Origin of the sequence: Superficieibacter electus (assembly GCF_002915575.1) — a bacterium.
GTDB lineage: Bacteria > Pseudomonadota > Gammaproteobacteria > Enterobacterales > Enterobacteriaceae > Superficieibacter > Superficieibacter electus.
This window is the reverse complement of the sequence record NZ_PQGD01000016.1, coordinates 1-57,671: the sequence shown is the minus strand read 5'-3', so window position 1 is coordinate 57,671 and position 57,671 is coordinate 1. Positions and strand designations below refer to the sequence as shown.

The window sequence follows — 57,671 nt, the reverse complement described above, 5'->3', positions numbered from 1 at the left end:
CGCACTGGCTGCGATGGGGCCTGCTTTCCAGCAGGTTTACAGTTTACTGCCGACATTGTTGCATTATCACCATCCGCTGATGCCGGGTTACCTCGACGGTAACGTTCCCCAGGGCATCTGCTTCTACACGCCTGATGAAACCCAACGCCACTACCTTGATGAACTCGAGCTTTACCGCGGTATGCCGCCGCAGGAAACGCCAAAAGGCGAACTGCCAATTACCGGCATTTACTCCATGGGCAGCACGTCTTCGGTCGGGCAAAGTTGCTCCTCGGATCTCGACATTTGGGTATGTCATCAGGCCTGGCTTGATAACGACGAGCGCCAACTGTTACAGCGTAAATGTAGCCTGCTTGAATCCTGGGCCGCTTCTTTAGGCATCGAGGTCAGTTTCTTCCTGATCGACGAAAACCGTTTCCGTCATAACGAGAGCGGCAGCCTGGGCGGCGAAGATTGCGGCTCCACGCAGCACATCCTGTTACTGGACGAATTTTACCGTACCGCCGTGCGCCTCGCGGGCAAGCGTATTCTGTGGAATATGGTGCCGGGCGATGAAGAAGAGCATTACGACGATTATGTCATGACGCTTTACGCGCAGGGGGTACTAACGCCGAATGAGTGGCTTGATCTGGGCGGCCTCAGCTCGCTTTCCGCTGAAGAGTACTTCGGTGCCAGCTTGTGGCAGCTTTATAAAAGCATCGATTCCCCCTATAAAGCGGTGCTGAAAACCCTGCTGCTGGAAGCGTATTCGTGGGAGTATCCTAATACCCGCCTGCTGGCAAAAGGCATTAAACAGCGTCTGCACGACGGTGAGATTGTCTCTTTTGGGCTCGATCCCTACTGCATGATGCTGGAACGTGTTACCCAGTATCTGACCGCGATTGACGACACCACGCGCCTTGATCTTGTGCGTCGATGTTTTTACTTAAAAGTCTGTGAAAAACTTAGCCGCGAACGCGCCTGCGTTGGCTGGCGTCGTGAAGTCATCAGTCATTTAGTCAACGAGTGGGGATGGGACGAAGAGCGTCTCGCCATGCTGGATAACCGGGCCAACTGGAAAATCGATCAGGTGCGTGAAGCGCATAACGAACTGCTCGACGCCATGATGCAAAGCTACCGTAACCTTATCCGCTTTGCGCGCCGTAACAACCTCAGCGTTTCCGCCAGCCCGCAGGATATCGGCGTGCTGACGCGTAAGCTTTATGCCGCGTTTGAAGCGTTGCCGGGAAAAGTCACGCTGGTTAACCCGCAAATCTCGCCGGATCTTTCCGAGCCGAATCTGACCTTCATCCATGTACCGCCAGGCCGCGCCAACCGCACCGGCTGGTACCTGTATAACCGTGCGCCGAACATGGAATCGATCGTCAGCCATCAGCCACTGGAATATAACCGTTATCTTAATAAGCTGGTGGCGTGGGCCTGGTTTAACGGCCTGCTGACCTCACGTACCCGCCTGTTTATTAAGGGCAACGGTATTGTTGACCTGGCGAAGTTACAGGAGATGGTAGCGGACGTTTCCCATCATTTCCCGTTGCGTCTGCCTGCGCCGACGCCGAAAGCACTCTACAGCCCGTGTGAAATTCGCCACCTGGCGATTATCGTCAACCTTGAATATGACCCGACGGCAGCATTCCGCAATCAGGTGGTGCATTTTGACTTCCGCAAGCTGGATGTCTTCAGCTTTGGCGAACAGCAAAATTGCCTGGTTGGCAGCGTGGACCTGTTGTATCGAAACTCGTGGAATGAAGTGCGTACGCTGCACTTCAATGGCGAGCAGGCGATGATTGAAGCGCTGAAAACGATTCTTGGTAAAATGCATCAGGACGCCGCGCCGCCGGACAGCGTTGACGTCTTCTGCTACAGCCAGCATCTGCGCGGCCTGATCCGCACCCGCGTGCAGCAACTGGTCTCTGAGTGCATTGAACTGCGTCTCTCCAGCACCCGCCAGGAGACCGGACGCTTCAAGGCGCTGCGCGTGGCTGGCCAGACGTGGGGACTGTTCTTTGAACGCCTGAACGTCTCGGTACAGAAACTGGAAAACGCCATTGAATTTTACGGCGCGATTTCCCATAACAAGCTGCACGGTTTGTCAGTGCAGGTTGAGACCAATCAGGTCGAGCTTCCGGCCGTTGTCGATGGCTTTGCCAGCGAAGGGATCATTCAGTTTTTCTTCGAAGGCACCAGCGACGACAATGGCTTTAATATTTATATTCTCGACGAGAGTAACCGCGCTGAGGTGTACCACCACTGCGAAGGTAGTAAAGAAGAGCTGGTACGCGACGTCAGCAGATTCTACTCGTCATCGCACGATCGCTTCACCTATGGCTCCAGTTTTATCAACTTCAACCTGCCGCAGTTTTATCAGATTGTTAAAATCGACGGTCGCGTGCAGGTGATCCCGTTCCGTAACCAGCCGATGACCATCCCGCCAGCCAACCAGGATAACAACACGCCGCTATTGCAGCAGTATTTCTCCTGATATTTCGCCGGATGGCGATGCTGGCGTGCCGGGTGGAGCGAAGCGCAACCCGGCGGTCGGTTATTGCGTATTGAGGGTCGGGTTTCGGCTGACGCCTCACCCGACCTGCGCTTATTTAGCCCTTAACGGAAGTTAACGGCTTCACCCGCCTGCTGCGTTGCCGCCTGCTCCAGCAAATCCCAGAACGTTTCGCCGCTGCGGTCACACACCCACTCGTCGCCTTTCAGGTCAAAATGGTAGCCGCCCTGTTTGGTCGCCAGCCACACCTGGTGCAGCGGTTCCTGCCGGTTAATAATGATTTTGCTGCCGTTTTCAAAGCTGATAGTCAGCACGCCGCCGTTAATTTCACAATCAATATCACTGTCGCCGTCCCAGTCGTCCAGACGTTCTTCGATGGTTTGCCATAGCGCGTCGGCAAGGCGATGAAATTCACTGTCGTTCATGTTGACGTCTCACTGATAAATAGTGACCAGAGTATACAGGAAAACCGCTAAGGTTAACGGCGCACGTTTACGCCGTAATTTACATCAGCCAGCCATAAATGCCATAAACCGCCCAGCCCAGCGCCGCACCAGCGGGAAGGTCAAGCAGATAGTGTTGTTTGGTAAATGTACAGGAGCAGGCAATCAGTAGCGGGAACAGAAATACCCAGGGACCCAGAGTACCAAGCGCCAGCAGCGCGGTAAGCGTGGCGACGGAGACATGCATACTTGGAAAGCAGTTTGACGAGTCATCGAACTTTTGGACAAATAGCAGGAATTTTTCGGACCAGCTCTTACCGGTATTAATGGTGCGCCAGTGTTTAGGCGTGGAAACCGGAAACAAGCTGAAAAATGCCATTTGTAGCACCAGCAGAATGATGTAGGTGAAAATGATAATGATAAAATGGTGCTCGTCGGTAACGATCCAGTTAATGTAGAGGATCGCCGGGTAGTAAAGAAAACTGTAAACCCATGACCACCCCGGCCAGAATGGAATTTTTTCATCAAGCGAGGAGTTAAATTCACGCGCCTCTCTCAACATGTGCCGCTGGGTAAAAAAGTAGAACTGATAAACACCAACAATAATAATGCCACTAAGTATTAAGTGAATAATATAATCAAGAGGTCTCATTGGTTATTCCTTTAACGCACGGGGATCGCTATCGGGATACCCTATCCCGCTTTCAGACTACCAGGTAGTCCATCTGTTTAAAATATCATGCTCATATCCGCCGCTACAATAACATGAGAAGACACTTGCCAGAATCCGATATAGTTTTCCGGATTCGATGGTTATCTTTAATGGCCGTTAAGAAAGGAAAATACGCTGCCACTTATTCTTTTAGTAATAGAGGCGATCCTGATACTGCGCGATTGTGTGGCTAATCACATTAAATTTTTCCGGATCGACGCCGGGCAGCGTTTCTACCCGGCAATCGTTGCCGCGTGACGTAGCGGCACGGGTACGCCACGTGACCTTGCCCAGTTGCATATCAAAATCAGTAGAGCATATCTTCCCGTGCCATTTCGTTTTAACCACGGTAATCCGTTGCTTTTCGGATTTTATAAAGATCCCCGCTAAAGACTTGCTTTTGCCTCTTCTCCTGCGATGATAGACAACAGAAAGCATGAACTTACAGGCAAACCTCCAATGAAAAACGTTTTCCGTTCGCTGGCTGTTTTACTCACGCTCTTCAGCCTGACGGGCTGCGGTCTGAAAGGGCCACTTTATTTCCCGCCGGCTGATGATAAAGCACCTCCGCCGACGAAAAAGGTCGAGCCACAAACGCAAAGTTCCACGCCAGATCGTAACGATCGCGCAACGGGTGACGGTCCTTCTCAGGTTGACTACTGACCGTTTTGTTCTGTAACCGCGCACATGGAGCAGATAATGCAGTTCTCAAAAATGCACGGCCTGGGTAATGATTTTATGGTCGTTGACGCGGTGACGCAGAATCTCTTTTTTTCACCAGAGCTTATCCGCCGTCTGGCGGACAGGCATCTGGGCGTTGGCTTCGATCAGTTATTGGTGGTAGAACCGCCTTACGATCCCGAACTCGATTTTCACTACCGTATTTTTAATGCCGACGGCAGTGAAGTGGCGCAGTGCGGCAATGGCGCTCGCTGTTTTGCCCGCTTTGTGCGGCTGAAAGGGCTGACCAACAAGCGCGATATTCGCGTCAGTACAGCGAATGGCCGAATGGTGCTGACCGTGACGGAAGATGAGCTGGTACGGGTCAACATGGGTGAGCCGAATTTTGAGCCGTCGCAGGTGCCGTTTCGCGCCAACAAAGCGGAAAAGACCTATATTATGCGCGCTTCAGAGCAAACCATACTGTGCGGCGTGGTCTCAATGGGAAATCCCCATTGTGTGATTCAGGTCGATGATGTGGCCAGCGCAGCGGTGGAAACATTGGGGCCAATCATGGAAAATCATGAACGGTTCCCGGAGCGGGCAAACGTCGGCTTTATGCAGGTAGTCAGCCGGGAGCATATTCGCCTGCGCGTCTATGAGCGCGGTGCAGGCGAAACGCAAGCCTGCGGCAGCGGTGCCTGTGGCGCGGTTGCCGTCGGGATCTTACAGGGGTTACTGGCAGAAGAGGTTCGCGTTGAACTGCCCGGCGGACGTCTTGATATCGCCTGGAAAGGTTCGGGTCATCCGCTGTTTATGACCGGCCCGGCAACACATGTTTACGACGGATTTATCCATTTATGAAACAGATTGGGGAAGAGCAACTGGATACGCCAGCGGTGCTGGATGACAGCCTCGTCGCGGACTATCTGCTGCAACATCCTGAATTTTTCATTCGCAATGCCCGACTGGTAGAGCAGATGCAGGTGCCGCACCCGGTGCGCGGTGCCGTCTCGCTGGTCGAGTGGCATATGGTGCGCGCGCGTAATTATATCAATCAGATGGAAGATGATATGACGCTACTGATGGAGCAGGCCAGTGCCAATGAGAGCTTGTTTCATCGTTTGCTGAATTTACAAAATCGTCTGGCGGCAGCGGACAGCCTGGAAGAGATGTTAAATCGTCTCCACCGCTGGGCGCGCGAACTGGGTCTTGCGGGTGCGACCCTCCGTCTGTTCCCCGATCGCTGGCGCATCGGTGCGCCGTCGCGATTTACCCACCTGGCGCTCAGCCGTCAGGCGTTTGAGCCGCTGCGCATTCAGCGTCTGGGTCAGGAAAATCACTACCTTGGTTCACTCAACGGGCCGGAACTGTTGGTCGTGCTACCTGAAGCAAAAGCCGTAGGATCGGTGGCGTTATCGCTGCTGGGCCGCGAGGGCGATCTCGGGGTGATGATTTTTAGCAGCCGCGATCCGCATCATTATGAAAAAGGGCAGGGTACGCAGTTGCTTCAGGAAATCGCTCAGATGCTGCCCGGTCTGCTGGAACGCTGGATCGAGCGCGTATGAGCGACTCTCCGCTGTTTGATGCGGTCTCGCGTTTCCTGCGCTATCTCAGCGTCGAGCGCCAGCTTAGCCCGGTAACGCTGCTTAATTATCAGCGCCAGCTTGATGCGCTTATCGCGCTTGCTGAAGACGCCGGACTCAAAACGTGGGCGCAATGTGACGCCGCAATGGTGCGTAACCTGGCGGTGCGCAGCCGACGTAAGGGCCTCGGTCCCACCAGTCTGGCTTTACGCCTTTCCGCACTGCGCAGCTTCTTCGACTGGCAGATTAGCCAGGGCGAGCTGAAGGCCAATCCGGCAAAAGGCATCACAACGCCGAAAGTGCCGCGCCACCTGCCGAAAAATATTGATGTCGATGATGTGAACCGCCTGCTGGATATCGATTTAAACGATCCGCTGGCGGTACGTGACCGGGCGATGCTGGAAGTGATGTACGGCGCAGGGCTACGTCTCTCCGAGCTGGTGGGACTGGATCTTAAGCATCTGGATCTCGACACCGGCGAAGTGTGGGTTACGGGTAAAGGCAGCAAAGAGCGCCGTCTGCCCATCGGGCGCAATGCCACGGTCTGGATTGAGCACTGGCTCGATCTGCGCGGATTGTTCGGCAGTGATGAAGACGCGCTGTTTTTATCGAAGCTCGGCAAGCGTATCTCAGCGCGTAACGTGCAAAAGCGGTTTGCCGAGTGGGGCATCAAGCAGGGCCTTAACAGTCACGTGCATCCCCACAAGCTGCGCCACTCCTTTGCCACCCATATGCTGGAGTCAAGCGGCGATCTGCGCGGCGTTCAGGAGCTGCTGGGCCACGCCAATCTGTCGACCACCCAAATCTATACCCATCTTGATTTTCAACACCTTGCCTCAGTCTACGACGCGGCGCATCCGCGCGCCAAACGGGGGAAATAATGCGCTTTTACCGACCACTCGGCGCTATCTCAGCGTTGACATTTGATCTCGATGACACGCTTTACGATAACCGCCCGGTGATCCTGCGTACCGAGCAGGAGACGCTGAAATTTTTACGCAACTACCATCCGTCGCTGGTGGCGCTGGAAAACAGTGATTTTCAGCGTCTGCGCCAGGCGCTACGTAAGGCGGAGCCGGAAATTTATCATGATGTCACTGAATGGCGGCGTCGCGCCGTTGAGCAGGCGATGCTGGACGCCGGGCTGAGCCCGGACGAAGCGGCGGCAGGGGCGGCCGCGGCAATGGTTAACTTCGCGACCTGGCGCAGTCGTATTGACATCCCGCAGGAAACACATGACACGCTGGCGGCGCTGGCCAAAAAATGGCCGCTGGTGGCGATCACCAACGGTAACGCCCAGCCGGAACTCTTCGGTCTCAACGACTACTTTAAATTTGTGCTGCGCGCAGGCCCCGATGGCCGCTCCAAGCCTTACCACGACATGTATCACCTGGCGGCGGAGCGGCTGGCGCTTCCCCTTAGTGAAATTCTGCACGTCGGAGATGACTTGACCACTGATGTTGCGGGGGCCATCCGGTGCGGCATGCAGGCCTGCTGGATCAAACCGGAAAACGCTGACCTGATGCAGGCCACCGACAGCCGCCTGTTACCGCATATCGAAATTTCCCGGTTGGCATCCCTCTCGACGCTGATATAATCACCAGCAGTATTGTATAAATCACCAGGGTTTCTCTGGTCGACCACGCGAAACGCCCCGACGCGTTTCGTGGTTTTTTGTTTTTAACGCGGCGGTGCCAATGGACGTTTCTTACCTGCTCGATAGCCTTAATGACAAACAGCGCGAGGCCGTGGCCGCGACGCGCAGCAATATGCTGGTGCTGGCGGGCGCAGGCAGCGGTAAGACGCGGGTGCTGGTACACCGCATTGCATGGCTGCTGAGCGTAGAAAACTGTTCGCCTTATTCCGTTATGGCGGTGACCTTCACCAACAAAGCGGCGGCCGAGATGCGCCATCGTATTGGCCAACTGATGGGCACCAGCCAGGGCGGAATGTGGGTCGGCACCTTTCACGGTCTGGCGCATCGCCTGCTGCGCGCACACCATCTGGACGCCGGGCTGCCGCAGGATTTCCAGATCCTCGACAGTGAAGATCAGCTACGCCTGCTCAAACGTCTTATCAAAGCGATGAACCTCGACGAGAAGCAATGGCCGCCGCGTCAGGCCATGTGGTACATCAACGGTCAGAAAGATGAGGGGCTGCGGCCGCATCATATCCAGAGTTATGGCAACCCGGTGGAGCAGACCTGGCAGAAAGTGTACCAGGCTTATCAGGAAGCCTGCGATCGTGCCGGGCTGGTGGATTTTGCCGAGTTGCTGCTGCGCGCGCACGAGCTGTGGCTCAACAAACCGCATATTCTTCAGCACTACCGCGAACGGTTTACTAATATCCTGGTGGACGAATTCCAGGATACCAACAACATCCAGTACGCGTGGGTCCGTCTGCTGGCAGGCGATACCGGCAAAGTGATGATCGTCGGCGACGACGACCAGTCGATTTACGGCTGGCGTGGCGCGCAGGTAGAAAATATCCAGCGCTTTCTTAACGATTTCCCCGGCGCGCAAACCATCCGTCTGGAGCAAAACTACCGTTCCACCAGCAATATCCTCAGCGCAGCTAACGCCCTGATCGAAAATAATAATGGTCGGCTGGGCAAGAAGCTGTGGACCGACGGCAGCGAGGGCGAGCCGATTTCACTCTACTGTGCGTTTAACGAGCTGGATGAAGCGCGCTTTGTGGTCAACCGTATCAAAACCTGGCAGGAAAACGGCGGCGCGCTGGAGCATTGCGCCATCCTTTACCGTAGCAACGCCCAGTCGCGTGTGCTGGAAGAAGCATTATTGCAGGTCGGCATGCCGTACCGGATTTACGGCGGTATGCGCTTCTTCGAGCGTCAGGAAATCAAAGATGCGCTCTCTTACCTGCGTTTGATCGCTAATCGTAACGACGACGCGGCGTTTGAGCGCGTGGTCAACACGCCAACCCGTGGGATTGGCGACCGCACGCTCGACGTGATCCGTCAGGCGTCGCGCGATCGTCAGCTCACGTTATGGCAGGCCTGCCGTGAACTGCTGCAGGAAAAGGCGCTGGCAGGACGCGCCGCCAGTGCGTTGCAGCGCTTCCTGGAACTGATCGATGCGCTGGCGCAGGAAACCGCCGACATGCCGCTCCACGTCCAGACCGACCGGGTGATTAAAGACTCCGGCCTGCGGATGATGTACGAGCAGGAGAAAGGCGAAAAAGGCCAGACGCGTATCGAGAACTTAGAGGAACTGGTGACGGCGACGCGCCAGTTCAGCTATAACGACGAAGATGAAGACCTGATGCCGCTTCAGGCGTTCCTGTCCCACGCCGCGCTGGAAGCCGGTGAAGGCCAGGCCGATACCTGGCAGGATGCGGTACAGCTTATGACATTGCACTCCGCTAAAGGGCTGGAGTTCCCGCAGGTGTTTATTGTTGGCGTGGAAGAAGGCATGTTCCCCAGCCAGATGTCGCTCGACGAGGGCGGACGGCTGGAAGAGGAGCGTCGCCTGGCCTATGTCGGCGTTACCCGTGCCATGCAAAAGCTAACCATGACCTACGCCGAAACCCGCCGCCTGTATGGCAAAGAGGTTTACCACCGTCCATCACGCTTCATCGGCGAGCTGCCGGAAGCGTGTGTGGAAGAGGTACGTCTGCGCGCGACCGTAAGCCGCCCGGTCAGCCATCAGCGAATGGGCGCGCCCATTTCCGAAAATGATACCGGCTACAAACTGGGGCAGCGCGTGCGTCACGCGAAGTTTGGCGAAGGCACGATTGTGAATCTCGAAGGTAGCGGCGAGCACAGCCGACTGCAGGTCGCGTTCCAGGGGCAGGGCATTAAATGGCTTGTTGCGGCGTATGCGAAACTGGAGACAGTGTAACCTTAAGAAAAATATCATTATTTTGCAATATTCTGCTAGCCTTAATGACGGAGGGGCAATTATTGCTCAATGGCGTTCCGTTGCGTGTTGACGGCAAATTTCTGCTGGCGTAACATGCGCGCACGATTACGCTAAGAGGACATTCGCCTTGGACACACCCAGTAGATACTGGCTCACTATCCTGTCATCCAGGATCAACTCCTAAGGCTATCCCTTTTTGCTGATAGCCTTAGCGGTTGTCAGCGACTTCTCTTTTTCCCGTCGCGCTGAGTCAGGCTGTTTAATGGTCTGAAACCCCATGTTTCTGTGTGCCCACCGAACTGTCCGATAATTTTTGCATTGGGAGTCCCGGTCATGCTGAGCGCATTTCAACTGGAAAACAATCGTCTGATTCGTCTTGAAGCTGATGAAATCAATCACCTTGCCAGCTCGGTATGGGTGGATTTAGTCGAGCCGGACGATGAAGAACGACACCGTGTGCAAACGGACTTGGGCCAGAATCTGGCAACCCGCCCCGAACTGGAAGACATCGAGGCATCGGCACGTTTTTTTGAAGACGAAGACGGCCTGCATATTCACTCCTTTTTCTTCTTTGAAGATGCAGAAGATCACGCTGGTAACTCCACCGTCGCATTCACTATTCGTGAAGGTCGCCTGTTTACCCTGCGCGAGCGCGAGCTGCCCGCGTTTCGCCTGTATCGCATGCGCGCCCGCAGTCAGGAGATGGTGGACGGTAATGCTTACGAGCTGCTGCTCGATCTGTTTGAAACCAAAATTGAACAGCTGGCGGACGAAATCGAAAACATCTACAGCGATCTGGAAAAACTCAGCCGGGTGATCATGGAAGGCCATCAGGGCGACGAGTATGACGAGGCGCTTTCCACGCTGGCGGAGCTGGAAGATATCGGCTGGAAGGTTCGCCTGTGTCTGATGGATACCCAGCGCGCGCTGAACTTCCTGGTGCGTAAAGCGCGTTTGCCGGGCGGTCAACTGGAACAGGCGCGGGAGATCCTGCGCGATATCGAATCCCTGCTGCCGCACAATGAATCTCTGTTCCAGAAGGTGAACTTCCTGATGCAGGCGGCGATGGGCTTTATCAACATCGAACAGAACCGCATCATCAAAATCTTCTCGGTGGTCTCGGTCGTATTCCTGCCGCCGACGCTGGTGGCCTCCAGCTACGGAATGAACTTTGAGTTTATGCCCGAGCTGAAATGGAGCTTTGGCTACCCGGGCGCAATTATCTTTATGATCCTCGCAGGGCTGGCACCGTATCTGTACTTTAAGCGGAAGAACTGGTTGTAGGCAGGAAAGGTGGTTCAACGAATGTTGAACCACCGAGATGTTACAGACCCCAGGTATTAATACCTTTGACCTCTTTTTCGTAAAACCATTTATTCGTGTTAAGTGCTACATAGGCGGCGACGGCCAGACCCAGTACGTTAATGCCGATTATCGCGCCGATAATGAGTGAGACAATACCCAGCAATAATACGATAATCGCTTTCTTCCATAGCCCCAGGACAAACAGATAAATCCAGGAGAAGAAAAAGGCAATAAAATTCATCTGGATAGTTATTCTCTGCCTTGCTTTCAGGCTTTTAAAAGCTTCTTTATATTCAGGGCTTAATTTCCAAAAACCAGGAAAACCATGTTGATCGTAAAAAGAAAAACGATATTTCCATTTCTCAGAAAGCGAACCATCCTGCATATAATCCTTGTTCATGTAAACTCCATAAATTATTTGGTAGGTGAATCTTTAGGTACCAATAGTAACAGGCTAAACGTTGTAAAATACCATATTAGAAAAAGCGAAATACCGAAACCATCACAATTAAACTCTTCAAAGAACATCAGTATGAAGGAGATGAGATAGATCCCGATAGAGCCACAAACAAAAGATTTTATGTATGGACACCCGCTATCCCTGAGTCGGCGACAATTCAGTATGATAACGATAAAGTGTAAAAGAAGGCACTCAATCAATAGCGAAAATATGCTCTCTGCTGCTATTAAAAAAACAGCCAGAATACCAAAAACAATATTAATTGTTATGAAAATGATGAAATAATGTAATCTTGAAGTCTTTCCTGATAATAGAGACATGATTGATACTAAATTGATAACCCCTTTTTATACGTATGTTCAGCATGATGATATGCCCTCTCTCTTGCAAGGGAGGGCATATTTTTTAGGAATATATTTATTACATTATTTTGGACGTTTTCGCTGCGTATACAGCGCATCCATCACAAACACCGCCAGTGCCACCCAAATAAACGCGAACGTCACCATTTTATCCGTTCCCGGATGCTCATCATAAAACACCACTGCCAGCAGGAACATCAGCGTTGGGCCAATGTACTGGAAAAAGCCCAGCGTCGAGAGCCGCAGGCGGGTCGCCGCGCCGGTAAAGCATAACAGCGGAATGGTGGTAACAACCCCGGCGGCAATTAGCAGCAGATTCAGCGACCACGGGTTTTGTCCCATATGGCTGGTGGCGCTGTCGGCAATACCAAACAGCCAGATTGCGGCTACCGGTAATAGCCACAGCGTTTCAACCAGCATGCCGGTCTGCGCGTCTACAGCAATTTTTTTACGTACCAGGCCGTAAAAGGCAAAGCTGAACGCCAGACCGAGGGCGATAATGGGCAGTGAGCCAAAGGTCCAGAGCTGTACCAGCACGCCGCATGTCGCGAGGATCACCGCCAGCCACTGCATCCGGCGAAAGCGCTCGCCGAGGAAAATCATACCCAGCACGATATTCACCAGCGGGTTAATAAAGTAACCGAGGCTCGCCTCAAGCATATGGTGATTATTTACCGCCCAGATGAACAGCAGCCAGTTGCCGCCGATCAGCACCGCGGAGAGCGCCAGCAGAAAGATTTTTTTCGGCGTCGCCAGTAGTTTTTTAACCTGCGTCCACTGACGGCTAATGCTAATCAACGCCAGCATAAAGAAGAAAGACCAGATCACGCGGTGGGTCAGGATTTCATTGGCCGGAACGTAATAAATCAGCTTGAAATAGGCGGGAGCAATACCCCAGATAAAATAGGCAGCCAGGGCGAGCAACACTCCCTGCCGCGTTTGTTTAGCATCCATCAGAAAAACTCGTTACAAAAAAGTGATTCCAGTCTACCCGAATTTGCCGCCTCAACCCACCATATAAGTGGCGGTTGCGCTGGCGATGTAAACCTGTTCCTCGTTATGTAACTCCACTCGTGCCACTGCGACTTTATTGCCGGCGCGCAACAAACTGCTGGTCGCGGTAAAGCGGTTGCCGCGCCCCGGACGCAGATAATCGACGCGTAAATCAATGGTTCCCATTCTTGAGAGACGCTGACGCAGCTCTTCTTCACTGATGGTGTCATGGCGGGTCAGCGTACTCCCTACGCATACCAGTCCGGCGGCAACATCCAGTGCGGAGGCAATCACACCACCATGGAGGATGCTTTGCGCCCAGTTACCGACCATCATCGGCTGGTTGTTGAAACTCAGCTGTGCAAAGTCTTTTTCATAGCGGTCCAGCTCCAGGCCAAGCGCGCGGTTGAAAGGCATGTGGTAGACAAAAATTTCGCCGACCATGCGGAGCGTCTCTTCGGCGGTAAGGGTGGCTGACATAAGCGTTTCATCTTCCTGATTGTTAATTATATGTTGATTTTATGCTTATGATTTGTTGAATGCCAGATCCTAATCAGCTTTGTTAGGCATCAAAATGAGAAATATGTAGAATGGATGTTAGCCATTTATATACAAACATAATAATTTTTTTCAGGAGCACTCAATTGAAGCGTAAGTCTTTGGCCAGGTTGTCCGTGTTAGCGGCACTATTGCCCTTTTATGTCTGCGCGCAGGAGGCCACGGTTAAAGAGGTTCACGATGCGCCTGCGGTACGTGGCAGTATCATTGCTAACCTGTTACAGGAGCATGATAACCCCTTCACGTTATATCCGTATGATTCCAACTATGTGCTGTATACGTGGACCAGCGATCTCAATAAAGAGGCGATCAACACCTATAACTGGGCGGATAACGCGCGTAAGGACGAGGTGAAATTCCAGCTCAGCCTGGCGTTTCCGTTCTGGCGCGGCATTCTGGGGCCCAACTCGGTGCTGGGCGCGTCCTATACGCAGAAGTCCTGGTGGCAATTGTCAAACAGCGGCGAATCGTCACCGTTTCGTGAGACGAACTATGAGCCTCAACTGTTTCTCGGTTTTGCAACCGACTACCGGCTGGGGGACTGGTCGCTGCGCGACATTGAGGTGGGTTACAACCACGACTCTAACGGCCGCTCCGATCCAACATCGCGGAGCTGGAACCGCGCTTATGCGCGTTTGATGGCGCAAAACGGCAACTGGCTGGTTGAGGTGAAGCCGTGGTACGTGCTGGGCAGCACAGATGACAACCCGGATATCACCAAATATATGGGTTATTACCAGCTCAAGCTGGGATACCAGCTGGGTGATGCAGTGTTGAGCGCTAAAGGGCAATATAACTGGAATACCGGCTATGGTGGCGCGGAACTGGGCGTCAGCTATCCAGTGTCGAAGCACGTGCGTTTGTACACTCAGGTTTATAGTGGTTACGGTGAGTCGCTTATTGATTACAACTTTAATCAAACCCGCGTTGGTGTGGGCGTCATGCTGAACGATGTGTTCTGATTAAATAACGCCATTCAGTTTCATCTGAATGGCGTTATTGCTTTCGGTAGTTGCAAAAGCAATATTCCGGCGTCATTCTGTATTCTCTTATCCGTTAAAAATACCCCCGCGCTATGCAGCGGTGGAATGCCTTATGGGGAAAAGAGTGGAATGCGTAAAAGTAAAATAATTATTGCATTTGTGATCTCATTAATCATTTTGTGTTTTATATCTGTTGCAGTTTATTTGTTGGTTATCCGGGAACCCGGTGCGCCTGAAAATAAAGCGCGTGAAATTGCTATCCTGCGGGCCGCCGGGCTGGTCGGGGAGGCGGAGCGCAGCGAGCGGGATATCAGCGCACTTTACCATGAGCGTATCATTCCACGTCAGCTTGATTTGAAACGCGGGCAATTGCTGCCCGCGGTGGCAGGGCAGTCGCCAGCCTTTTGTAACGCACCTGCCGACGGCGAGCGGACCTGCGAGCGAGTGGAAATCTATCTGGTAAAAGGAAAAAGCGGCGATATTCAGCAGGTTATCCTGCCTGTGAATGGCAAAGGCGCAAAGTCGATGATGTACGCTTTTGTCGCGCTGGACACCGACGGTACGACGGTAAAAGGCATCAATTACTATCAACAAAACGAGACGCCGCTGCTGGGCGCGCGAGTGGCCGATCCTGAATGGCGCAGCCAGTGGCCGGGAAAAAGACTGCTAGATGAGCAGGGACAACCTGCTCTGAAAGTGGTACAGGACAATACCGGTCCGCATGATGATCATACGGTGGATGGAATTTCTGGCGCGACGATGACCTCTTCTGGCGTGGAAAAAAGTATTAATTACTGGATGGGCGAGCGCGGATTTGGTCCTTTTCTGCAACGTCTGCGGGCAGACAAAGACATTTTAACGCCCTAAGTTGTTAATATTACATAGCAAGCATAAAGCCGACGTTAACGTTAACGTCGGCTTTATTTTTTATCACCGCACCTTCCCTGACGGTAATTGTCCTGCCTCTTTCCATTTTAATTGCCGAGGATAATCTTATCTTCTGGTTATTAAATCGTAATCATTAGAAATAATTTGCATAACTTGTAATGGTGATGCTTTTTTATGATCCAGGTCATATACAAATAATCAATAACAGATAATGATAATCGTTATCATTTGTATCCCTATGGTATACGTCGTGCTCACTTTTCCATCCCGTTTTTTTGCCGCGCTGTTCGGCATGTTGTTATGCGCTGCCGCATTGGCCGCGACAAACTATGCGCCCTACATTAACGATATTGAACAGCGGCTGGACAAAACCGCCGAACTTTATCAGCAGCAGAAAAGTCATGAGGCGCGGCGCGAAGTACAATCGGCGTATTTCGAAGTCTTTGAAAACCTTGAAGGCCCGATTCGCATTAATTTCTCTGCCCGCAAAAGCTACGAGATGGAGAGCACATTCGGTGAGATCCGCCGGATGATCGGCGAAGGAAAACCGATCGCAGAGGTGCAGGCCAGAATCGACGAGCTGAAAAAAGCGCTGCGCGAGGTAGAGCCGGTGCTGGACGGCGGTCACCGACTGGTGGCTGAAGAGCAGCATAACGCGCTGAACCGGGAAGATATTGCGGTTTACTGGCAAAACAGTTTCCGCACCATCGACGATCTGCTGGCGCAGGCGGTCAACGACTATCAGGCGGGCAACTTCAGCGCTGCCAGCCAGCATGTGCAGCAAGCGCACTATCAGGGCTTTAAAAACTCGGAAATGGAAATGTCGGTGCGCCAGAATCGCTCGGCAAAAGATGCCGCCTCCATCAACCAGCAGTTTACGGCGCTCATCGCGCTGACCGCGCAGCCTGACCATTTGAACGATGTTTCTTATCAGGTGACGACGCTGCTACAGGATATCGAAGACACGCTGCCAGGTCTGCCGACCACCCGCGAGGAACAGACGGTAAACGCCCCGCAGGAACAACGCGATGCGCCAGCGGATAGCAACGCTACCCGTGTCGACTGGGCCAGCGTGGCGAGTGGGATCAACCAAAGCATCGCCAGCGCCATTGCCCACTATCAGAACGGCAGCGCGGCGGACGCTATTCTGGACGTGCAGGATACCTATTTCGATCGTTTTGAAGCCAGCGGCATGGAGAACAAAATCGGCTCGCGCGATGCCGCATTTAAGACCAGGCTGGAGGGCTATTTCACCCGCATGGTTGGCCTGATGAAAGCGGGTCAGCCGGTGGAAAAAATCCACGCGGAAGCGGCGGCGCTGCAACAGGATCTGACGAAAGCGGTCACCTTGCTGGGTGAAGGGGAAGAGACGCAGTGGAGCCTGCTGCTGTACAGCCTGATGATTATCGTGCGTGAAGGGCTGGAGGCGCTGCTCATTGTCGCCGCCATCGTGGCTTATATGGTGAAAAATAATCACAAGGACAAACTGCCGCTGATCCGTCAGTCCGTCTTTGTGGCGCTGGTTGCCAGCGTCGTTACCGCTATTATCTTCCAGCTACTTTTTACTAATTCAGGTGCCAGTCGCGAATTGCTGGAGGGCTTTACCATGCTCATTGCCGTGGTGATGCTGTTCTTCATGAGCTACTGGCTGCTCTCCAAAGTCGAGGCCCGCCACTGGAAAGCCTGGCTGGAAGGCAAGCTCTCCCATTCGTTATCCCGGGGTTCACTGGTTGGTTTATGGCTGACCTGCTTCCTGGCGGTCTACCGCGAGGGGGCTGAAACGGTACTGTTCTATTACGCCCTGATCGGCGACGCGCAAAACCTCTCCGGCCATATGGCGATTGGTGCTGGCTTTGTTATTGGCTGCGTCGTCCTGCTGATTGCCTGGCTCATCATGCGTTATTCGGTGGTGCGTCTGCCGCTAAAACCCTTCTTTATGTTTACCGGCAGTTTGATGTACCTGATGGCGTTCGTCTTCGCCGGGAAAGGGGTGCTGGAACTGGTGGAAGGCAAATTGTTCCAGCCGACTCTGATCCCTGGCGTGCCGGAAATCAGCTGGCTGGGAATTTATCCCTGGCTGGAAACGCTATTGCCGCAGGCGCTTCTGTTGATTGCTGCGCTGGTCGCTCTCTGGGTCATGCGGCGGCGCAGCCACGTTCCAGGGGAACCGCTTAAAAATAACCCTTAACCCGTTTAAGACAAGAGGATATGTCAAATGACCATCAAGAAAACTCTGGTTGCCAGCGCCGTGATCGCCGGCATTTTTACCGCTCCTGCCGCGCTGGCGTTTAAAGAATATCCGGCGGGCGAGCCGGTGACGATGAATGAAATGGAACTGGCCGCCGTCTATTTGCAGCCGATTGATATGGAGCCGCGCGGCATGGGCCTGCCTGCGGCGAAATCAGACATCCATCTGGAAGCTGATATTCATGCCGTTGAAGGCAATAAAAACGGTTTCGGTGCCGGTGAGTGGGTTCCGTTCCTGACCATTAACTACACCCTGGTGAATAACGATACCGGTGAAAAACAGGAAGGCACCTTTATGCCAATGGTTGCCAGCGACGGCCCGCACTACGGCGCTAACATCAAAATGATGGGCGTGGGTAACTACAAAGTGACCTATCACATCGATCCGCCGTCAAAAGCGGGTATGCATCGCCATACCGACAGCGAAACCGGCGTGGGTCGCTGGTGGAAACCGTTTGATGTCAGCTATGAATTTAAATATGTCGGCCTGAATTAAGCCGGGACGACGGGATAACTGCCTAGTTGTCCCGTCGCACGTTTCTGCCACTCTCTATTGCCGTACAGAACGGATGTTATGAGCTATTTTTTTGTTACCACGCTACAGGTCTTTTTTTGCATTTCGCTACTGTCCGGCGTGCTCTGGAGCCGTGATGATGCGCCGACGCTGCGCCCGCTGTTGTGGACGCTGCTCATCGCTCTGGTCGCCGGACTTTGTGTGGGCCTCTACCTTCACGGCTCACGGCAGATTGAACTCCTGCTGGTGTGCGCGGAAATCCTGCTTTCTTTCCTTTTTCTGCTGAGCTTTTGGTGGGCTTCCACCCGCCTGCGCTACCTGTGGCAGGGCATCCTTGTCTTTGCCGCCGCCCGCCACTGGGCGCTGGAACCTAACCTTGGCGGCCTCACCAGTACCCATGTCCTGAATACCGATCTGCTGTTGAACCTGAGCGCGCTGGTGATGGCGTTTGGCATCCTCAGCCTGGCGGCGGTGATGTGCGGTATGTTGATTCGGCGGATGCGCTGGCTGTACTGGCCGCTGGCGACAGTGATTGTGGTCATGTTATGGCTGCCGTTGAGCGGTAATCTGCTGCTATTAATGATGAAGCTGCAAATTGTGCCCCTGGCGAAACCGCTGTTGAGCTTCGTCGCGCGGGTGACCAATCACGCGGCGCTCTATAACTGGGCGGGAGCCGCAGTGCTGCTGGCGCTGTGCCTGTGCTGGCTTCCTTCTCTGGCGCGCTACTTCCGCGAGACGGCGCAGACGCAGGAGGCCGTGGCGCATCGTCTGGCATTGGCCCGGCGACGTAATGCGCTGCGTTTGCTGTTCGTCACCCTTGGCTGCGCGGCGGTGGTGATAGCCGGTCAGCTATGGTGGACGTTAGTGGCTTCCCAACCACCACGGCTGTCCGAGGCACAACCGGTCACTCTGGCAAACGACGGGCACATCCATCTGCCGGTTGAGCAACTGCGTGATGGCAAGCTGCACCGTTTCGTCTGGATCGCGGACGACGGTAAGGCGGTACGCTTTTTTGTGATTAACCGCTATCCCGACAAACTGCGTTTCGGCGTGGTCTTTGACGCCTGCCTGCTGTGCGGCGATCAAGGTTATGTGATGGAAGGTAATCAGGTGATTTGTGTCGCCTGTGGCGTGCATATTTTTATTCCGTCAATTGGCAAGCCCGGCGGTTGTAACCCGGTGCCGATTGAAAACTGGCGTAATGATGACAAAGAGCTGACCATTCCCGGCGCGTCGCTGGCGGCCGGCGTGAACTACTTCTCAACGGTACTGACCATTAACGTTACCGATCCGGTGGACGGTTCAACTCTCACCAATACGGCCGCTGAATTTAAATATAGCTACGGCGGTAAAACCTGGTTCTTTGCCTCAGAGGCGAACTACAACCGCTTCCGTAACGCGCCTGAACAGTTTGTTCCTGCGGGAATAAGGGAGGAATAGTCATGCTATGGCGAATGCTACGCCAGTCATGGGGCCGCAATGTGCGCCGCAAGGGGCTGGCGATCCTGACCGTGTTTCTGGCGTCCAGCCTGATATCTGCGCTGCTGGCGGTCTCAATTGATATCGGCGATAAAATGTCGCGCGAGCTGAAATCCTACGGCGCAAACATTCTGATTGAGCCAGCCGGACAGGCGGCGTTGCCTGATCTGTTCAGCGAAAAATCCGGCCCGCTTTCCGGGCAGGATTTTCTTGATGAAGCGGAACTACCCAATATCAAAGACATTTTCTGGCGTAATAACATCGTTGGCTTTGCGCCCGCGCTGAGCGGCGACGTGACGGTTAATCAGCAGGATGTGCGGATTATGGGCACCTTTTTCAGCCAGCCGGTGAATATTCCGGATGAAGAGGGATACCAAACCGGGCAGCGCACGGTCAGCCCGTTCTGGCAGGTCGCCGGGAAGTGGCCGCAGGAGCCGGCGGGTGATGTAGCGCAAACTCTGGTCGGACACGCGCTGGCAAAACGATACGGCTGGAAGGCCGGCGATTCGCTGACGCTGCAGGCAGGCAACCGTACGCAGCAGGTGCTCGTCAGCGGAATTTTATCCAGCGGCGGTGAAGAAGATAACCAACTGGTGATGCCGTTACATGTCGTTCAGACCCTGCTGGGCCTGCCCGGCAAGGTACAGACGATCCGCGTGTCGGCCCTGACGGTGCCGGAAAACGAGCTGTCACGCCGGGCGCGGGAAAACCTTGAAGCACTGAACGCCGAAGAGTATGACCTCTGGTACTGCACGGCCTACGTTTCCTCTATCGCTCATCAACTGGAAGAGGCGATCTCCGGGGCGGAAGTGCGTCCGGTCTGGCAGGTCGCTGCCTCAGAAGGGATTGTCATAGACAAAATCCAGCTACTGATGGCGGTGGTGACGCTGGCTGCGCTGGCCGCCGCCGCCATGGGTATTGCCTCACTGATGACCAGCACCATCATGGAGCGCGCACGGGAAATTGGCCTGATGAAGGCGCTCGGCGCGCGACAGTGGCAAATCCTGCTGCTGTTTTATATGGAAGCCGCCTCAAGCGGGCTGGCTGGCGGTGCGCTGGGATGTATTGCCGGATGGGGGCTGGCAAAAGCGATGGGGCTGATGCTGTTTGCTGCCCCGCTCAATTTTGCATGGATCGTCGTGCCTTGCGTACTGGTGATTGCAGTATTGATCGCGCTGCTGGGCACCTGGTTCCCGGCGCGCCGCATAGCCCGGCTTTATCCGGTAGAGGTGCTGTATGGCCGCTAAATATGACATGCTGTTTTTACTGGTCTGGCGGGCCCTGCGTCTGCGGCTCCAGCGGGTCAGCGTGGTCTTTGCCGCGCTGATGGTCGGGGCCACTATCGTGACGGCCCTTTCCGCCGTCTGGTTTGATATCAATACCAAGATGAGCGAAGAGCTGCGCACCTTCGGGGCCAATTTTTATATCGGTCCAGGCCACGGCTCCGGTATGCCGCAGGAAGCGCTACAAACTATTCTGGATCAGGCTCCTGACGGTCTGGTTTATGGTTCCAGCCCGTGGCTGTACGGCATGGCGCGTACTGAACTGGAGAAGGTGGTGATGGTCGGCGTGTGGTTTGAGTCGCTGCAAAAACTGGTGCCCTACTGGCAGGTGACCGGCGACTGGATCAACGTCAGCTTTGACGATCGCAATGCGATGGTGGGCGTGAAGCTGGCGGAACGTCTGAATGTTAAACCCGGCGATGTGATTACTCTGGTCGATCATAACGCGCGTAAAAAGCTGGTCGTGAAAGGGATCGTTGAGTCGGGCGATGCCACCGACAATATGCTTATTGTCAGCCTGGATGTGGCTCAGGCGTGGCTACGCCAGCCGGGTAACATCAGCCACGGGCTGCTGAGCGTGAGCAATGATGTCGGACAGGTGGAACGGTATGCTCAGCGTTTACAACAGCAATTCCCCGATCTGGAAGTCCGCCCGGTGCGTAAAGTCTCCGCGTCAGAAGGGCAGGTGCTGGACAAAATCAAAGGGCTGATGGGGCTGGTTTCACTGGTCATTCTCGCGCTCTCATCGCTGTGTGTGAACACCACCCTGATGGCGATTGTCAGTGAGCGTTCGCGCGAGTTTGCGCTGCAAAAAGCCCTGGGATCGCGTAACGCCGATATCATCCGCCAGATGCTGCTGGAAACCGGCATTATCGCTCTGGCGGCTGTAGCCGCGGGATGGGTGCTGGGCTACCTGCTGGCGCAATTGCTCGGGCTGACGGTCTTTAACGCCACTATCTCGTTGCGCCTGCCGGTGCTGCCGATCACCCTGATTCTGTCTTTACTGGTCGCGGCGCTCGCGGCCATTGTTCCGGTGCGGCGCGCGGTAAGCGTCGAACCGGCGAAAGTGCTTAAAGGAGAGTGACGCCATGACCGTCATGCATATGCCTCAGGTAGCGATTGAAACGCGCCATTTGTATAAGCGGTTCGGCGATGTGGTCGCGCTGGATGATATCAATTTACGCATCGCGCGCGGTGAGTTTGTGGCGATTATGGGGGCGTCAGGTTCCGGTAAAACCACGCTAATGAATATTCTGACCTGCCTTGATACCGCCAGTGAAGGGCAGGTGATCCTGGACGGGACGGATGCCGCGGCGCTGGATGAAGAAGGGCGTCGGCGTTTTCGCGCACAAAAAATCGGCCTGGTCTTCCAGCAGTTTCATCTTATTCCGTTTCTGACGGCGCTGGAAAATATCATGCTGGCGCAGCATTACCATAGTGTCGTGGACGCCGCCGCCGCGCGGGCTGTACTGGCACAGGTAGGACTTGAGCACCGGATGACCCACCTGCCGAGCCAGCTTTCCGGCGGCGAACAGCAGCGGGTGTGTATTGCCAGAGCGCTGGTCAACGAACCCCCGGTGATTTTTGCCGACGAACCGACCGGCAACCTGGATGAAGAGAACGAGCAGCGGGTGCTGGATTTACTGAAAGATTTACACCGCCAGGGGCGCACCATTGTGATGGTCACGCATAACCCGGCACTGGGTCAGTTTGCCGATCGCATTCTGCGGCTGCAACACGGTAAGTATCTGGGCGAGGAGAAAAATCACCATGCGCTGGCTTAAGATTTTCCTGCTGATGGTGCTGGTCAGCGTGAGCGGCTGTAAAGAGGAGAAACTGGCACTGGGCGAAGCCGCTCCCGCGCTGGCTGCTTTCGATCTGCAAGGCAATGAGGCCAGTCTTCAGCGCTGGCAGGGTAAAGGCATCTATCTGAACTTCTGGTCCTCCGGCTGCGGGGGCTGCCTGGCTGAAATGGACACGCTCCAGGCGTTAAGCCAGCAGTGGAAAGATGAGGTTGTGGTTGTCGCCGTTAATACCGACCCGGATTCAGTCAGCGTGGCATCACTGCTGGCTAAGCACCATATCAGCTATCCGGTGCTGCGCGATCAGCTAAAAATTACCCAGGAGCGCTATCAGGTTATCGGTACGCCAACCTCCATTCTGATCGACAATCGTGGGCAGGTTGTGGATGTTCATCAGGGCGTGCGCGCGCCTTCAGCATTACAGGATGCTTTTGTTCGTCTGGCGAAACATTGATTTTACAGATGATTTTGCATAAAACTGGAAGCAGGCTCGAATGATTTCATGTCAGGCATTGCAGTTTCCTTCTCAGGCGCTGAAAATAGCGCCTGTTTTTATTTTGGGCGGTTGGAGTCGATGTGGCGCAGGCGGAAGTATTGAATCAGGAGTCGCTGGCTAAACAGGTCTTGCGGGAAACCTTTGGTTATCAGCAGTTTCGCCCCGGCCAGGAAGAAATCATTGCCACGGCGCTGGCGGGACGCGATTGCCTGGTTGTTATGCCGACCGGCGGTGGTAAATCGCTGTGTTATCAAATTCCTGCGCTTCTGCTCGACGGCCTGACCGTGGTAGTTTCGCCGCTGATCTCGCTGATGAAGGATCAGGTTGATCAGCTCCTGGCGAACGGCGTGGCGGCGGCCTGCCTGAACTCCACACAGACGCGCGAGCAGCAGCAGCAGGTCATGGCGGGCTGTCGTAACGGCGAGATCCGCCTGCTCTATATTGCCCCCGAGCGGCTGATGCTGGATAACTTCCTCGACCATCTCGCGCACTGGAACCCGGTGCTGCTGGCGGTAGACGAAGCGCACTGTATCTCCCAGTGGGGCCACGATTTCCGTCCGGAATATGCCCTGCTTGGGCACCTGCGCCAGCGTTTTCCGGCGCTGCCGTTTATGGCACTGACCGCCACGGCGGACGATACCACCCGTCTGGATATCGTCAGGCTGCTGGGACTCAACGATCCTCTTATCCAGATCAGCAGCTTTGACCGGCCTAATATTCGCTACATGCTGATGGAGAAGTTTAAGCCGCTCGATCAGTTGCTGCGCTATGTGCAGGAGCAGCGCGGTAAATGCGGCATTATTTACTGTAACAGCCGGGCAAAAGTGGAAGACACCGCCGCACGTCTGCAAAGCCGGGGGTTCAGCGCCGCCGCCTATCATGCGGGGCTGGAAAATACCGTGCGCGCCGGGGTGCAGGAGAAATTCCAGCGCGACGATCTGCAAATTGTGGTGGCGACAGTGGCGTTCGGGATGGGAATTAACAAGCCTAACGTGCGTTTTGTGGTGCACTTCGATATTCCGCGTAATATTGAATCCTACTATCAGGAAACGGGGCGTGCCGGGCGTGACGGGCTGCCTGCGGAAGCGATGTTGTTTTACGATCCGGCGGATATGGCCTGGCTGCGGCGCTGTCTGGAAGAGAAGCCTGCCGGACCGCTTCAGGATATTGAACGCCACAAGCTCAACGCCATGGGCGCGTTTGCCGAGGCGCAAACCTGCCGTCGGCTGGTGCTGCTTAACTATTTCGGCGAAGGCCGCCAGGCTTCCTGCGGCAACTGCGATATTTGTCTTGATCCGCCCAAACAGTACGACGGCTCCAATGACGCACAAATCGCACTTTCAACGATTGGCCGCGTGAACCAGCGTTTTGGCATGGGCTACGTGGTGGAAGTTATTCGTGGCGCGAACAACCAGCGCATCCGCGAGTTTGCTCACGATAAACTGAAAGTGTATGGCATGGGGCGGGACAAAAGCCACGAGCACTGGGTGAGCGTCATTCGTCAATTGATCCATCTTGGCATGGTGACACAAAATATCGCCCAGCACTCCGCGTTACAGCTTACCGACGCCGCGCGCCCGATCCTGCGCGGCGAACCGTTGATGCTTGCCGTGCCGCGCGTGGTGGTGGTGAAGCCCCGCGTGATGCAGAAAGCAGCGACAGGAAATTACGACCGCAAATTGTTCGCCAAACTGCGCAAGCTGCGTAAAGCGATTGCTGACGAAGGCAATATTCCGCCGTATGTGGTGTTTAACGATGCGACGCTTATCGAAATGGCCGAGCAGATGCCCGTTTCAGCCAGTGAGATGCTGAGCGTTAACGGGGTGGGCGTACGTAAACTGGAACGTTTTGGTAAAGAATTTATGGCGCTCATCCGCTCGCATGTGGATGGCGATGATGATGAGTAGTCAGCCGCGCCAAAAAGTGCCAGGATGATGACTCACTGAACTATTTTCCCGCGAGTAAACCATGTTAATGCTCTTTCTCACCGTGGCTTTTGTGCACCTCATCGCCCTGATGAGTCCCGGCCCGGACTTTTTCTTTGTTTCGCAGACCGCCGTCAGCCGCTCGCGTAAAGAAGCCATGATGGGCGTGCTGGGGATTACCTGTGGCGTCATGGTCTGGGCAGGTGTTGCGCTGCTGGGGCTGCATTTGATCCTCGAAAAAATGGCCTGGCTACATAATATTATTATGGTCGGCGGTGGGCTGTATCTGTGCTGGATGGGCTACCAGATGCTGCGTGGCGCGCTGAAAAAAGATACGAACGATGCGCATGCGCCGAAAGTCGAGCTGGCGGCTGGTGGTCGTAGTTTCCTGAAAGGACTCATGACTAACCTTGCCAATCCAAAAGCCATTATTTACTTTGGCTCTGTTTTTTCACTGTTTGTTAGTGATAGCGTAGGAACGCCGGAGCGTTGGGGTATTTTTGTGTTAATTGCCGTTGAAACTCTGGCATGGTTTACGGTGGTAGCCAGTTTATTTGCGTTACCGGCGATGCGTCGCGGCTATCAGCGTCTGGCGAAGTGGATAGATGGTTTTGCAGGCGTGCTGTTTGCAGGCTTCGGCATTCACCTGATTATTTCACGCTAAAGACCGGCCCACCCGCTGTGCATCGGGTGGGTCATTTTTACTGTTCGAGCTGTTGTAACTCGTCCTTTGACAGGCCGGTGATTTCCATAATTGCCTGACTATCGAAACCACGCTGCAACAGCTTTTGCGCGATTTCCAGCAAGGCGGCCAGTTTACCTCTTTGAAGCAACTCCTCTGCCATCGTCATTAGCGTCTCTCCATGCTTTGGCACCCGCTGTGCCAGTTCATATAGTAATGGCTCAATACTCTGCGCGTCTCCTGCGCGTATCATATAGTTTACCAGCCCCACTATTTGTTGTCTGCTCATCAGCTCCATCATTAACAGGTCTGCAAGCTGGTCCAGTAGTCGGGCCATATCACGTCGGCGAATGTGCTTTTGTACCAGCGTCAATGCCGCCATGCTGCGATGATGCATGATTTGTTCATCAGGTATCACCGTGATATCGACCAGCGGAAACGCGTTGCCGTACAGATGGCGGGCGCGGTCCGGATCGTGAAACTCATCCAGCCAGTTCATTGAGTACGGGTAAGGCGTGCGTTCTCCCTGATAAAACAAAATGGGGATGACCAGCGGCAATATAGTGTGACCGGCCGCAAGATGGCGCTGCATCACGGCAATGGCATAACGCATCAGACGAAATGCCATATGCCTGTCAGGTGAGCTTTGATATTCAATAAGAACGTGGATATATCCCTCTCCACAGGCAGTCTTAAGTGAATAGAGAATATCGCTGTAATACTGGCGCAAATCCTCTTCAACAAAGCTACCGGATTCCAGCTGTAGTGTATTCAGATCGCACAGACTGAGTAATGCCGCAGGCAAATGTATTTCGATGAAATCCCGCGCGGTTTCCATGTGTGAGAGGAAGGTTTTGAATACTGCATCATGTGGTGTGGTCGTTTCTGCCATGATATGCCGTCCGTGGTTGACATTAAGGGCGGCATTCTGGCACTGGCGCTACAGGCTTACCACATGGTTAAAAAACGAATGTCGCCGTTTACGTAGCGCCTCGAAAAGCTTGATGACTCTCTGCAACCGTTGTGCGAAAACTGCGAGCTATCTTCACGCATGCCTTGCCGATGCCAGCAGCGCCCCCACCAGCATAAATAGCGAACCAAAGACCCGGTTTAACGCTTTCATCTGCCGTGGGCCTTTAATCCACGCGGCAATCCGCTGCGCCAGCGTAGCGTAGCCAATCATCACGATGATATCGACGACGATGGTCGTCACGCCGAGGATAACGTACTGGGCGATCTGCGGTTGTTCAGGTTTAATAAATTGCGGAAACAGTGCGGCAAGGAAAACAATGCTCTTTGGGTTCGTCAGGTTGACGAAGACCGCGCGTTTAAACAGCCTTCCGCGCGATTGTGTCTGCGCCAGCGTGTTAAGATCCAGCGCCCCAGCCGCGCGCCACTGCTGAATACCCAGCCAGATAAGATAAGCCGCTCCGGCCCATTTAAGGATTTCAAACGCCAGCAGCGAACGGGAAAACAGCGTTCCAAGGCCCACGCCGACCAGCACAATATGGATACCCAGCCCGGTTTGCAGGCCGGCAATAGACGCCGCCGCGCCCCGGTAGCCATGACTGATGGCGGTCGTCATTGTGTTAATGGCCCCTGAACCCGGTGAGAGGCTGAGGATAATGGATGTCAGCAGATAAGCGAACCACCACTCGAATGTCATGAGAAATTCCCTGATTGTTTATTTTTATGCCACAATACCCTGGTGTTGTAGCCTTGTGCGATAAGTCACAAAAAAACGATTTTACACGGTGAGCGGGGGTGGAAACCCGATGTTTCGGCAAAAAAGGAACTGGGAAACAAGAGAAAACGCGTTCGCGGCATTTTCGATGGGGCCGCTAACCGATTTCTGGCGTCAGCGGGAAGAGGCGGAGTTTACCGGAGTGGACAACGTCCCGGTCCGCTTTGTGCGTTTCCATGCGCCGGAAAACGATCGCGTCATTGTGGTATGCCCGGGCCGTATCGAAAGCTACGTAAAATATGCCGAACTGGCGTATGACCTGTTCCATATGGGATTTGATGTGTTAATCATCGACCATCGCGGACAGGGATTATCCGGCCGCCTTTTATCTGATTCCCATCGCGGTCACGTGGTTAACTTTAGTGACTACGTTGACGATTTCGCTGCATTCTGGGAGCAGGAAGTGCAGCCGGGACCGTGGCGTAAGCGTTATATACTGGCGCATTCCATGGGCGGCACGATTGCGACGCTATTTTTACAGCGCACGCCAGGTGCCTGCGATGCTATCGCACTGTGCGCGCCCATGTTCGGTATTATCATCCATCTGCCGGACTGGATGGTGCGGCAGATCCTCGACTGGGCTGAGGGCCATCAGCGCTTTCGGGAGAGCTATGCGCTGGGTACCGGGCGCTGGCACGCACTGCCGTTTAGCGTTAACGTGCTGACGCACAGCCGCGCGCGTTACCGGCGTAACCTGCGTTTCTATGCCGATGAGCCGAAGTTGCAGGTAGGCGGGCCGACGCATCATTGGGTACGAGAGGGGATTCTGGCGGGTGAACAGGTGCTGGCGGGTGCCGGGGACGATGCTACGCCAATGCTGCTGCTTCAGGCACAGGAGGAGCGAGTGGTCGATAACCGCGTTCACGACCGCTACTGTGACATTCGCGCCGCGGCAGGCCATCCCTGCGAGGGGGGAAAGCCGCTCGTTATTGAAGGTGCCTATCATGAGATCCTTTTTGAAAAGGACGCTATGCGCTCAGTCGCGCTAAATGCGATCGTCGATTTTTTCGATCGACATCATTGATTATTGCTTTATTGACCAGAGGTTGAATTGTCTTATGTATCAGGTTGTTGCATCCGATCTGGATGGTACGCTACTTTCTCCTGACCACCGTTTATCGCCCTATGCTAAAGAGACGCTGAAGCTGCTGACCGCGCAGGGAGTTAACTTCGTTTTTGCCACTGGCCGTCACCATGTTGATGTTGGCCAAATTCGCGATAGCCTTGAAATTAAAGCTTATATGATCACCTCAAACGGTGCGCGAGTGCATGATACCAACGGCAATCTGGTGTTTACGCATAATCTGGAAAGCGATATCGCCACCGATCTTTTCGGTGTGGTACATACCAGTCCGGACATTATCACCAACGTCTATCGTGACGATGAGTGGTTTATGAATCGTCATCGCCCGGAGGAAATGCGTTTCTTCAAAGAAGCTATTTTTAACTACTCACTGTATGAACCGGGTTTGCTGGAGCCACAGGGGATCAGCAAGGTGTTTTTCACCAGTCCGCATCATGAAAAACTGCTGGTACTGGAGCAGGCGATCAACGCCCGCTGGGGCGATCGCGTTAACGTTAGCTTTTCTACGCTAACCTGTCTGGAAGTGATGGCGGGAGGCGTGTCGAAAGGGCATGCGCTGGACGCTGTGGCCCGCGAGATGGGCTACGGGTTACAGGATTGCATCGCCTTTGGCGACGGGATGAACGATGCGGAAATGCTGTCGATGGCGGGCAAAGGATGCATTATGGCGAATGCGCACCAGCGGCTGAAAGATTTGTATCCGGAACTGGAAGTGATTGGTACGAATGCCGACAGCGCCGTTCCCAAGTATCTGCGCAAATTATATCTTGAGTGATTATTTAATAGTCAGTTGTCAACCTCTCTCTCCGCTACAATGAATGCTCTTCTACCTGAGAGACATTCATTGTGGCGCTTCTTATCATCACCACTATTCTGTGGGCTTTTTCCTTCAGCCTGTTTGGCGAATATCTGGCCGGGCACGTAGACAGCTATTTTGCCGTGCTGGTGCGCGTTGGGCTGGCGGCGCTGGTGTTTCTGCCGTTTTTACGCTCGCGTGGGCACAGTCTGAAAACCCTCGGTTTGTATATGCTGGTCGGAGCGATGCAGCTCGGGATTATGTATATGCTGAGTTTCCGCGCCTATCTCTATATTACGGTTGCTGAACTGCTGCTGTTTACCGTGCTGACGCCACTGTATATCACATTAATTTACGATCTGATGAGCAAGCGTCCCTTGCGCTGGGGATATGCAGGCAGCGCGTTGCTGGCGGTGATTGGCGCAGGCATTATTCGTTATAACCAGGTTACGGATCATTTCTGGACGGGGCTGGTGCTGGTGCAGCTTTCCAATATCAGCTTTGCCATCGGCATGGTGGGATATAAGCGCCTGATGGAAACCCGCCCGATGCCGCAGCATAACGCCTTTGCCTGGTTTTACATCGGGGCATTGTTAGTGGCTATCGTGGGCTGGTCTGTGCTGGGTAATGCGCAGAAAATGCCGGAAACCACGCTGCAATGGAGCATCCTGGTATTTCTTGGCGTGGCGGCGTCGGGGATCGGCTATTTCATGTGGAACGTCGGTGCGACCCAGGTGGATGCCGGCACGCTCGGTATCATGAACAATATGCACGTGCCGGCGGGGCTGCTGGTAAATCTGGCAATCTGGCATCAACAGCCCCACTGGCCGACCTTTATTACGGGTGCGGTTGTGATCCTGGCTTCGCTGTGGGTCCATCGCCGTTGGGTCGCTCCGCGCTCCGTACAAACGGCAGGTGATCGCAGGCGTGGTTGCGCGCCGAGCGAATAAACGCCTCCACAACGGGCTGCCGCTGTTCGCCGTCACGGACGGCGGCGTACAAACGGCTCCACAATCCTTCGCCCAGCGTTTTGGTGACGACCAGACCCTGACGTTCAAAACTCTCCACCACCCAATGCGGTAGCGCTGCAATCCCCATCCGTGCCGCCACCATCTGAATCAGTAGCAGGGTGTTATCCACACTCTTTAGTTGCGGGTTGATACCTGCTGGCTGCAGGAAGTGACGCCAGACATCCAGCCGACTGCGCTGCACCGGGTAAATCAGTAGCGTTTCGCTGGCCAAATCTTCTGGCGTAATACGCGCTTTTGCCGCCAGGGGATGATCAGGGGCCAGCACCAGTCGCACCTCGAAATCAAACATTGGCGAGTAGTGCAGGCCACTACGCGGCAGGATATCGGAGGTCATTACCAGGTCCAGCTCGCTTTGCTGCAGCGCAGGCTGCGGATCAAAGGTCACGCCAGATTTGAAGTCCATTTCAACTTGTGGCCACTTTATACGGAAGTTTTCAAGCGCTGGTGTCAGCCATTGAATACAGCTATGGCATTCAATGGCAATACGCAGTGTGGTCTGCTGCGGCTCGTTACATGCCTGCAGCGCCCGGCTAATTTGCGGCAGGATCTGGTTGGCCAGTTGTAACAGAACCTCGCCCTGCGGCGTGAAGCGCAGCGGCTGGCTCTTACGCACAAATAAACGAAAGCCAAGGCGCTGTTCCAGATCGCTGAACTGGTGAGAAAGGGCGGACTGGGTCTGGTGCAATGTAGCTGCCGCCGCAGCCAGCGATCCGCAGTTTCGCAACGCCTGGAGCGTTTTCAGGTGTTTAATCTCGATCATGAAAGTCCTTCACTTCGGCATGAATAAATTGCGCTTGAGGAATATACAGTACCTTCACATTATGGATGTGTAAACATCTGGATGGCTAAATAACAAATTTCCTCAAGGGGCACACAATGACTATTCTGAATCACACCCTCGGTTTTCCCCGCGTTGGCCTGCGTCGTGAATTGAAAAAAGCGCAAGAAAGTTACTGGGCTGGCAATACTTCCCGTGAAGAACTACTGGCGGTGGGCCGCGAACTGCGTGCGCGTCACTGGGAACAGCAGAAGCAGGCAGGCATTGACCTGCTACCGGTTGGCGATTTCGCCTGGTACGACCATGTTCTGACCACCAGCCTGCTGCTTGGCAACGTGCCGGCTCGTCATCAGAGCAAAGACGGATCGGTCGACATCGATACCCTGTTCCGCATCGGTCGTGGTCGTGCGCCTACCGGTGAACCTGCAGCGGCAGCGGAAATGACTAAATGGTTTAACACCAACTATCACTATATGGTGCCGGAATTTGTAAAGGGCCAGCAGTTCACCCTGACCTGGACTCAGCTACTCGAAGAAGTCGATGAGGCACTGGCGCTGGGCCATAAGGTAAAACCGGTGCTGCTGGGACCGGTAACGTATCTGTGGCTGGGTAAAGTCAAAGGTGAGTCGTTCGACCGCCTGAGCCTGCTGAACGACATTCTGCCGGTGTATCAGCAGGTGCTGACTGAACTGGCAAAACGAGATATTGAGTGGGTGCAAATTGATGAGCCCGCGCTGGTGCTGGAACTGCCTGAAGAATGGCTGGCCGCTTACAAGCCTGCCTGTGAGGCGCTGCAAGGGCAGGTGAAACTGCTGTTGACGACTTATTTTGAAGGCATCAGCGCTAATCTTGATACCATCACCGCCCTGCCGGTGCAGGGCCTGCACGTTGATCTGGTACATGGTAAAGATGACGTGGCGGAACTGCACCAGCGCCTGCCGTCTGACTGGCTGCTGTCGGCTGGTCTTATCAATGGGCGTAACGTCTGGCGCGCCGACCTGAGCGAAAAGTACGCGCAGATTAAAGCCATTAAAGATAAGCGTGCGCTGTGGATCGCCTCTTCCTGCTCTTTGCTGCACAGCCCCATCGATCTGAGTGTGGAGACGCGGCTGGATGCAGAAGTCAAAAGCTGGTTTGCCTTTGCCCTGCAGAAATGCCAGGAGCTTACATTACTGCGCGATGCGCTGAACACCGGCGACACCAGCGCCATTGACGAGTGGAGCGCGCCGATTCAGGCCCGTCGTCACTCGGCCCGCGTGCATAACAGCGCAGTAGAAAAACGCCTTGCAGCGATTACCGCCACAGACAGTCAGCGCGCCAGCGCTTACCCGGTTCGTGCCGAAGCGCAGCGCGCGCGATTCAACCTGCCCGCCTGGCCGACGACGACCATTGGCTCCTTCCCGCAGACCACCGACATTCGCAGCCTGCGTCTGGACTTCAAAAAAGGCAATCTTGACGCCAAAAACTACCGCACCGGTATTGCAGGTCACATCAAGCAGGCGATTGTCGAGCAGGAGCGCCTGGGTCTGGACGTGCTGGTACATGGTGAAGCCGAGCGTAACGACATGGTGGAATACTTTGGCGAGCATCTGGATGGATTTATTTTTACCCAGAATGGCTGGGTGCAAAGCTACGGCTCCCGCTGCGTAAAACCGCCTGTGGTGATCGGCGATATCAGCCGCCCGCAAGCAATCACCGTGGAGTGGGCAAAATATGCTCAGTCGCTGACTGACAAGCCGGTGAAGGGTATGCTGACGGGGCCGGTCACCATTCTCTGCTGGTCCTTCCCACGCGAAGATGTCAGCCGTGAAACGATTGCTAAGCAGATTGCGCTGGCGCTGCGTGATGAAGTGGCGGACCTGGAAGCCGCGGGCATCGGTATCATTCAGATTGACGAACCGGCGCTGCGCGAAGGCCTGCCGCTGAAGCGCAGCGACTGGGATGCCTACCTGCAATGGGGCGTGGAAGCCTTCCGCATCAATGCGGCGGTGGCGAAGGATGAAACCCAGATTCACACCCATATGTGTTACTGCGAGTTCAACGACATCATGGACTCCATCGCCGCGCTGGATGCAGACGTGATCACCATTGAAACCTCACGTTCTGACATGGAGCTGCTGGAATCGTTTAAAGAGTTCGACTATCCGAACGAAATCGGGCCGGGCGTGTACGACATCCATTCGCCGAACGTACCGAGCGTGGAATGGATTGAAGCCCTGCTGAAGAAAGCGCAGCAACGTATCCCGGCTGAGCGCCTGTGGGTCAACCCGGACTGCGGCCTGAAAACTCGCGGCTGGCCGGAAACCCGCGCGGCGCTGGCGAATATGGTCAAAGCGGCGCAGAATTTGCGCGAGGCGTAAGCGCTACGCTAAAAAGGAGGCGCTGGCCTCCTTTTTTATTCTGTGAGCACGGGGGGACGGTTATGCTGGATACCACTGCTGAGAGGTTATACAGTTCACGCATATGTTTAAGGTGAATAACGATGTAAGTGAGTGAGTATGGCTATCAACGGTTGTCACGTCATGGCAAAGCCTACAGGATCAGTATGCAATATTGATTGCCAGTACTGTTTCTATCTTGAAAAAGAGGCGCTGTATCCGGAGCGCAACAAAAACTGGCGGATGTCGGACGAGACGCTGGAAACTTATATTCGCCAGCACATTGAGGCGCAAAGCAGTAACGAAGTGAGCTTCGCCTGGCAGGGCGGCGAACCGACGATGATCGGCCTGCCTTTCTTTCGTCGGGTGGTGGAGCTGTGTGAGAAGCACGCTAACGGTAAAAAAATCAGCCACGCCCTGCAAACCAACGGCATTTTACTCAATCCCGAATGGGCGCAGTTTTTTGCCGAACATCATTTTCTGATCGGCCTGTCCGTCGATGGCCCGGCTCACCTGCACGATAAATACCGCGTATCGCGTTCCGGTAAAGGCACGCACGCGCAGGTGATGGCAGGCATGGCATTGTTGAAAGAATATCATGTTGAATTCAATACCCTGACCGTGGTGGGGGCGCATAACGTCGCTCACGCCAGGGAAGTGTATGAATTCCTGCTGGCGGCAGGCTCGCGCTACATTCAGTTTATCCCGCTGGTGGAGCGGATGAGCACCGATACATCGTCGGTACTTAATCTGGTTATGCCCGGTGAGAGCGCGGCGAAACTGGCACCGTGGACCGTGCCTTCATGGCAGTACGGTGAATTTCTTAATAATATCTTTGATATCTGGGTGCGGCGCGATGTTGGCCACGTGTACGTACAAATGTTTGATGTCGCCTTATCTGCCTGGTGCGGTCAGCCGCCGGTGCTGTGCGTGTTCTCTGAAAACTGCGGCCATGCATTTGCGCTGGAGTCCAATGGCGATCTTTATAACTGCGATCACTATGTTTACCCTGAGCATATGCTGGGTAACATTCATCAGAAAAGCATTCAAGAGATGAATAACAGCGAGCAGGCCATTACCTTCGGCCGTGCCAAGCGGGAAACGCTGACCGCCGACTGCCGCCGGTGCGATTACCGTTTTGTCTGCCATGGTGGTTGTCCTAAACATCGTTTTGCCGTCTCGCCTTCCGGGCATCCCGGGCATAACTATCTGTGCGCAGGCTATGAGCATTTCTTCCGTCATATCACCCGTAATATGAATATTATGAAAGACCTGGTGACTAACGGTTATCCGCCACAAGCCATTATGCGCGTACTGGCGCAGGAGAAAACGGTAAGCGCGGGAAATGTGAATCGTAACGATCCGTGCCCGTGCGGCAGCGGGAAAAAATATAAAAAATGCTGCGGCATGTCTGCCTGAAAGACAACGGTGACGCCGGATGATACCGGCGTCAGGGACGTTAATCCGCTTTCTTATTAACGTAGCGGGCAAACCACGCCAGCATTTTCTGCCAGCCATCTTTCGCTGAGGCCTCATGGTAGCTCGGACGATAATCGGCGTTAAATGCATGCCCGGCATCAGGGTAGACAATAATCTCTGCTGTGGCACTGGCGTCCCGCAGCGCCTGACGCATTTTCTCCAGGCTTTCCTGAGGAATGCTGTTGTCCTGAGCGCCATAAAGCCCAAGCACTGGCGCACTCAGTTGGCTGGCCACATCCACAGGATGCGTCGGTGACGTTAACGTCTGATCGCCCATGACCTTTCCATACCATGCGACGGCCGCTTTAAGCTGCGGATTATGCGCAGCATATAGCCAGGCAATGCGTCCACCCCAGCAAAAACCGGTAATCCCCAGGCGATGAGCATCGCCGTCGTTGCGCGCGGCCCAGTTGGCGACGTGGTCTAAATCGGCCAGCACCTGCGCATCGGGAACCTTTGACACCAGTTCTTTCAACAGGGTGCCAATATCATCATACGCATTGGGATCGCCCTGGCGGAAATAGAGTTCCGGCGCGATGGCAAAATAACCCTCCAGCGCCAGACGACGACATAAATCGCGAATGTGCTCATGTACGCCGAAAATTTCCTGCACTACGATAATGACAGGCAACGCGCCTTTCGCATCCTTTGGTCGGGCGTGATAAGCGGGCATATTCTCGCCCTGCGTCGGGATTGTCGTTTCGCCGGTCACAATCGCCTCTGCGGGCGTGCGGACGATAGTGGAGGCATGAGGTGAGGCTGCGGGGGCAAAGCCCGGCTGGTTGTCAGTAGTCATGGCATTCTCCGTACCCAATATTAGCGCAGTATTAACTATAGACCCGGCATTCACAATTCACCGTGGCAAAAGGCGGTTTAAGGTGCCAGTCGGCTTAATCGCTGACTATATTTATGTGATATTTGTCACTAATTTATGGAAATGAAATGCAATAAGTTTTTGCTCAAGTGACGGTGGTCACGAAATTATGCCAATCACTTCTGTAAAGTACCTTTTTGCTTCTTCTGACCAACTGACCCACAGAGGAGTCTCTTTATGTCCAAGTCTGATGTTTTTCATCTCGGCCTCACAAAAAACGATCTACAAGGGGCTACGCTGGCTATCGTCCCGGGCGATCCTGAGCGTGTGGAAAAGATCGCCGCGCTGATGGATAAGCCGGTCAAGCTGGCATCTCATCGTGAATTTACCTCCTGGCGTGCTGAACTCGACGGTAAAGCCGTGATTGTGTGCTCCACCGGCATCGGCGGGCCTTCCACTTCTATTGCGGTAGAGGAACTGGCGCAGCTTGGTATTCGTACTTTCCTGCGTATTGGGACCACCGGCGCTATTCAGCCGCACATTAACGTGGGCGACGTTCTGGTGACCACCGCGTCTGTCCGCCTGGACGGTGCAAGTTTGCACTTCGCGCCAATGGAATTCCCGGCGGTCGCTGATTTTGAATGTACTACTGCGCTGGTTGAGGCGGCGAAATCTATCGGAGCGACCACCCACGTTGGCGTGACCGCCTCTTCCGACACTTTCTATCCAGGGCAAGAACGTTACGACACCTTCTCTGGCCGCGTGGTTAGCCGCTTTAAAGGCTCGATGGAAGAGTGGCAGTCGATGGGGGTGATGAATTACGAAATGGAATCGGCCACCTTGCTGACCATGTGCTCCAGCCAGGGTCTGCGTGCCGGTATGGTTGCGGGTGTGATCGTTAACCGCACCCAGCAGGAAATTCCGAATGCAGAAACCATGAAGCAGACCGAAAGCCACGCGGTGAAAATTGTGGTGGAAGCCGCACGCCGTCTTCTCTGAGTGCTAATTAAAATAAGAAAGGGCCGACATGTTCGGCCCTTTCTTTTTGCGTAATGCCTCGCAGAAAAACCTTTTAAACTGGACGTTTATACAGCAAAGCCGTATTTTGCAGGGTGAATGAATCAGGTAGGAGGGTGAATGGACAGCGCAATTATTATCAGCGTACTACTGATGCTGGCGGGGATCGGCGTTGGCTGGCTGGCGGCGAGCTATCGTGCCGCGCAGCAGCGGGCCGATGCGCTTGCTGAGCAGCGGGAGGTGTTTGGCGAGTTAAGTGCCGCAAAGCAGCAGCTTGCCCAGCATAGCCACTGGCGCGACGAGTGTGAGCTGCTGAATAATGAGCTGCGCAGCCTGCGGGAAATCAACACCTCGCTGGAAGCCGATCTGCGGGAAGTGACCACCCGCCTTGAAGCCTCGCAGGATAAAACCCGCCAGATGATCAACAGTGAGCAGCGGCTTAGCGAACAGTTTGAAAACCTCGCTAATCGGATCTTTGAACATAGTAATCGTCGGGTGGATGAGCAAAACCGCCAGAGCTTACACGGTCTGCTGACACCGCTACGCGAGCAGCTTGACGGCTTCCGCCGCCAGGTACAGGACAGCTTTGGCCAGGAAGCGCGGGAAAGACACACCCTGGCACATGAAATCCGCAACCTTCAGCAGCTCAACGCGCAGATGGCGCAGGAAGCGCTTAACCTTACGCGGGCGCTAAAAGGCGACAATAAAGCGCAGGGCAACTGGGGTGAGGTGGTCCTGAGTCGGGTCCTGGAAGCCTCCGGACTGCGTGAAGGTTACGAGTATGAAACCCAGGTGAGTATTGAAACCGAGGCCCGCTCGCGGATGCAGCCTGATGTGGTGGTGCGCCTGCCGCAAGGCAAGGATGTCGTCGTCGATGCCAAAATGACGCTGGTGGCCTATGAACGTTATTTCAATGCTGAAGAAGACTATACGCGTGAGGCTGCGCTTCAGGAGCATATCGCTTCGGTACGTAACCATATTCGGTTGCTGGGACGCAAAGATTATCAGCAATTGCCTGGGCTGCGCAGTCTTGATTACGTACTGATGTTTATTCCCGTTGAACCGGCATTTTTACTGGCGATTGACCGCCAGCCGGAGCTGATTACTGAAGCGCTGAAAAATAACATCATGCTGGTCAGCCCGACCACATTACTGGTGGCGCTACGCACCATTTCCAACCTGTGGCGCTACGAGCATCAAAGCCGCAACGCCCAGCAGATCGCCGAGCGAGCCAGTCGTCTGTACGACAAAATGCGGCTATTTGTCGACGATATGTCATCAATAGGGCAAAGCCTGGATAAAGCACAGGACAACTATCGGCAGGCGATGAAAAAACTCACCTCGGGGCGGGGCAATGTGCTGGCGCAGGCGGAAGCCTTTCGCGGGCTCGGCGTGGAAATTAAACGCGAGATTAATCCGGATTTAACCGAGCAGGCTACCACGCAGGATGAAGAGTTTCGACTACGCTCAGGTGCAGACCCTGATAATGAAAGTGAATCTTCTGCACAAGACTCAGCGATTCATGCGCTAAACTCCTTTTCTCGCGGTCGTTGAGTCGTAGGGTAAACGCCCTTGATCTGTTACACTTTACGAACAATTTCTTGATAAGCAGGCCTTAAAATGGATGAGAATTCTCAGGATACGACGCATTTTGGTTTTCAGACTGTCGCCAGAACGCAGAAAGCTGACATGGTGGCGCATGTATTCCATTCAGTCGCTGCAAAATATGATGTCATGAATGACCTCATGTCATTTGGTATTCATCGCTTGTGGAAGCGTTACACCATTGATTGCAGCGGCGTGCGTCGCGGGCAAACCGTGCTGGATTTAGCCGGCGGAACGGGCGACCTGACGGCAAAGTTTTCTCGTCTTGTTGGTGAGACGGGGCGCGTGGTGCTGGCTGATATCAACGACTCGATGCTGAAGATGGGGCGCGAAAAACTGCGTAATCTGGGCGTGGTGGGGAACGTAGAATACGTTCAGGCGAATGCGGAAGCATTGCCCTTCCCGGATAACACCTTTGACTGCATCACCATTTCGTTTGGCCTGCGTAACGTGACCGACAAAGAAAAAGCCTTACGCTCTATGTACCGGGTGCTGAAACCGGGTGGCCGTCTGCTGGTACTGGAGTTCTCAAAGCCGATTATCGATCCGCTGAGCAAGGCTTACGACGCCTATTCGTTCCACGTGCTGCCGCGTATTGGACAGATGGTGGCGAACGATGCGGAAAGCTACCGTTATCTGGCCGAGTCCATCCGTATGCACCCCGATCAGGAAACACTGAAGGCAATGATGGAAGATGCTGGCCTTGAGAACGTGAGCTATTACAACTTGACGGCAGGCATCGTCGCGCTGCACCGTGGCTATAAGTTTTAACAGGAGAGCGTAATGCCGTTTAAACCCTTAATTACGGCGGGCGTCGAAAATATTCTCAACGCGTTTCTGTGGCGTGAGCGCGGTCTGAAACCTGCCCGCCAGCGTCTACAGGGAAAAGTATTACGCATTGTACTAAATGAATTCTCCTCACCGTTAGTGCTCAGCTTTAGCGAACGTCAGGTTGACGTGCTGGGCGAATGGGAAGGGGAGGCGGATTGTACGGTGATCACGCGCCTGAGCGTACTGCCGAAACTGCGCGACCGTCAGCAGCTTACCGCGCTTATCCGCAGTGGTGAACTGGAAGTGAATGGCGATATTCAGGTAGTACAGAATTTTGTCGCCTTAAGCGATCTGGCTGAGTTCGATCTTGCCGAGCTGCTGGCCCCGTGGACGGGAGATATTGCCGCGGAAGGTGTGAGCCGTTTTTTACGTCGTGGGGCAACCTTTCTTACCCGCCGCGTTCAGCGTCAGCAGCGCTATGTGGCCGACGCGCTAACTGAAGAGTGGCGTCTGGCACCGGGCGCGCTGGAAGTGGCGTGGTTTGCTGAAGAAGTCGCTGCCGTTGAGCGCGCCGCTGATAATCTGACGACACGGCTGAAAAAACTGGAGGCCAAATGACGCCAGGTGAAGTTCGTCGCCTGTATTTTATTATCCAGACTTTTTTGAGCTACGGGCTTGATGAGCTGATCCCCAGAATGCGCATTACGTTGCCGCTGAGATTATGGCGGCGCACGCTGTTCTGGATGCCTAACCGCCATAAAGATCGTCTTCTGGGCGAGCGTTTGCGTCTGGCCTTGCAGGAGCTGGGGCCGGTGTGGATTAAGTTTGGTCAGATGCTCTCAACTCGCCGCGATCTCTTCCCGCCGCAAATCGCCGATCAACTGGCAATGTTGCAGGACAAAGTTGCGCCTTTTGACGGTGTGCTCGCCAAACAGCAAATTGAAAAAGCGATGGGCGACATCCCGGTTGAAACATGGTTTGATGATTTCGATATCAACCCGCTGGCCTCGGCGTCGATTGCGCAGGTACATACGGCGCGGCTGAAAGAGAACGGCAAAGAGGTGGTCATTAAGGTGATTCGCCCGGATATTCTGCCGGTCATCAAAGCCGACATGAAGCTGATCCATCGGCTGGCGCGTTGGGTTCCACGTTTGCTGCCGGACGGGCGTCGTCTGCGCCCGATGGAAGTGGTTCGCGAGTATGAAAAGACCCTAATCGACGAACTTGATTTGCTGCGTGAAGCGGCAAACGCCATCCAGTTACGGCGCAATTTTGAAAACAGTCCGATGCTCTACGTGCCGGAAGTGTATTCCGACTACTGTAGTCAGAACATGCTGGTGATGGAGCGTATTTATGGCATTCCCATCTCCGATGTTGCCCAGCTTGAACAGCACGGCACGAACATGAAACTGCTGGCCGAGCGCGGCGTTCAGGTCTTCTTTACCCAGGTGTTCCGCGACAGCTTTTTCCATGCGGACATGCATCCGGGTAACATTTTCGTCAGCTATGAACACCCGGAAGATCCGCAGTATATCGGCATCGATTGCGGCATTGTTGGTTCGCTTAATAAGGAAGATAAGCGTTATCTGGCAGAGAACTTTATCGCATTCTTCAACCGCGACTACCGTAAAGTGGCGGAGCTTCACGTGGACTCCGGCTGGGTACCGCCTGACACCAACGTCGAAGAGTTTGAATTTGCGATCCGTACCGTCTGCGAGCCTATCTTTGAGAAGCCGCTGGCCGACATCTCGTTCGGACATGTGCTGTTGAACCTGTTTAACACCGCCCGTCGTTTTAATATGGAAGTGCAGCCCCAGCTCGTGCTGCTGCAGAAAACGCTGCTTTATGTAGAAGGGGTGGGCAGGCAGCTTTATCCGCAGCTCGATTTATGGAAAACGGCGAAACCTTTCCTTGAAACGTGGATCAAAGATCAGGTGGGCATTCCTTCGCTGATTAAGGCCTGCAAAGAAAAAGCGCCGTTCTGGATCGAAAAAATGCCAGAATTACCTGAACTGATTTACAACAGCCTGCGCCAGCACAAGCAATTGCAACATAGTGTTGATAAAATCGCAGTTGAGCTACAGGTTAATCACGTGCGACAAGGACAGTCTCGCTATTTGTTCGGTATGGGCGCTACGCTGATTTTGAGCGGCACGCTACTGTTGATCAATCGGCCTGACTGGGAAATGATGCCCGCCTGGCTTATCGCCGGTGGCCTTGTGATATGGCTTATCGGCTGGCGCAAAACGCGCTGAATTTCGCCTCGCGATCGCAAAAGTGCTTAGCGTATACTGCGGTCTGCTTATTTATTCACACTCGTCACCTTGCGAGTTGGTCATTGAGGATTTTGTATGGGTGGTATCAGTATCTGGCAGTTGTTGATTATCGTGGTGATTGTAGTTTTGCTGTTTGGCACCAAAAAGCTCAGCTCGCTGGGTTCCGATTTAGGCTCTTCTATCAAAGGCTTCAAGAAAGCCATGAGCGATGAAGACGAGAAGAAGACGCCACCACCGTCTGAGGATGCCGATTTCTCGACTAAAACGCTCGCTGAGAAGCAGGAAGAGGCCAGGAAGGAAGAGATCAAACGCCACGACGACAAGCAGGTGTAATTCGTGTTTGAGATTGGTTTTAGTGAACTGCTGCTGGTTTTCGTTATTGGCCTGATTGTCCTTGGGCCAAAACGATTGCCGGTGGCTGTCAAAACGGTTGTCGGCTGGATACGCGCTATGCGTTCTCTGGCCTCGACGGTGCAAAATGAGCTGGCACAGGAGCTGAAAGTCCAGGAGCTTCAGGACAGCCTGAAGAAAGTGGAAAAGGCCAGCCTCAACAACTTATCGCCTGAACTTAAAGCCTCAATGGATGAACTGCGCGAAGCGGCGGAATCCATGAAACGCTCCTACAGCGCTCACGATCCCGAGAAAGAAAGTGACGAAGCCCATACCATCCATAATCCACTGGTGAAAGGCAACGAAGCGCAGCATGAAGGCGTTACGCCTGCGACGGCAGAAAATCAGGCCAGCGCGCAGGAGCAGTCTCCTCAGGAACCTGAAGTGCAAAACGTCGATGTACCTGTCTCGCTTGAGAAAAAATCGCTTACCGCATCCGTTTCTGACTCATCCTCTTCTTCAAGTGATAAATCGTAAACATGGCCGTAGAAGATACCCAACCGCTTATTGCGCATCTGATTGAACTGCGTAAGCGCCTGCTCAACAGCATTCTTGCTGTTATCGTCATTTTTCTGGCGCTGGTTTATTTTGCCAATGACATTTACTACCTGGTATCAGCACCGCTGATCAAGCAGATGCCGCTGGGTGCCACAATGATTGCCACCGATGTGGCATCGCCGTTTTTTACCCCGATTAAACTGACCTTTATGGTGTCGATAATTTTATCTGCGCCGGTCATTCTGTATCAGGTCTGGGCGTTTGTTGCGCCTGCGCTATATAAGCATGAGCGCCGTCTGGTGATGCCGCTGTTGGTTTCCAGCACGCTGCTGTTTTATATCGGCATGGCCTTTGCCTACTTTGTGGTGTTTCCGCTGGCATTTGGGTTCCTGACGCACACTGCGCCCGAAGGCGTTCAGGTGTCGACGGATATCAGTAGTTACCTGAGTTTTGTCATGGCGCTGTTTATGGCCTTTGGCGTTGCCTTCGAGGTTCCGGTCGCCATTATCCTGATTTGCTGGTTGGGTGTGACAACGCCAGAGGACCTGCGCGCCAAGCGCCCTTACGTGCTGGTTGGAGCGTTCGTCGTTGGCATGTTGTTGACGCCGCCGGATGTGTTCTCACAGACGCTGCTGGCGATCCCGATGTACTGCCTGTTTGAAGTGGGCCTGTTTTTCTCGCGTTTTTATGTTGGAAAACGGCGTACCCGCGATGAAGATGCCGCGCAGGAAGCTGAAAGTGAAGAGTAAATTAACCGCCCGTACAGGGCGGTTTGTTTTTGGGGGAAGATGATGTTTGATATCGGTGTGAATCTTACCAGTTCGCAATTCGCGAAAGATTACGCAGATGTTGTAGTGCGGGCGCGAGAAGCGGGGGTCAACGGTATGCTGTTGACCGGCACCAACCAACACGAAAGCGAACAGGCACTGCGGATGGCGCGTGAACTGACGAACTGCTGGTCAACCGCTGGCGTACATCCCCATGATAGTCATTGCTGGGATGACAGGGTTGCTGAGGCTATCTATGCCCTGGCATCGCAGCCGGAAGTGGTGGCCATTGGCGAATGCGGGCTGGATTTCAACCGCAATTACTCCACGCCGCAGGCGCAGGAAGCGGCATTTAGCGCGCAACTGGCGATGGCTGCCAGGCTTTCAATGCCGGTCTTCCTCCACTGCCGTGATGCGCATTCGCGTTTTATGACATTACTGGAACCCTGGCTGGATAAACTGCCGGGCGCGGTCGTTCATTGTTTTACCGGTACGCGCGAGGAAATGCAGCAGTGTATTGACCGTGGGCTGTATATCGGGATCACTGGCTGGGTTTGTGATGAGCGTCGAGGGCTGGAACTCAGGGAATTGCTGCCTTTTATTCCCGCTGAGCGGCTGATGATTGAAACCGATGCCCCGTGGCTTTTGCCGCGTGATATCAGGCCGAAGCCAGCTTCACGACGCAACGAACCTGCGTTACTGAGGCATATCCTGGAGCGCGTGGCCTACTGGCGTGGTGAAACCCCTGACGCGCTGGAAAGCATTACCGACGCCAATGTCAGGGCTTTTTTCGGAATATCATTCTGAGCGATCAGACTTTGCGGAATTCGGTATTTTTAACGCTGTGCATCACCTGCTTATTCAACAGATTGAGTAACAGCATCGAACGGGCTTCGCCATCAGGTTCGGTGAAAATAGCCTCAAAGCCTTCAAACGCCCCTTCGGTAATGAGTACGCTGTCACCCGGGTAAGGAGTGCCCGGGTCAGTGATCCCTTCCGGTTTGGCGATGGAAAGCTGATGAATTACTGCTGGCGGAACGGTCGCCGCTTTTGCGCCAAAACGAACAAAGTGGCTGACGCCACGCGTGGCATTAATTGTCGTGGTATGGATGATTTCCGGATCGAACTCCACGAACATATAGTTGGGGAACAGAGGTTCACTGACCGGCGTACGTTTTCCACGTACCATTTTCTCCAGCGTGATCATCGGTGTCAGGCAGTTCACCGCCTGTCGTTCGAGATGCTCCTGAGCGCGCTGAAGTTGCCCACGTTTGCAGTACAGTAAATACCAGGCTTGCATAATAACTCTATTCCGCTTGTCCGGGGCGCAAGCATAACAAAAGGCTGACCTTAAGTTAATTATAATCCCTGCTGATTGTTAGCAAGATCAGAATTCACCCTAATTTAACAAAAATACAGCATCGCACTGCCTTAGGCCGTATAATAAACCGCTCACAAAGAGGCCATAATTGACGCCATGAAATACCACGATTTACGCGATTTTCTGACGCTGCTGGAACAGCAGGGGGAGCTTAAACGCATTACGCTTGCGGTCGATCCCCACCTTGAAATTACCGAAATTGCCGACCGCACGCTGCGGGCAGGCGGGCCAGCGCTGCTGTTTGAAAACCCAAAGGGGTATGCCATGCCGGTGTTGTGCAACCTTTTCGGTACGCCTAAGCGGGTGGCAATGGGCATGGGGCAGGACGATGTAACTGCCTTGCGCGAGGTCGGCAAATTGCTGGCGTTTTTGAAAGAGCCAGAGCCGCCGAAAGGGTTTCGCGATCTCTTTGATAAGCTGCCACAGTTTAAGCAAGTGCTGAATATGCCGACGAAGCGTTTACGGGGTGCGCCCTGTCAGCAAAAGGTATTTCAGGGCGATGATGTAGATTTATCACGTATCCCGATTATGACCTGCTGGCCGGAGGATGCCGCACCGCTCATCACCTGGGGGCTGACGGTGACACGCGGTCCGCATAAGGAGCGGCAGAATCTGGGCATTTATCGTCAGCAGTTAATTGGCAAAAATAAGCTTATCATGCGCTGGTTGTCACATCGTGGCGGCGCGCTGGATTATCAGGAGTGGTGCGCCACGCATCCTGGCGAGCGTTTTCCGGTTTCGGTGGCGCTGGGTGCCGATCCGGCTACCATTCTCGGCGCGGTCACACCGGTTCCCGATACGCTTTCTGAATATGCGTTTGCCGGGCTGTTGCGCGGTACGAAAACAGAAGTGGTAAAGTGTCTCTCAAACGATCTTGAAGTACCTGCCAGTGCGGAAATTGTGCTTGAAGGTTACATTGAGCCGGGAGAAACGGCCCCGGAAGGACCTTATGGCGACCATACGGGCTACTATAACGAAGTTGATAACTTCCCGGTCTTTACCGTCACGCACATTACTCAGCGTGAAGATGCGATCTATCACTCCACCTATACGGGACGCCCGCCTGATGAGCCTGCGGTACTGGGCGTTGCACTTAATGAAGTGTTTGTGCCTATCCTGCAAAAGCAGTTCCCGGAAATTGTTGATTTTTACCTGCCGCCGGAGGGCTGTTCTTATCGTCTGGCCGTGGTCACCATCAAAAAACAGTACGCCGGTCACGCGAAGCGCGTAATGATGGGCGTGTGGTCTTTCCTGCGCCAGTTTATGTACACGAAATTCGTGATCGTTTGTGATGATGACGTCAATGCCCGCGACTGGAATGATGTGATTTGGGCGATCACTACCCGGATGGACCCGGCACGTGATACGGTACTGGTAGAAAATACGCCAATTGATTATCTGGACTTTGCCTCTCCAGTGTCCGGTCTCGGCTCAAAAATGGGTCTGGATGCGACCAATAAATGGCCGGGAGAGACACAGCGGGAATGGGGTCGCCCGATTAAAAAAGATCCCGACGTAACGGCACGTATTGATGCCATCTGGAATGAACTGGCTATCTTTAATCAAAGTAAACCTTAATTCCAGGTGGTGAATCAGAGTGGCTTATGTCATTCACCTGCAACCTGAAGTGTGACGAGTATAGACCCGACAGAGGGAAACCATGACAACCTTAAGCTGTAAAGTGACCTCGGTGGAAGCTATCACCGACACTGTGTATCGCGTCCGTCTGGTGCCGGAAACCGCGTTTTCTTTTCGCGCAGGCCAGTACCTGATGGTCGTCATGGATGAGCGTGACAAACGTCCCTTTTCCATGGCCTCTACCCCGTCTGAAAAAGAGTTTATCGAGTTGCATATCGGTGCCTCTGAACTGAACCTCTACGCGATGGCAGTCATGGATCGCATTTTGAAAGAGCGTAATATTGTTATTGATATTCCGCATGGCGAGGCCTGGCTGCGCGAGGATGAAGATCGTCCGCTGATCCTGATTGCCGGGGGCACGGGCTTTTCCTACGCGCGTTCTATCCTGCTTACCGCGCTGGCGCAGAACCCGCATCGGCACATTACCATTTATTGGGGTGGGCGTGAGGAGAAGCATCTTTACGATCTGTCTGAACTGGAGGCGCTCTCTGTTAATCACCCTAACCTGCGTATTGAAGCGGTGGTTGAACAGCCGGAAGAAAACTGGCGTGGGCGCACCGGTACCGTGTTGACGGCCGTGCTTCAGGATCATGGTTCGCTGGCTGAACACGACATCTACATCGCTGGTCGTTTCGAAATGGCGAAAATTGCCCGCGATCTGTTTTGTAATGAACGCCATGCACGTGAAGACCGCCTGTTTGGTGATGCCTTCGCGTTTATCTGATCGTTATACCGGGAAGACATCGCTTTTTCCCGGTTGTTAGTTTTTATCTTCTGTATAGTAAACAGATCTCAGCACGTTGTGTGCAGAGGTCGTTTCTTCGCTGGCTAAAAGTGTGAACTTCCACGCAACTTACTGTTTACCCTCCATCTCTATGCATTTCTTTATTGCGTATAGTAAACAAAATGCGCATTCTTCGGACAATTGTTATTCTTTTATGAGCTGAGGATGCGCCATGAAACTGGGACTGGATATCGGTGGTACCAAAATCGAAGCCGTGGTCTTAGACGACCAGGGAAGGATTTGTTATCGGGAACGTTATGCAACGCAAAAGCAGAGTTATAACGATTTTTTTACGGCGGTTGTAGACATTATTCGACTCGCGCAGGCCGCTTTTACTGTCCCTCTCAGCGTTGGGGTGGGGATACCCGGAGCCATCGACCCCGGCAGCGAATTGATTAAAAACTCCAATATTCTGGTTCTGAATCAACAACCTTTTGCCCGCGATCTTGAGCAACATCTGGCGCTCCCGGTGACGATCACGAATGATGCTAACTGCTTTACCTTGTCTGAAGCGATGGACGGTAGTGGACAAGGCCATGGCGTGGTGTTTGGCGTTATTCTCGGCACCGGCTGCGGCGGAGGATTATGTGTGGACCAACGGCTCATCACTGGCCCTAACGCTTGTACCGGCGAGTGGGGGCATAACGCGCTTCCTCGTTACGATGTTAATGTGGATGGCAACGCAGCACTCTGTTATTGCGGCCATCATAACTGCATTGAAAGTTTTATTTCTGGTAGCGGGCTGCAACGTCAGTACAGCGAGCTGTTTACTCAACATGCCAGTGTGCCTGACATCATTAAGCTCGTTGCTGCCGGTGACGAGCGGGCGATTGTAGTATGGCAGCGCTACAGCGATCAACTTGCCCGCTCGCTCGCCAGCATTATCAATATGATTGATCCTGATGTGATTGTGCTGGGAGGCGGGGTATCCAATATTGATATGCTCTATGAAGGACTGCAACAGCGCGTAGCGAATTATGTCTTTGGCCGTCGATGCCATACGCCAATCCTGCGGGCCAGCCATGGCGATAGCAGTGGGGTACGCGGCGCGGCGTGGCTTGGCGCGGTGTCATCCAGAACGTTGATAACGAGTCGTGAATGAGTAAGCCGGTACGTATCAGAGATATTGCGCAAGCTTGCGGCGTTTCTGTGGGCGCGGTATCCCGTGCCCTCAAAGGACAGCCCGGGCTGCGCGAAGAGACGCGCCAGCGCATTATTGCCATTGCTGAGCAGCAGGGCTATGACTTTACTCGTCTGCGTAGCGAAAAAATAAAGCGCATTCTGTTTTTACTTCACCGTCAACATAATATCAGCCGTGCGCTGCCTTTTTATTCGCCACTTTTACTGGGAATTGAGGATTGTTGCCGCGATAAAGGCATCGCACTAAGTTTTCTGGCTATTGGTCCTGGCGATGCCATCAACGACCAGGTTATGTTGCATCAACCTGATGCGTTAATTTGTGCTGGATTCTTCGAGCCGGAACTGCTGGCCTTGTTGCAACAACTGAAGCTGCCGCTGGTGCTGGCAGATTCATGGGCACCGGGATTACCCTGTGTGAATCCCGATAATGCGCTGGGCGGTTACTTAGCCACACACCACCTTATTACCCAGGGAAGACGGCGGATCGCTTTTCTGGCGAGCACCTTGTCTCATTACAGTATTCGCCAGCGTGAAAATGGCTATCGAAAAGCGTTATATGAAGCACAAATGTTAATGCCGCCAGATTATGAGGCAATAGCCCCCCCGCTGGTAGATACCGAGCTGGCGCTGGAGCAGGCGGTGAATGAACTTCTCAGCCTCCCGGAACCACCGGATGCGATTTTTGCCTACAACGATGCTGCTGCACTGGTCGTCGTGCGTTTGTGTGCCGAACGCGGCTTACGTATTCCTGAGGATATTGCGCTGGTTGGGTTTGATAATATCGATTCTGCGCAATATGCTACCCCGGCATTAACGACCATCGGCGTTAATAAACAACAACTGGGGCGCGAAGCTGTTCGCCTGTTACTTGACGGACGAGCGGAAGATAATCATCTGCTTGCGGTGAAACTAATACAGCGGAACAGTACCTAAAGAAGCATCTTTTTATCGCATCGTGATCAGGGAGAACGGTATGCGTAAACGGTTTATCGCTACAATGATTCTGATTAGCGGGCTCGCAGTCCCTGCGTTCTTTTGCCAGGCCCCGATGGCCGGAACCTCGGTCTCTGCCACTGCACCGGCTAACCTGGCGGTTGCCAGCAGCGTTAAGCAGCAGGTAGGAAAAACCCTGTTTTACGATCCCGCCTACAGCCGAATGGAGTATCCCGGCGGCGATGTGCCGCTGGAGCGTGGCGTTTGCGCTGATGTGGTAATCCGCGCTTTGCGTAGCCAGCATGTCGATTTACAGCAACTGGTGCATGAGGATATGAAGGCGCACTTCGCTGCCTATCCACAGAAATGGAAGCTGACCCGTCCCGATCCGAATATCGACCACCGGCGCGTCTTCAATCTGGAAACCTGGTTCGACCGGCATCATAAATCTCAGCCGGTAACCCAAAATCCTGCTGATTATTTGCCCGGCGACATTGTTTCATGGCGGCTGGATAATGGCCTTGCCCATATTGGGATTGTTGCTGATGAACAGACCTGGGACGGAACGCCGCTGATGGTACATAACATTGGGTCGGGGGCGAAACTGGAGGATGTCCTGTTTAGCTGGCGCATCGTGGGCCACTACCGCTACTTTTAACACCAAAAAGCCCGCCCCTGACAGGCGGGAAAAACGGCAACTAAACTTTTTATGCCTATAGCAGGCCGGATACCATGGGTATCCGGCCCTGACGACCATTACACCCGCTCAAACACCGTTGCAATCCCCTGACCCAGCCCGATGCACATCGTGGCCAGACCAAACTGCACGTCCTGGCGCTCCATCAGATTGAGTAGCGTGGTGCTGATACGTGCGCCGGAACAGCCCAGCGGGTGGCCGAGGGCGATCGCCCCGCCGTTGAGATTGATCTTCTCATCGATCTGTTCCATCAGACCCAGATCTTTAATGCACGGCAGGATCTGCGCGGCAAAGGCTTCGTTCATTTCGAACAGACCAATATCGCTGGTAGACAGCCCCGCTTTTTTCAGTGCCAGTGTAGACGCCGGAACCGGACCGTAGCCCATGATTGAAGGATCGCAGCCAACCACCGCCATTGAACGAATGCGGGCGCGTGGCGTCAGGCCCAACTCGCGGGCGCGGCGCTCGCTCATCACCAGCATGGCCGCTGCGCCATCGGAAAGCGCAGAGGATGTGCCTGCGGTTACGGTTCCGCTTACCGGATCGAACGCCGGTTTTAACGCGGACAGTGCTTCAACGGTGGTTTCCGGGCGGATCACTTCATCGTAGTTAAACTGCTTCAGTACCCCGTCGGCATCGTGACCGCCGGTCGGGATAATTTCATTTTTAAACGCGCCGGACTGGGTGGCGGCCCAGGCGCGGGCATGGGAGCGTGCGGCGAACTGGTCCTGCATTTCACGACTAATGCCGTGCATGCGGGAAAGCATTTCAGCCGTGAGGCCCATCATTCCCGCCGCTTTCGCCACGTTGCGACTCAGGCCTGGATGGAAATCGACGCCGTGGCTCATCGGCACGTGGCCCATATGCTCCACGCCGCCCACCAGGCAGGCCTGCGCATCACCGGTCATGATCATCCGCGCCGCGTCGTGTAATGCCTGCATTGATGAGCCGCACAGACGGTTGACGGTCACGGCCGGAACGGAATGCGGGATTTCCGCCAGCAGCGCGGCGTTACGGGCGATGTTAAAACCCTGTTCAAGCGTTTGCTGTACGCAGCCCCAGTAAATATCATCAATGGCGCTGGCCTCCAGGGCCGGATTGCGCGCCAGCAGGCTTCGCATTAAATGCGCCGAGAGATCTTCCGCACGCACGTGGCGGAACGCGCCCCCTTTGGAACGCCCCATCGGAGTACGAATTGCATCTACAATAACAACCTGTTCCATTGTGACTCCTTAAGCCGTTTTCAGCGCGCCAACCGGACGGGCAGGCTCAACCGGGGGATAATACGGTTCGTTCTGGCGGGCTTTCTGTTGCAGCCCTTCCGGCACGGCATACAGCGGGCCGAGATGCTGATATTGCTGGGCCATGTCGAGGTATTTCGCGCTGCCGAGCGTATCCAGCCAGCGGAAAGCACCGCCGTGGAAAGGCGGGAAACCGAGGCCGTAAACCAGTGCCATATCGGCTTCCGCCGGGCTGGCAATGATGCCTTCTTCCAGGCAGCGCACCACTTCGTTGACCATCGGGATCATCATGCGGGCGATAATCTCTTCATCGCTAAAGCTCTGTTTCGCCTTGCTGATGTCGGCCAGCAGACCGTCAACGGCCTCGTCTTCTTCTTTCTTCGGCTTGCCTTTACTGTCTTCTTTATAGCGCCAGAAACCCTGGCCGTTTTTCTGTCCGTAACGACTGGCGTCAAACAATGCATCAATCGCATCACGATAATCTTTCTGCATCCGCTGGGGGAAGCCCGCCGCCATCACTGCTTGCGCATGGTGAGCGGTATCGATGCCAACCACATCCAGCAGATACGCCGGACCCATCGGCCAGCCGAACTGTTTCTCCATTACCTTGTCGATCTTGCGGAAATCCGCGCCGTCGCGCAGTAATTGGCTGAATCCGGCAAAGTAGGGGAACAAGACGCGGTTAACGAAGAAGCCGGGGCAGTCATTGACCACAATCGGCGTCTTGCCCATTTTGCTGGCCCAGGCGACGACTTTGGCAATGGTCTGATCGGAGGTTTTTTCACCACGTATCACTTCGACCAGCGGCATCCGGTGAACCGGGTTAAAGAAGTGCATGCCACAGAAGTTTTCCGGACGCTTTAGGACGCTTGCCAGTTCGCTAATGGGAATAGTCGAGGTGTTAGACGCCAGGACGGTATCTTCACGCACCTTATCTTCTGTTTCCGCCAGCACCGCTTTTTTCACTTTAGGATTTTCAACGACGGCCTCCACAACAATATCGGCACGTTCAAAATCGGCGTAGTTCAGGGTCGGCTGGATAGTGGAAATGATCCCGGCGAGCTTCAGACCGTTAATTTTGCCGCGCTCAAGCTGTTTATTGAGCAGCTTGCCGGCTTCATTCATGCCGAGCGTCAGCGATTTCTCGTTGATGTCTTTCATTATGACCGGGACACCTTTCCATGCAGACTGGTAAGCGATCCCGCCGCCCATAATACCTGCACCCAGCACGGCCGCCTGTTTCGGCGTTTCCACCGCTTTAGTGAGTTTTTTCGCTTTGCCTTTTACGTATTGATCGTTAAGGAAAATACCGACCAGTGCCCGCGCCTCAGTGGAATGGGCCAGCGGAACAAAACTCTGGTTTTCCAGCTCCAGCGCGGCTTCACGACCGTGCCGGGAGGCAGCTTCAATAGTTTTCACGGCGGTAATGGGCGCGGGGTAGTGTTTCCCGGCGGTTTGCATCACCATCCCTTTAGCGATGGTAAAGCTCATGGTGGCTTCAATTTTACTTAAGTGCAGCGGCTCCAGCTTCGGCTGACGTTTGGCTTTCCAGTCCAGATCGCCGTTAATCGCCTGATGCAGGATGGCAATAGCACCCTCACGCAGTTTTTCGGCTTTTACCACACCGTCAACCAGACCGATTTTCAGCGCCTGATCGGCACTGACGTCTTTGCCGGCGGCGATAATTTCCAGTGCGCTGTCCGCGCCGAGCAGACGCGGCAACCGCACGGAGCCGCCAAAGCCCGGCATAATACCCAGTTTGGTTTCCGGCAGGCCAATGCGCAGATCCGGCGTGGCGAGACGATAATCTGTCGCCAGTACACATTCGCAGCCACCACCGAGCGCATAACCGTTGACGGCGGAGATTGTGGGAACGGATAGATCCTCCAGCCGACAAAAAACGCTATTTGCAAAACGCAGCCACTGGCTTAACTGCTCCTGCGGGACGAGGAACAGTGAGAGAAATTCGGTGATATCTGCACCCACGATAAAGGCCGCTTTGTTTGAACTCAGCAGCAGCCCTTTTAAATCTTTTTGTTGTTCCAGCACGTCCAGCGCCTGGCCGAGGCTGGCAACGGTCGCAGTGTCGAGTTTGTTGACCGAGCCGGGCGCGTCGAACACCAGTTCGGCAATACCGTCTTCCAGCCAGTCAAGGTACAGGGTGTCGCCTTTGTAAAGCATGTCAGTCTCCTGAATCCGCGAAGGGATCTGGTCATACCAGATGAAGCGGAGTGTGGATTTTATGTTAATAAAATGCAAATTAATCATTAAAAAATTGCTGGCGCGATCACGCTCATGCGAAATCGCCCCGCCTTTGTGAGGTGTGCTACTATGCGCAAATCAGGGGCTAAATTTTTAAGGATAACGAGATGGACTCACTGGCTACACTGTATAAAAATCATATCGTTACGTTGCAGGAACGTACTCGCGACGTGCTGGCGCGCAGTAAGCTTGATGCGCTGCTTATTCATTCCGGTGAACTGTTTAATGTCTTCCTTGACGATCATCCGTACCCGTTCAAGGTCAACCCGCAATTTAAAGCGTGGGTTCCGGTTACGCAGGTGCCGAATTGCTGGCTGCTGGTGGACGGGGTGAATAAGCCGAAACTGTGGTTTTATCTGCCCGTCGATTACTGGCATAACGTGGAACCGCTGCCAACCTCCTTCTGGACAGAAGAAATTGAGGTCATTGCCTTACCAAAAGCGGACGGTATTGGCAGCCAGTTACCTGCTGCGCGCGGTAATATTGGTTATATCGGCCCCGTGCCGGAGCGGGCGCTTGAGCTGGATATCGCGGCCGGTAATATCAATCCGAAAGCGGTGATTGATTATCTTCATTATTATCGCGCCTATAAAACCGACTATGAACTGGCCTGTATGCGCGAAGCGCAAAAAACGGCGGTTAACGGGCATCGCGCGGCAGAAGAAGCCTTCCGCTCTGGTATGAGCGAGTTTGATATCAACATTGCCTATCTGACCGCGACGGGGCATCGCGATATTGATGTGCCTTACAGCAATATCGTGGCGCTTAATGAACATGCATCTGTGCTGCACTACACGAAACTCGATCACCATGCGCCGTCTGAAATACGCAGTTTCCTGCTGGATGCGGGCGCGGAATACAACGGATATGCGGCCGATCTTACCCGTACCTGGTCGGCAAATAGCGATAACGACTATGCGCAATTAATTAAGGACGTGAATGATGAGCAACTGGCACTGATTGCGACCATGAAAGCAGGCGTCAGCTATGTGGATTATCACCTTCAGTTCCATCAGCGCATCGCTAAAATTCTGCGTAAGCATCAAATCCTCAATGATATGAGTGAAGAGGCGCTGGTGGAAAACGATCTTACCGGGCCGTTTATGCCGCACGGCATCGGCCATCCGCTCGGGCTACAGGTGCATGATGTGGCCGGTTTTATGCAGGATGATACCGGTACGCATCTGGCCGCGCCGTCAAAATACCCGTATCTGCGCTGTACGCGTGTGCTGCAACCGGGGATGGTGCTCACTATTGAGCCGGGCATTTATTTTATCGAGTCGCTACTGGCACCGTGGCGTGAAGGACAATTCAGCAAGCATTTCAACTGGCAGAAAATTGACGCGCTGAAACCGTTTGGTGGGATTCGCATCGAAGACAATGTGGTGATCCACGAAAACCATGTTGAAAACATGACGCGGGATTTGAAACTGGCGTAATGGACAATTGGTTAATCCCTGCGGCATCGGTAAGTGTTGTCGAGGAAATCAAAAAAAGCCGCTTCATTACGCTACTCGCACATACGGATGGCGTAGAGGCGGCCAAAGCTTTTGTTGAGTCCGTTCGGGCAGAACATCCGGATGCGCGTCATCACTGCGTAGCATGGGTAGCCGGTGCGCCTGACGATTCGCAACAGCTTGGTTTTTCAGATGACGGCGAACCGGCAGGAACGGCCGGGAAACCGATGCTTGCGCAGTTGATGGGCAGTGGTATCGGTGAGATTACTGCCGTCGTCGTGCGCTACTATGGCGGCATTCTTCTCGGAACGGGCGGGCTGGTAAAAGCCTACGGCGGCGGCGTGAGCCAGGCGCTACGGCAGTTAACTACACAGCGCAAGACGCCATTAACCGAATATACTTTGCAGTGTGAATATGGTCAGTTGACTGGCATAGAGGCATTATTAGGGCAGTTTGCCGGAAAGATTGTTGCCAGCGATTATCAGGCTGTCGTTATGCTACGGGTGGCGCTTCCTTATGCGAAAGTGGATGAATTTTCAGCAAGACTGGCGGATTTTAGCCGTGGTTCATTGCAATTGTTAGCGATTGAAGAATAATCCCCACCTTATTTTTACTATCACAGGAAGCGGCAGAGATGCATTTTCGCGCCATTACCCGAATCGTTGGACTACTGGTTATCTTATTTTCGGGAACAATGATCCTCCCCGGGCTGGTAGCGCTGATTTATCGCGATGGGGCGGGGCGGGCATTCACCCAGACCTTTTTCGTCGCGCTGGCGATAGGTTCACTGCTGTGGTGGCCTAACCGTCGGCAAAAAGGCGAGCTGAAATCGCGCGAAGGGTTTCTGATCGTCGTGCTGTTCTGGACAGTACTGGGTAGCGTCGGTGCGCTGCCTTTTATCTTCTCCGAGCGGCCTAATCTTACCGTAACCGATGCGTTCTTTGAGTCTTTTTCCGGCCTTACTACCACGGGCGCGACTACCCTGGTTGGGCTGGATTCATTACCGCACGGTATTCTCTTCTATCGTCAGATGCTGCAATGGTTTGGTGGGATGGGGATCATCGTGCTGGCAGTGGCCATTCTGCCTATCCTCGGCGTTGGGGGGATGCAGCTTTACCGGGCCGAAATGCCGGGGCCGTTGAAAGATAACAAAATGCGCCCGCGTATTGCCGAAACGGCGAAAACACTATGGTTGATCTACGTGCTGCTGACGGTGGCCTGCGCGCTGGCGCTGTGGTTTGCCGGGATGCCCGCTTTCGACGCTATTGGGCATAGTTTCTCTACTATTGCCATCGGGGGGTTTTCCACCCATGACGCCAGCGTAGGCTATTTTGACAGTCCCACCATCAATACCATTATTGCCATCTTCCTGTTGATCTCCGGATGTAACTATGGCCTGCATTTTTCCCTGCTAAGCGGGCGTAACCTGAAAGTGTACTGGCGCGATCCGGAATTCCGCATGTTTATCGGCGTCCAGCTGACGCTGGTGGTGATTTGCACGCTGGTACTGTGGTTTCATGATGTCTATAACGCGGCGATCACTACTCTTAACCAGGCGTTTTTTCAGGTCGTCTCTATGGCGACCACCGCGGGTTTCACTACCGATAGCATTGCGCGCTGGCCGTTGTTCCTGCCGGTGCTATTACTGTGTTCAGCTTTTATCGGAGGCTGTGCTGGCTCGACCGGGGGCGGACTGAAGGTGATCCGTATCCTTCTGTTGTTCAAGCAGGGGAACCGGGAGTTAAAACGTCTGGTGCATCCTAATGCGGTGTATAGCATCAAGTTGGGTAACCGCGCGCTGCCGGAACGTATTCTCGAAGCCGTGTGGGGATTTTTCTCTGCCTATGCGCTGGTATTCATCGTCAGTATGCTCGCCATTATTGCCACCGGGGTGGATGATTTCTCTGCTTTCGCCTCGGTAGTTGCCACGTTAAATAACCTTGGACCCGGACTCGGTGTGGTGGCGGATAATTTCGCCAGCATGAATCCCATCGCGAAATGGATACTGATCGCAAACATGCTGTTTGGCCGACTTGAAGTCTTTACGCTGCTGGTGCTTTTTACCCCGACGTTCTGGCGTGACTAACTGGAGTATGCATTGAAAACACTGATTCTGTTCTCGACGAGAGATGGGCAAACGCGCGAAATCGCCGCTTTTATTGCGTCTGAACTCAAAGAGCAGGGCATCTATTCTGATGTGGTCAATCTCAACCGCACAGAAGATATCGACTGGACGCTCTACGATCGGGTGGTCATTGGCGCTTCTATTCGTTATGGGCACTATCACCCTGCGCTGGAGCGTTTTATTAAAAAACATCTGCATGCGCTTGAGGCTCTGCCGGGTGCTTTCTTCTCGGTGAATCTGGTGGCGCGAAAAGCAGAGAAGCGGACGCCGCAGACTAATAGCTATACCCGCAAATTCTTGCTTAGCACGCCATGGCAGCCAACCCTGTGCGCGGTCTTTGCGGGTGCGCTGCGTTATCCTCATTATCGTTGGTACGATCGTATGATGATCCGCCTGATTATGAAGATGACCGGAGGGGAAACGGATACGCGTAAAGAAGTTGTCTACACCGACTGGAACCAGGCGGCGGTTTTTGCTCGTGAAATTGCACAATTAACCGACAATGCGCCGTTGAAATAAGCGATAAGAATGAAAAACAGGCGATCGATAAGTTTTTTTGAATTTATGCTTGCCAGCCCGGAATAACTCCCTATAATGCGCCTCCACTGACACGGAACAACGGCTTACAGCCCGCCGGGTCAGCGGGGTTCAGCGATGAACACCGGCAGAGAAAAGCGAAAATAAACGCTTGACTCTGAATGAGGAAAACGTATTATACGGGACCTCGCGACAGAGCGCTGAAGCGCGTCGCAACTGCTCTTTAACAATTTATCAGACAATCTGTGTGGGCACTCAAAGTGACATGGATTCTTAAATGTCTTCGGACAAA

The 57,671-nt window shown here is 54.0% G+C and carries 56 protein-coding genes (1 of these 56 running past the window's edge); 43 read left to right on the top strand and 13 right to left on the bottom strand.

All coding sequences use genetic code 11. The annotated features are described in order from the left end of the window. Positions 1-2,479: the 3' portion of a class I adenylate cyclase gene (cyaA, locus tag CHU32_RS19040; protein WP_103677576.1), read on the top strand. 65 nt of this gene lie to the left of the window's left edge; 2,479 of the gene's 2,544 nt are visible here — the last part of the coding sequence; its start codon lies off the left edge, out of view; its stop codon occupies positions 2,477-2,479. Positions 2,480-2,601: 122 nt separating this feature from the next. Here the strand turns inward: cyaA and cyaY are convergent, their stop codons facing one another. The 3 genes from cyaY to CHU32_RS28060 form a co-directional block, all read right to left on the bottom strand. Next, positions 2,602-2,922, bottom strand: coding sequence for an iron donor protein CyaY (cyaY, locus tag CHU32_RS19035; protein ID WP_103677575.1), 321 nt, complete (start codon positions 2,920-2,922; stop codon positions 2,602-2,604). 79 nt (positions 2,923-3,001) lie between these two features. Then, entirely contained in the window at positions 3,002-3,592 is a 591-nt protein-coding gene (locus CHU32_RS19030) for a phosphatase PAP2 family protein (RefSeq protein WP_103677574.1), read from the bottom strand. Positions 3,593-3,802: 210 nt separating this feature from the next. Further along, positions 3,803-4,000 carry a hypothetical protein gene (locus tag CHU32_RS28060; RefSeq protein WP_133159270.1) on the bottom strand — a complete coding sequence of 66 codons (198 nt, stop codon included), beginning with the start codon at positions 3,998-4,000 and terminating at the stop codon, positions 3,803-3,805. A gap of 111 nt (positions 4,001-4,111) precedes the next feature. Here CHU32_RS28060 and lptM point away from each other — a divergent pair, with 111 nt between their 5' ends. From lptM to corA, 8 genes are all read left to right on the top strand, one after another. Beyond that, the gene (lptM, locus tag CHU32_RS19025) at positions 4,112-4,315 is read left to right on the top strand and encodes an LPS translocon maturation chaperone LptM (RefSeq protein WP_103677573.1); all 204 of its coding nucleotides are present in this window, start codon (positions 4,112-4,114) and stop codon (positions 4,313-4,315) included. A gap of 36 nt (positions 4,316-4,351) precedes the next feature. Continuing rightward, complete coding sequence (gene dapF / locus CHU32_RS19020; RefSeq protein WP_103677572.1) at positions 4,352-5,176, top strand: diaminopimelate epimerase; 825 nt, start codon at positions 4,352-4,354, stop codon at positions 5,174-5,176. Continuing rightward, positions 5,173-5,880: a DUF484 domain-containing protein gene (locus CHU32_RS19015; protein ID WP_103677571.1), complete on the top strand. Its 708-nt coding sequence runs from the start codon at positions 5,173-5,175 to the stop codon at positions 5,878-5,880. Before dapF ends, CHU32_RS19015 begins: the two co-directional genes overlap by 4 nt. Beyond that, positions 5,877-6,779, top strand: coding sequence for a tyrosine recombinase XerC (xerC, locus tag CHU32_RS19010; protein WP_103677570.1), 903 nt, complete (start codon positions 5,877-5,879; stop codon positions 6,777-6,779). The genes CHU32_RS19015 and xerC overlap by 4 nt, the downstream gene beginning before the upstream one ends. Next, positions 6,779-7,495, top strand: a complete 717-nt coding sequence (gene yigB, locus CHU32_RS19005; protein WP_103750911.1) for a 5-amino-6-(5-phospho-D-ribitylamino)uracil phosphatase YigB — start codon at positions 6,779-6,781, stop codon at positions 7,493-7,495. Before xerC ends, yigB begins: the two co-directional genes overlap by 1 nt. 100 nt (positions 7,496-7,595) lie before the next feature. After that, entirely contained in the window at positions 7,596-9,758 is a 2,163-nt protein-coding gene (gene uvrD, locus CHU32_RS19000) for a DNA helicase II (RefSeq protein ID WP_103677568.1), read from the top strand. Positions 9,759-9,906: 148 nt separating this feature from the next. Then, the gene (gene ysgD / locus CHU32_RS28455; RefSeq protein ID WP_211180520.1) at positions 9,907-9,963 is read left to right on the top strand and encodes a protein YsgD; all 57 of its coding nucleotides are present in this window, start codon (positions 9,907-9,909) and stop codon (positions 9,961-9,963) included. 149 nt (positions 9,964-10,112) lie between these two features. Continuing rightward, entirely contained in the window at positions 10,113-11,063 is a 951-nt protein-coding gene (corA, locus tag CHU32_RS18995; RefSeq protein ID WP_103677567.1) for a magnesium/cobalt transporter CorA, read from the top strand. A 40-nt stretch (positions 11,064-11,103) separates the two neighbouring features. Here the strand turns inward: corA and CHU32_RS18990 are convergent, their stop codons facing one another. The 3 genes from CHU32_RS18990 to yigI form a co-directional block, all read right to left on the bottom strand. Further along, a complete protein-coding gene (locus CHU32_RS18990) occupies positions 11,104-11,484 on the bottom strand; it encodes a DUF2628 domain-containing protein (RefSeq protein ID WP_103677566.1) in 381 nt (126 codons plus the stop codon). A 485-nt stretch (positions 11,485-11,969) separates the two neighbouring features. Next, positions 11,970-12,860, bottom strand: coding sequence for an EamA family transporter RarD (gene rarD, locus CHU32_RS18985; RefSeq protein WP_103677565.1), 891 nt, complete (start codon positions 12,858-12,860; stop codon positions 11,970-11,972). Between the two features lie 51 nt (positions 12,861-12,911). Next, positions 12,912-13,379 (bottom strand): acyl-CoA thioesterase YigI, encoded by a 468-nt coding sequence (yigI, locus tag CHU32_RS18980; RefSeq protein ID WP_103677564.1) that lies wholly within the window; start codon positions 13,377-13,379, stop codon positions 12,912-12,914. A gap of 179 nt (positions 13,380-13,558) precedes the next feature. On the opposite strand from yigI, the gene pldA reads away from it, so the two are divergent. The 11 genes from pldA to rhtC all read left to right on the top strand — a co-directional run bounded on the left by pldA (position 13,559) and on the right by rhtC (position 25,738). Beyond that, positions 13,559-14,419: a phospholipase A gene (pldA, locus tag CHU32_RS18975; protein WP_103677631.1), complete on the top strand. Its 861-nt coding sequence runs from the start codon at positions 13,559-13,561 to the stop codon at positions 14,417-14,419. Positions 14,420-14,569: 150 nt separating this feature from the next. Next, positions 14,570-15,307: an NADH:ubiquinone reductase (Na(+)-transporting) subunit C gene (gene nqrC, locus CHU32_RS18970; protein WP_103677563.1), complete on the top strand. Its 738-nt coding sequence runs from the start codon at positions 14,570-14,572 to the stop codon at positions 15,305-15,307. A gap of 313 nt (positions 15,308-15,620) precedes the next feature. Continuing rightward, a complete protein-coding gene (locus CHU32_RS18965) occupies positions 15,621-17,516 on the top strand; it encodes an FTR1 family iron permease (RefSeq protein WP_133159272.1) in 1,896 nt (631 codons plus the stop codon). 27 nt (positions 17,517-17,543) lie between these two features. Beyond that, positions 17,544-18,071: an iron transporter gene (locus CHU32_RS18960; RefSeq protein WP_103677561.1), complete on the top strand. Its 528-nt coding sequence runs from the start codon at positions 17,544-17,546 to the stop codon at positions 18,069-18,071. Positions 18,072-18,149: 78 nt separating this feature from the next. Then, positions 18,150-19,529 (top strand): Fe-S-containing protein, encoded by a 1,380-nt coding sequence (locus tag CHU32_RS18955; protein WP_103677560.1) that lies wholly within the window; start codon positions 18,150-18,152, stop codon positions 19,527-19,529. Positions 19,530-19,531: 2 nt separating this feature from the next. Beyond that, positions 19,532-20,815 (top strand): ABC transporter permease, encoded by a 1,284-nt coding sequence (locus CHU32_RS18950; protein WP_103677559.1) that lies wholly within the window; start codon positions 19,532-19,534, stop codon positions 20,813-20,815. Continuing rightward, on the top strand, positions 20,805-21,935 hold the full coding sequence (locus tag CHU32_RS18945) for an ABC transporter permease (RefSeq protein WP_103677558.1): 1,131 nt from the start codon (positions 20,805-20,807) through the stop codon (positions 21,933-21,935). The genes CHU32_RS18950 and CHU32_RS18945 overlap by 11 nt, the downstream gene beginning before the upstream one ends. A gap of 4 nt (positions 21,936-21,939) precedes the next feature. Beyond that, on the top strand, positions 21,940-22,635 hold the full coding sequence (locus tag CHU32_RS18940) for an ABC transporter ATP-binding protein (protein WP_103677557.1): 696 nt from the start codon (positions 21,940-21,942) through the stop codon (positions 22,633-22,635). Then, positions 22,622-23,107, top strand: coding sequence for a TlpA family protein disulfide reductase (locus tag CHU32_RS18935; RefSeq protein ID WP_103677556.1), 486 nt, complete (start codon positions 22,622-22,624; stop codon positions 23,105-23,107). The genes CHU32_RS18940 and CHU32_RS18935 overlap by 14 nt, the downstream gene beginning before the upstream one ends. Before the next feature lie 122 nt (positions 23,108-23,229). Continuing rightward, on the top strand, positions 23,230-25,056 hold the full coding sequence (gene recQ / locus CHU32_RS18930; protein ID WP_103677555.1) for an ATP-dependent DNA helicase RecQ: 1,827 nt from the start codon (positions 23,230-23,232) through the stop codon (positions 25,054-25,056). Between the two features lie 61 nt (positions 25,057-25,117). Next, positions 25,118-25,738, top strand: coding sequence for a threonine export protein RhtC (gene rhtC, locus CHU32_RS18925; protein ID WP_103677554.1), 621 nt, complete (start codon positions 25,118-25,120; stop codon positions 25,736-25,738). A gap of 37 nt (positions 25,739-25,775) precedes the next feature. Here the strand turns inward: rhtC and CHU32_RS18920 are convergent, their stop codons facing one another. Both CHU32_RS18920 and rhtB read right to left on the bottom strand, forming a co-directional pair. Then, positions 25,776-26,648 carry an Rpn family recombination-promoting nuclease/putative transposase gene (locus CHU32_RS18920; protein ID WP_103677553.1) on the bottom strand — a complete coding sequence of 291 codons (873 nt, stop codon included), beginning with the start codon at positions 26,646-26,648 and terminating at the stop codon, positions 25,776-25,778. A 153-nt stretch (positions 26,649-26,801) separates the two neighbouring features. Continuing rightward, positions 26,802-27,422 (bottom strand): homoserine/homoserine lactone efflux protein, encoded by a 621-nt coding sequence (gene rhtB / locus CHU32_RS18915; RefSeq protein WP_103677552.1) that lies wholly within the window; start codon positions 27,420-27,422, stop codon positions 26,802-26,804. A gap of 109 nt (positions 27,423-27,531) precedes the next feature. On the opposite strand from rhtB, the gene pldB reads away from it, so the two are divergent. From pldB to CHU32_RS18900, 3 genes are all read left to right on the top strand, one after another. Then, the gene (gene pldB, locus CHU32_RS18910; RefSeq protein ID WP_103677551.1) at positions 27,532-28,524 is read left to right on the top strand and encodes a lysophospholipase L2; all 993 of its coding nucleotides are present in this window, start codon (positions 27,532-27,534) and stop codon (positions 28,522-28,524) included. A gap of 34 nt (positions 28,525-28,558) precedes the next feature. Next, the gene (gene yigL, locus CHU32_RS18905; protein WP_103677550.1) at positions 28,559-29,359 is read left to right on the top strand and encodes a sugar/pyridoxal phosphate phosphatase YigL; all 801 of its coding nucleotides are present in this window, start codon (positions 28,559-28,561) and stop codon (positions 29,357-29,359) included. A gap of 71 nt (positions 29,360-29,430) precedes the next feature. Next, positions 29,431-30,330 carry a carboxylate/amino acid/amine transporter gene (locus CHU32_RS18900; RefSeq protein ID WP_103677549.1) on the top strand — a complete coding sequence of 300 codons (900 nt, stop codon included), beginning with the start codon at positions 29,431-29,433 and terminating at the stop codon, positions 30,328-30,330. Here the strand turns inward: CHU32_RS18900 and metR are convergent. Then, positions 30,218-31,171 (bottom strand): HTH-type transcriptional regulator MetR, encoded by a 954-nt coding sequence (metR, locus tag CHU32_RS18895; RefSeq protein ID WP_103677548.1) that lies wholly within the window; start codon positions 31,169-31,171, stop codon positions 30,218-30,220. The two genes, CHU32_RS18900 and metR, sit on opposite strands and share 113 nt — an antisense overlap. Before the next feature lie 116 nt (positions 31,172-31,287). On the opposite strand from metR, the gene metE reads away from it, so the two are divergent. Beyond that, positions 31,288-33,549: a 5-methyltetrahydropteroyltriglutamate--homocysteine S-methyltransferase gene (gene metE / locus CHU32_RS18890; protein ID WP_103677547.1), complete on the top strand. Its 2,262-nt coding sequence runs from the start codon at positions 31,288-31,290 to the stop codon at positions 33,547-33,549. Positions 33,550-33,687: 138 nt separating this feature from the next. Beyond that, complete coding sequence (locus CHU32_RS18885; protein ID WP_103677546.1) at positions 33,688-34,986, top strand: anaerobic sulfatase maturase; 1,299 nt, start codon at positions 33,688-33,690, stop codon at positions 34,984-34,986. 40 nt (positions 34,987-35,026) lie between these two features. Here CHU32_RS18885 and CHU32_RS18880 read toward each other — a convergent pair whose 3' ends face one another. Next, the gene (locus tag CHU32_RS18880) at positions 35,027-35,842 is read right to left on the bottom strand and encodes a dienelactone hydrolase family protein (RefSeq protein ID WP_103677545.1); all 816 of its coding nucleotides are present in this window, start codon (positions 35,840-35,842) and stop codon (positions 35,027-35,029) included. A 255-nt stretch (positions 35,843-36,097) separates the two neighbouring features. On the opposite strand from CHU32_RS18880, the gene udp reads away from it, so the two are divergent. The 9 genes from udp (at position 36,098) to tatD (ending at position 43,991) form a co-directional block, all read left to right on the top strand. Next, positions 36,098-36,859, top strand: coding sequence for a uridine phosphorylase (gene udp / locus CHU32_RS18875; RefSeq protein ID WP_103677544.1), 762 nt, complete (start codon positions 36,098-36,100; stop codon positions 36,857-36,859). A 138-nt stretch (positions 36,860-36,997) separates the two neighbouring features. Continuing rightward, complete coding sequence (gene rmuC / locus CHU32_RS18870; protein WP_103677543.1) at positions 36,998-38,431, top strand: DNA recombination protein RmuC; 1,434 nt, start codon at positions 36,998-37,000, stop codon at positions 38,429-38,431. 66 nt (positions 38,432-38,497) lie between these two features. After that, a complete protein-coding gene (ubiE, locus tag CHU32_RS18865; protein ID WP_103677542.1) occupies positions 38,498-39,253 on the top strand; it encodes a bifunctional demethylmenaquinone methyltransferase/2-methoxy-6-polyprenyl-1,4-benzoquinol methylase UbiE in 756 nt (251 codons plus the stop codon). A 12-nt stretch (positions 39,254-39,265) separates the two neighbouring features. Then, positions 39,266-39,871 carry a ubiquinone biosynthesis protein UbiJ gene (gene ubiJ, locus CHU32_RS18860; protein WP_103677541.1) on the top strand — a complete coding sequence of 202 codons (606 nt, stop codon included), beginning with the start codon at positions 39,266-39,268 and terminating at the stop codon, positions 39,869-39,871. Next, positions 39,868-41,508: a ubiquinone biosynthesis regulatory protein kinase UbiB gene (ubiB, locus tag CHU32_RS18855; RefSeq protein WP_103677540.1), complete on the top strand. Its 1,641-nt coding sequence runs from the start codon at positions 39,868-39,870 to the stop codon at positions 41,506-41,508. Before ubiJ ends, ubiB begins: the two co-directional genes overlap by 4 nt. Positions 41,509-41,604: 96 nt before the next feature. Beyond that, entirely contained in the window at positions 41,605-41,862 is a 258-nt protein-coding gene (gene tatA / locus CHU32_RS18850; protein WP_103677539.1) for a Sec-independent protein translocase subunit TatA, read from the top strand. Between the two features lie 3 nt (positions 41,863-41,865). Further along, positions 41,866-42,396: a Sec-independent protein translocase protein TatB gene (tatB, locus tag CHU32_RS18845; RefSeq protein ID WP_103677538.1), complete on the top strand. Its 531-nt coding sequence runs from the start codon at positions 41,866-41,868 to the stop codon at positions 42,394-42,396. A 2-nt stretch (positions 42,397-42,398) separates the two neighbouring features. Next, complete coding sequence (gene tatC / locus CHU32_RS18840; protein ID WP_103677537.1) at positions 42,399-43,166, top strand: Sec-independent protein translocase subunit TatC; 768 nt, start codon at positions 42,399-42,401, stop codon at positions 43,164-43,166. A 42-nt stretch (positions 43,167-43,208) separates the two neighbouring features. Further along, positions 43,209-43,991, top strand: a complete 783-nt coding sequence (tatD, locus tag CHU32_RS18835; protein ID WP_103750914.1) for a 3'-5' ssDNA/RNA exonuclease TatD — start codon at positions 43,209-43,211, stop codon at positions 43,989-43,991. A gap of 4 nt (positions 43,992-43,995) precedes the next feature. Here the strand turns inward: tatD and rfaH are convergent, their stop codons facing one another. Beyond that, positions 43,996-44,484 carry a transcription/translation regulatory transformer protein RfaH gene (gene rfaH / locus CHU32_RS18830; RefSeq protein ID WP_103677536.1) on the bottom strand — a complete coding sequence of 163 codons (489 nt, stop codon included), beginning with the start codon at positions 44,482-44,484 and terminating at the stop codon, positions 43,996-43,998. Positions 44,485-44,652: 168 nt separating this feature from the next. On the opposite strand from rfaH, the gene ubiD reads away from it, so the two are divergent. From ubiD to CHU32_RS18805, 5 genes are all read left to right on the top strand, one after another. Next, the gene (gene ubiD / locus CHU32_RS18825; protein ID WP_103677535.1) at positions 44,653-46,143 is read left to right on the top strand and encodes a 4-hydroxy-3-polyprenylbenzoate decarboxylase; all 1,491 of its coding nucleotides are present in this window, start codon (positions 44,653-44,655) and stop codon (positions 46,141-46,143) included. 82 nt (positions 46,144-46,225) lie between these two features. Then, entirely contained in the window at positions 46,226-46,927 is a 702-nt protein-coding gene (fre, locus tag CHU32_RS18820) for an NAD(P)H-flavin reductase (RefSeq protein ID WP_103677534.1), read from the top strand. Between the two features lie 232 nt (positions 46,928-47,159). Further along, complete coding sequence (locus CHU32_RS18815; RefSeq protein ID WP_103677533.1) at positions 47,160-48,089, top strand: ROK family protein; 930 nt, start codon at positions 47,160-47,162, stop codon at positions 48,087-48,089. Next, positions 48,086-49,060, top strand: a complete 975-nt coding sequence (locus CHU32_RS18810) for a LacI family DNA-binding transcriptional regulator (RefSeq protein WP_103677532.1) — start codon at positions 48,086-48,088, stop codon at positions 49,058-49,060. The genes CHU32_RS18815 and CHU32_RS18810 overlap by 4 nt, the downstream gene beginning before the upstream one ends. A gap of 64 nt (positions 49,061-49,124) precedes the next feature. Further along, on the top strand, positions 49,125-49,718 hold the full coding sequence (locus CHU32_RS18805; RefSeq protein WP_218113772.1) for a DUF1287 domain-containing protein: 594 nt from the start codon (positions 49,125-49,127) through the stop codon (positions 49,716-49,718). A 98-nt stretch (positions 49,719-49,816) separates the two neighbouring features. Here CHU32_RS18805 and fadA read toward each other — a convergent pair whose 3' ends face one another. Continuing rightward, positions 49,817-50,980: an acetyl-CoA C-acyltransferase FadA gene (fadA, locus tag CHU32_RS18800; protein ID WP_103677530.1), complete on the bottom strand. Its 1,164-nt coding sequence runs from the start codon at positions 50,978-50,980 to the stop codon at positions 49,817-49,819. Positions 50,981-50,989: 9 nt separating this feature from the next. Continuing rightward, positions 50,990-53,179 (bottom strand): fatty acid oxidation complex subunit alpha FadB, encoded by a 2,190-nt coding sequence (fadB, locus tag CHU32_RS18795; protein ID WP_103677529.1) that lies wholly within the window; start codon positions 53,177-53,179, stop codon positions 50,990-50,992. A gap of 188 nt (positions 53,180-53,367) precedes the next feature. Here fadB and pepQ point away from each other — a divergent pair, with 188 nt between their 5' ends. Genes pepQ through hemG form a run of 4 tightly spaced genes read left to right on the top strand, consistent with a single transcriptional unit; the run spans position 53,368 to position 57,361 of the window. Next, positions 53,368-54,699 (top strand): Xaa-Pro dipeptidase, encoded by a 1,332-nt coding sequence (pepQ, locus tag CHU32_RS18790; protein ID WP_103677528.1) that lies wholly within the window; start codon positions 53,368-53,370, stop codon positions 54,697-54,699. Beyond that, entirely contained in the window at positions 54,699-55,313 is a 615-nt protein-coding gene (locus tag CHU32_RS18785) for an IMPACT family protein (RefSeq protein WP_103677527.1), read from the top strand. Before pepQ ends, CHU32_RS18785 begins: the two co-directional genes overlap by 1 nt. A 38-nt stretch (positions 55,314-55,351) precedes the next feature. Then, positions 55,352-56,803, top strand: coding sequence for a Trk system potassium transporter TrkH (gene trkH, locus CHU32_RS18780; protein ID WP_103750910.1), 1,452 nt, complete (start codon positions 55,352-55,354; stop codon positions 56,801-56,803). 12 nt (positions 56,804-56,815) lie between these two features. Further along, entirely contained in the window at positions 56,816-57,361 is a 546-nt protein-coding gene (gene hemG / locus CHU32_RS18775; RefSeq protein WP_103677525.1) for a menaquinone-dependent protoporphyrinogen IX dehydrogenase, read from the top strand. The last annotated feature ends 310 nt before the right edge of the window (positions 57,362-57,671 follow it).

Bases quoted from the DNA above. Each gene is read 5' to 3' on its own strand.
- cyaY (WP_103677575.1), bottom strand. From the start codon at position 2,922: ATGAACGACAGTGAATTTCATCGCCTTGCCGACGCGCTATGGCAAACC.
- CHU32_RS19030 (WP_103677574.1), bottom strand. From the start codon at position 3,592: ATGAGACCTCTTGATTATATTATTCACTTAATACTTAGTGGCATTATT.
- lptM (WP_103677573.1), top strand. From the start codon at position 4,112: ATGAAAAACGTTTTCCGTTCGCTGGCTGTTTTACTCACGCTCTTCAGC.
- dapF (WP_103677572.1), top strand. From the start codon at position 4,352: ATGCAGTTCTCAAAAATGCACGGCCTGGGTAATGATTTTATGGTCGTT.
- CHU32_RS19015 (WP_103677571.1), top strand. From the start codon at position 5,173: ATGAAACAGATTGGGGAAGAGCAACTGGATACGCCAGCGGTGCTGGAT.
- xerC (WP_103677570.1), top strand. From the start codon at position 5,877: ATGAGCGACTCTCCGCTGTTTGATGCGGTCTCGCGTTTCCTGCGCTAT.
- yigB (WP_103750911.1), top strand. From the start codon at position 6,779: ATGCGCTTTTACCGACCACTCGGCGCTATCTCAGCGTTGACATTTGAT.
- uvrD (WP_103677568.1), top strand. From the start codon at position 7,596: ATGGACGTTTCTTACCTGCTCGATAGCCTTAATGACAAACAGCGCGAG.
- corA (WP_103677567.1), top strand. From the start codon at position 10,113: ATGCTGAGCGCATTTCAACTGGAAAACAATCGTCTGATTCGTCTTGAA.
- CHU32_RS18990 (WP_103677566.1), bottom strand. From the start codon at position 11,484: ATGAACAAGGATTATATGCAGGATGGTTCGCTTTCTGAGAAATGGAAA.
- rarD (WP_103677565.1), bottom strand. From the start codon at position 12,860: ATGGATGCTAAACAAACGCGGCAGGGAGTGTTGCTCGCCCTGGCTGCC.
- yigI (WP_103677564.1), bottom strand. From the start codon at position 13,379: ATGTCAGCCACCCTTACCGCCGAAGAGACGCTCCGCATGGTCGGCGAA.
- nqrC (WP_103677563.1), top strand. From the start codon at position 14,570: ATGCGTAAAAGTAAAATAATTATTGCATTTGTGATCTCATTAATCATT.
- CHU32_RS18965 (WP_133159272.1), top strand. From the start codon at position 15,621: ATGTTGTTATGCGCTGCCGCATTGGCCGCGACAAACTATGCGCCCTAC.
- CHU32_RS18960 (WP_103677561.1), top strand. From the start codon at position 17,544: ATGACCATCAAGAAAACTCTGGTTGCCAGCGCCGTGATCGCCGGCATT.
- CHU32_RS18955 (WP_103677560.1), top strand. From the start codon at position 18,150: ATGAGCTATTTTTTTGTTACCACGCTACAGGTCTTTTTTTGCATTTCG.
- CHU32_RS18950 (WP_103677559.1), top strand. From the start codon at position 19,532: ATGCTATGGCGAATGCTACGCCAGTCATGGGGCCGCAATGTGCGCCGC.
- CHU32_RS18945 (WP_103677558.1), top strand. From the start codon at position 20,805: ATGGCCGCTAAATATGACATGCTGTTTTTACTGGTCTGGCGGGCCCTG.
- CHU32_RS18940 (WP_103677557.1), top strand. From the start codon at position 21,940: ATGACCGTCATGCATATGCCTCAGGTAGCGATTGAAACGCGCCATTTG.
- CHU32_RS18935 (WP_103677556.1), top strand. From the start codon at position 22,622: ATGCGCTGGCTTAAGATTTTCCTGCTGATGGTGCTGGTCAGCGTGAGC.
- rhtC (WP_103677554.1), top strand. From the start codon at position 25,118: ATGTTAATGCTCTTTCTCACCGTGGCTTTTGTGCACCTCATCGCCCTG.
- CHU32_RS18920 (WP_103677553.1), bottom strand. From the start codon at position 26,648: ATGGCAGAAACGACCACACCACATGATGCAGTATTCAAAACCTTCCTC.
- rhtB (WP_103677552.1), bottom strand. From the start codon at position 27,422: ATGACATTCGAGTGGTGGTTCGCTTATCTGCTGACATCCATTATCCTC.
- pldB (WP_103677551.1), top strand. From the start codon at position 27,532: ATGTTTCGGCAAAAAAGGAACTGGGAAACAAGAGAAAACGCGTTCGCG.
- yigL (WP_103677550.1), top strand. From the start codon at position 28,559: ATGTATCAGGTTGTTGCATCCGATCTGGATGGTACGCTACTTTCTCCT.
- metR (WP_103677548.1), bottom strand. From the start codon at position 31,171: ATGATCGAGATTAAACACCTGAAAACGCTCCAGGCGTTGCGAAACTGC.
- metE (WP_103677547.1), top strand. From the start codon at position 31,288: ATGACTATTCTGAATCACACCCTCGGTTTTCCCCGCGTTGGCCTGCGT.
- CHU32_RS18885 (WP_103677546.1), top strand. From the start codon at position 33,688: ATGGCTATCAACGGTTGTCACGTCATGGCAAAGCCTACAGGATCAGTA.
- CHU32_RS18880 (WP_103677545.1), bottom strand. From the start codon at position 35,842: ATGACTACTGACAACCAGCCGGGCTTTGCCCCCGCAGCCTCACCTCAT.
- udp (WP_103677544.1), top strand. From the start codon at position 36,098: ATGTCCAAGTCTGATGTTTTTCATCTCGGCCTCACAAAAAACGATCTA.
- rmuC (WP_103677543.1), top strand. From the start codon at position 36,998: ATGGACAGCGCAATTATTATCAGCGTACTACTGATGCTGGCGGGGATC.
- ubiE (WP_103677542.1), top strand. From the start codon at position 38,498: ATGGATGAGAATTCTCAGGATACGACGCATTTTGGTTTTCAGACTGTC.
- ubiJ (WP_103677541.1), top strand. From the start codon at position 39,266: ATGCCGTTTAAACCCTTAATTACGGCGGGCGTCGAAAATATTCTCAAC.
- ubiB (WP_103677540.1), top strand. From the start codon at position 39,868: ATGACGCCAGGTGAAGTTCGTCGCCTGTATTTTATTATCCAGACTTTT.
- tatA (WP_103677539.1), top strand. From the start codon at position 41,605: ATGGGTGGTATCAGTATCTGGCAGTTGTTGATTATCGTGGTGATTGTA.
- tatC (WP_103677537.1), top strand. From the start codon at position 42,399: ATGGCCGTAGAAGATACCCAACCGCTTATTGCGCATCTGATTGAACTG.
- tatD (WP_103750914.1), top strand. From the start codon at position 43,209: ATGTTTGATATCGGTGTGAATCTTACCAGTTCGCAATTCGCGAAAGAT.
- rfaH (WP_103677536.1), bottom strand. From the start codon at position 44,484: ATGCAAGCCTGGTATTTACTGTACTGCAAACGTGGGCAACTTCAGCGC.
- fre (WP_103677534.1), top strand. From the start codon at position 46,226: ATGACAACCTTAAGCTGTAAAGTGACCTCGGTGGAAGCTATCACCGAC.
- CHU32_RS18815 (WP_103677533.1), top strand. From the start codon at position 47,160: ATGAAACTGGGACTGGATATCGGTGGTACCAAAATCGAAGCCGTGGTC.
- CHU32_RS18810 (WP_103677532.1), top strand. From the start codon at position 48,086: ATGAGTAAGCCGGTACGTATCAGAGATATTGCGCAAGCTTGCGGCGTT.
- CHU32_RS18805 (WP_218113772.1), top strand. From the start codon at position 49,125: ATGATTCTGATTAGCGGGCTCGCAGTCCCTGCGTTCTTTTGCCAGGCC.
- fadA (WP_103677530.1), bottom strand. From the start codon at position 50,980: ATGGAACAGGTTGTTATTGTAGATGCAATTCGTACTCCGATGGGGCGT.
- fadB (WP_103677529.1), bottom strand. From the start codon at position 53,179: ATGCTTTACAAAGGCGACACCCTGTACCTTGACTGGCTGGAAGACGGT.
- pepQ (WP_103677528.1), top strand. From the start codon at position 53,368: ATGGACTCACTGGCTACACTGTATAAAAATCATATCGTTACGTTGCAG.
- CHU32_RS18785 (WP_103677527.1), top strand. From the start codon at position 54,699: ATGGACAATTGGTTAATCCCTGCGGCATCGGTAAGTGTTGTCGAGGAA.
- trkH (WP_103750910.1), top strand. From the start codon at position 55,352: ATGCATTTTCGCGCCATTACCCGAATCGTTGGACTACTGGTTATCTTA.